General features: G+C 72.1%; 40 protein-coding genes and 3 tRNA genes. 27 read left to right on the top strand and 16 right to left on the bottom strand.

Features of this window, described 5'->3' with window-relative positions; genetic code table 11:
• A partial coding sequence (locus MBSD_RS13745) for a glycine zipper 2TM domain-containing protein (RefSeq protein WP_062537866.1) occupies nucleotides 1-448 on the top strand: 448 nt, incomplete at its 5' end.
• A gap of 18 nt (nucleotides 449-466) precedes the next feature.
• Nucleotides 467-928, top strand: coding sequence for a glycine zipper 2TM domain-containing protein (locus MBSD_RS13740; protein ID WP_187300690.1), 462 nt, complete (start codon nucleotides 467-469; stop codon nucleotides 926-928).
• Nucleotides 929-1,100: 172 nt separating this feature from the next.
• On the opposite strand, the gene MBSD_RS13735 is transcribed toward MBSD_RS13740, so the two are convergent.
• Entirely contained in the window at nucleotides 1,101-1,538 is a 438-nt protein-coding gene (locus tag MBSD_RS13735; RefSeq protein ID WP_062537864.1) for a cell wall hydrolase, read from the bottom strand.
• Nucleotides 1,539-2,082: 544 nt separating this feature from the next.
• Nucleotides 2,083-2,907 carry a CAF17-like 4Fe-4S cluster assembly/insertion protein YgfZ gene (gene ygfZ / locus MBSD_RS13730; protein ID WP_062537863.1) on the bottom strand — a complete coding sequence of 275 codons (825 nt, stop codon included), beginning with the start codon at nucleotides 2,905-2,907 and terminating at the stop codon, nucleotides 2,083-2,085.
• A gap of 203 nt (nucleotides 2,908-3,110) precedes the next feature.
• Between ygfZ and MBSD_RS13725 the strand changes: the two genes are divergently transcribed.
• From MBSD_RS13725 to mgtA, 15 genes are all read left to right on the top strand, one after another.
• A complete protein-coding gene (locus MBSD_RS13725; protein WP_082306683.1) occupies nucleotides 3,111-3,278 on the top strand; it encodes a DUF1674 domain-containing protein in 168 nt (55 codons plus the stop codon).
• Between the two features lie 84 nt (nucleotides 3,279-3,362).
• Nucleotides 3,363-3,758 (top strand): succinate dehydrogenase, cytochrome b556 subunit, encoded by a 396-nt coding sequence (gene sdhC, locus MBSD_RS13720; protein ID WP_062537862.1) that lies wholly within the window; start codon nucleotides 3,363-3,365, stop codon nucleotides 3,756-3,758.
• Nucleotides 3,755-4,156 (top strand): succinate dehydrogenase, hydrophobic membrane anchor protein, encoded by a 402-nt coding sequence (gene sdhD / locus MBSD_RS13715; protein ID WP_062537861.1) that lies wholly within the window; start codon nucleotides 3,755-3,757, stop codon nucleotides 4,154-4,156. The genes sdhC and sdhD overlap by 4 nt, the downstream gene beginning before the upstream one ends.
• 10 nt (nucleotides 4,157-4,166) lie before the next feature.
• The gene (sdhA, locus tag MBSD_RS13710) at nucleotides 4,167-5,954 is read left to right on the top strand and encodes a succinate dehydrogenase flavoprotein subunit (RefSeq protein ID WP_062537860.1); all 1,788 of its coding nucleotides are present in this window, start codon (nucleotides 4,167-4,169) and stop codon (nucleotides 5,952-5,954) included.
• An 89-nt stretch (nucleotides 5,955-6,043) separates the two neighbouring features.
• A complete protein-coding gene (locus MBSD_RS13705) occupies nucleotides 6,044-6,829 on the top strand; it encodes a succinate dehydrogenase iron-sulfur subunit (RefSeq protein ID WP_062537859.1) in 786 nt (261 codons plus the stop codon).
• Between the two features lie 15 nt (nucleotides 6,830-6,844).
• Nucleotides 6,845-7,102, top strand: a complete 258-nt coding sequence (locus MBSD_RS13700) for an FAD assembly factor SdhE (protein WP_062537858.1) — start codon at nucleotides 6,845-6,847, stop codon at nucleotides 7,100-7,102.
• On the top strand, nucleotides 7,074-7,496 hold the full coding sequence (locus MBSD_RS13695) for a protein YgfX (protein WP_062537857.1): 423 nt from the start codon (nucleotides 7,074-7,076) through the stop codon (nucleotides 7,494-7,496). The genes MBSD_RS13700 and MBSD_RS13695 overlap by 29 nt, the downstream gene beginning before the upstream one ends.
• A 129-nt stretch (nucleotides 7,497-7,625) precedes the next feature.
• Nucleotides 7,626-8,876, top strand: a complete 1,251-nt coding sequence (locus MBSD_RS13690) for a lipoprotein-releasing ABC transporter permease subunit (protein WP_062537856.1) — start codon at nucleotides 7,626-7,628, stop codon at nucleotides 8,874-8,876.
• Nucleotides 8,869-9,585 carry a lipoprotein-releasing ABC transporter ATP-binding protein LolD gene (lolD, locus tag MBSD_RS13685; protein ID WP_114693282.1) on the top strand — a complete coding sequence of 239 codons (717 nt, stop codon included), beginning with the start codon at nucleotides 8,869-8,871 and terminating at the stop codon, nucleotides 9,583-9,585. Before MBSD_RS13690 ends, lolD begins: the two co-directional genes overlap by 8 nt.
• Nucleotides 9,586-9,592: 7 nt before the next feature.
• Nucleotides 9,593-11,926, top strand: coding sequence for a DNA internalization-related competence protein ComEC/Rec2 (locus MBSD_RS13680; RefSeq protein WP_062537854.1), 2,334 nt, complete (start codon nucleotides 9,593-9,595; stop codon nucleotides 11,924-11,926).
• Between the two features lie 93 nt (nucleotides 11,927-12,019).
• Entirely contained in the window at nucleotides 12,020-12,670 is a 651-nt protein-coding gene (locus tag MBSD_RS13675; protein WP_237071819.1) for a MotA/TolQ/ExbB proton channel family protein, read from the top strand.
• 9 nt (nucleotides 12,671-12,679) lie between these two features.
• Nucleotides 12,680-13,111 (top strand): ExbD/TolR family protein, encoded by a 432-nt coding sequence (locus MBSD_RS13670; protein WP_062537853.1) that lies wholly within the window; start codon nucleotides 12,680-12,682, stop codon nucleotides 13,109-13,111.
• Nucleotides 13,108-14,871, top strand: a complete 1,764-nt coding sequence (gene msbA / locus MBSD_RS13665) for a lipid A export permease/ATP-binding protein MsbA (protein WP_062537852.1) — start codon at nucleotides 13,108-13,110, stop codon at nucleotides 14,869-14,871. Before MBSD_RS13670 ends, msbA begins: the two co-directional genes overlap by 4 nt.
• A 6-nt stretch (nucleotides 14,872-14,877) precedes the next feature.
• A complete protein-coding gene (gene lpxK, locus MBSD_RS13660; RefSeq protein ID WP_062537851.1) occupies nucleotides 14,878-15,873 on the top strand; it encodes a tetraacyldisaccharide 4'-kinase in 996 nt (331 codons plus the stop codon).
• A 237-nt stretch (nucleotides 15,874-16,110) separates the two neighbouring features.
• Nucleotides 16,111-18,771, top strand: coding sequence for a magnesium-translocating P-type ATPase (mgtA, locus tag MBSD_RS13655; RefSeq protein ID WP_062537850.1), 2,661 nt, complete (start codon nucleotides 16,111-16,113; stop codon nucleotides 18,769-18,771).
• A 215-nt stretch (nucleotides 18,772-18,986) separates the two neighbouring features.
• Here the strand turns inward: mgtA and pbpC are convergent, their stop codons facing one another.
• Together pbpC and MBSD_RS13645 are read right to left on the bottom strand one after the other, a co-directional pair.
• The gene (gene pbpC / locus MBSD_RS13650; protein ID WP_114693281.1) at nucleotides 18,987-21,338 is read right to left on the bottom strand and encodes a penicillin-binding protein 1C; all 2,352 of its coding nucleotides are present in this window, start codon (nucleotides 21,336-21,338) and stop codon (nucleotides 18,987-18,989) included.
• A 46-nt stretch (nucleotides 21,339-21,384) separates the two neighbouring features.
• Nucleotides 21,385-26,361 carry an alpha-2-macroglobulin family protein gene (locus tag MBSD_RS13645; protein ID WP_062537849.1) on the bottom strand — a complete coding sequence of 1,659 codons (4,977 nt, stop codon included), beginning with the start codon at nucleotides 26,359-26,361 and terminating at the stop codon, nucleotides 21,385-21,387.
• A gap of 113 nt (nucleotides 26,362-26,474) precedes the next feature.
• Between MBSD_RS13645 and MBSD_RS13640 the strand changes: the two genes are divergently transcribed.
• On the top strand, nucleotides 26,475-27,896 hold the full coding sequence (locus tag MBSD_RS13640) for a cryptochrome/photolyase family protein (RefSeq protein WP_062537848.1): 1,422 nt from the start codon (nucleotides 26,475-26,477) through the stop codon (nucleotides 27,894-27,896).
• Nucleotides 27,897-27,902: 6 nt separating this feature from the next.
• On the opposite strand, the gene MBSD_RS13635 is transcribed toward MBSD_RS13640, so the two are convergent.
• Nucleotides 27,903-29,081, bottom strand: coding sequence for a cation:proton antiporter (locus tag MBSD_RS13635; RefSeq protein WP_062537847.1), 1,179 nt, complete (start codon nucleotides 29,079-29,081; stop codon nucleotides 27,903-27,905).
• A 103-nt stretch (nucleotides 29,082-29,184) separates the two neighbouring features.
• Between MBSD_RS13635 and MBSD_RS13630 the strand changes: the two genes are divergently transcribed.
• Nucleotides 29,185-30,756 carry a WS/DGAT/MGAT family O-acyltransferase gene (locus tag MBSD_RS13630; RefSeq protein WP_082306681.1) on the top strand — a complete coding sequence of 524 codons (1,572 nt, stop codon included), beginning with the start codon at nucleotides 29,185-29,187 and terminating at the stop codon, nucleotides 30,754-30,756.
• On the opposite strand, the gene MBSD_RS13625 is transcribed toward MBSD_RS13630, so the two are convergent.
• The 3 genes from MBSD_RS13625 to MBSD_RS13615 all read right to left on the bottom strand — a co-directional run bounded on the left by MBSD_RS13625 (nucleotide 30,639) and on the right by MBSD_RS13615 (nucleotide 33,751).
• On the bottom strand, nucleotides 30,639-32,102 hold the full coding sequence (locus MBSD_RS13625; RefSeq protein ID WP_062537846.1) for a DHA2 family efflux MFS transporter permease subunit: 1,464 nt from the start codon (nucleotides 32,100-32,102) through the stop codon (nucleotides 30,639-30,641). The two genes, MBSD_RS13630 and MBSD_RS13625, sit on opposite strands and share 118 nt — an antisense overlap.
• Nucleotides 32,103-32,185: 83 nt before the next feature.
• Nucleotides 32,186-32,806: a phosphatase PAP2 family protein gene (locus tag MBSD_RS13620; RefSeq protein WP_062537845.1), complete on the bottom strand. Its 621-nt coding sequence runs from the start codon at nucleotides 32,804-32,806 to the stop codon at nucleotides 32,186-32,188.
• A 102-nt stretch (nucleotides 32,807-32,908) separates the two neighbouring features.
• Nucleotides 32,909-33,751 (bottom strand): tetratricopeptide repeat protein, encoded by an 843-nt coding sequence (locus tag MBSD_RS13615; protein ID WP_062537844.1) that lies wholly within the window; start codon nucleotides 33,749-33,751, stop codon nucleotides 32,909-32,911.
• Here MBSD_RS13615 and ligA point away from each other — a divergent pair.
• Nucleotides 33,750-35,933: an NAD-dependent DNA ligase LigA gene (ligA, locus tag MBSD_RS13610; RefSeq protein WP_425478118.1), complete on the top strand. Its 2,184-nt coding sequence runs from the start codon at nucleotides 33,750-33,752 to the stop codon at nucleotides 35,931-35,933. The two genes, MBSD_RS13615 and ligA, sit on opposite strands and share 2 nt — an antisense overlap.
• The gene (epmA, locus tag MBSD_RS13605) at nucleotides 35,926-36,888 is read left to right on the top strand and encodes an EF-P lysine aminoacylase EpmA (RefSeq protein WP_237071818.1); all 963 of its coding nucleotides are present in this window, start codon (nucleotides 35,926-35,928) and stop codon (nucleotides 36,886-36,888) included. The genes ligA and epmA overlap by 8 nt, the downstream gene beginning before the upstream one ends.
• A gap of 88 nt (nucleotides 36,889-36,976) precedes the next feature.
• On the opposite strand, the gene MBSD_RS13600 is transcribed toward epmA, so the two are convergent.
• The 3 genes from MBSD_RS13600 to sbcB all read right to left on the bottom strand — a co-directional run bounded on the left by MBSD_RS13600 (nucleotide 36,977) and on the right by sbcB (nucleotide 40,471).
• Nucleotides 36,977-38,167 (bottom strand): MFS transporter, encoded by a 1,191-nt coding sequence (locus MBSD_RS13600; RefSeq protein WP_062537841.1) that lies wholly within the window; start codon nucleotides 38,165-38,167, stop codon nucleotides 36,977-36,979.
• Between the two features lie 8 nt (nucleotides 38,168-38,175).
• Nucleotides 38,176-38,862: a DUF2461 domain-containing protein gene (locus tag MBSD_RS13595; RefSeq protein WP_062537840.1), complete on the bottom strand. Its 687-nt coding sequence runs from the start codon at nucleotides 38,860-38,862 to the stop codon at nucleotides 38,176-38,178.
• 178 nt (nucleotides 38,863-39,040) lie between these two features.
• A complete protein-coding gene (gene sbcB, locus MBSD_RS13590) occupies nucleotides 39,041-40,471 on the bottom strand; it encodes an exodeoxyribonuclease I (protein ID WP_062537839.1) in 1,431 nt (476 codons plus the stop codon).
• Between the two features lie 78 nt (nucleotides 40,472-40,549).
• On the opposite strand from sbcB, the gene orn reads away from it, so the two are divergent.
• Entirely contained in the window at nucleotides 40,550-41,128 is a 579-nt protein-coding gene (gene orn, locus MBSD_RS13585) for an oligoribonuclease (RefSeq protein ID WP_062537838.1), read from the top strand.
• Nucleotides 41,129-41,159: 31 nt separating this feature from the next.
• On the opposite strand, the gene ppsA is transcribed toward orn, so the two are convergent.
• A complete protein-coding gene (gene ppsA / locus MBSD_RS13580; protein WP_062537837.1) occupies nucleotides 41,160-43,532 on the bottom strand; it encodes a phosphoenolpyruvate synthase in 2,373 nt (790 codons plus the stop codon).
• A gap of 139 nt (nucleotides 43,533-43,671) precedes the next feature.
• Here ppsA and ppsR point away from each other — a divergent pair, with 139 nt between their 5' ends.
• Nucleotides 43,672-44,487 carry a posphoenolpyruvate synthetase regulatory kinase/phosphorylase PpsR gene (gene ppsR, locus MBSD_RS13575; protein ID WP_062537836.1) on the top strand — a complete coding sequence of 272 codons (816 nt, stop codon included), beginning with the start codon at nucleotides 43,672-43,674 and terminating at the stop codon, nucleotides 44,485-44,487.
• Nucleotides 44,488-44,536: 49 nt separating this feature from the next.
• Entirely contained in the window at nucleotides 44,537-45,004 is a 468-nt protein-coding gene (locus tag MBSD_RS13570; RefSeq protein WP_062537835.1) for a DUF1249 domain-containing protein, read from the top strand.
• A 59-nt stretch (nucleotides 45,005-45,063) separates the two neighbouring features.
• On the opposite strand, the gene MBSD_RS13565 is transcribed toward MBSD_RS13570, so the two are convergent.
• The 3 genes from MBSD_RS13565 to MBSD_RS13555 form a co-directional block, all read right to left on the bottom strand.
• Nucleotides 45,064-45,140, bottom strand: a tRNA-Asp gene (locus MBSD_RS13565).
• Between the two features lie 61 nt (nucleotides 45,141-45,201).
• Nucleotides 45,202-45,277: transfer RNA gene (locus MBSD_RS13560), tRNA-Glu, on the bottom strand.
• 9 nt (nucleotides 45,278-45,286) lie between these two features.
• Nucleotides 45,287-45,362: transfer RNA gene (locus MBSD_RS13555), tRNA-Ala, on the bottom strand.
• 95 nt (nucleotides 45,363-45,457) lie between these two features.
• On the opposite strand from MBSD_RS13555, the gene MBSD_RS13550 reads away from it, so the two are divergent.
• The gene (locus tag MBSD_RS13550; protein ID WP_062537834.1) at nucleotides 45,458-47,218 is read left to right on the top strand and encodes a cation:proton antiporter; all 1,761 of its coding nucleotides are present in this window, start codon (nucleotides 45,458-45,460) and stop codon (nucleotides 47,216-47,218) included.
• A 19-nt stretch (nucleotides 47,219-47,237) separates the two neighbouring features.
• On the opposite strand, the gene MBSD_RS13545 is transcribed toward MBSD_RS13550, so the two are convergent.
• Nucleotides 47,238-48,281 carry a helix-turn-helix domain-containing protein gene (locus MBSD_RS13545; protein ID WP_237071817.1) on the bottom strand — a complete coding sequence of 348 codons (1,044 nt, stop codon included), beginning with the start codon at nucleotides 48,279-48,281 and terminating at the stop codon, nucleotides 47,238-47,240.
• Nucleotides 48,282-48,381: 100 nt separating this feature from the next.
• On the opposite strand from MBSD_RS13545, the gene MBSD_RS13540 reads away from it, so the two are divergent.
• Nucleotides 48,382-48,822: a rhodanese-like domain-containing protein gene (locus MBSD_RS13540; protein ID WP_062537833.1), complete on the top strand. Its 441-nt coding sequence runs from the start codon at nucleotides 48,382-48,384 to the stop codon at nucleotides 48,820-48,822.
• 1 nt (nucleotide 48,823) lies between these two features.
• Entirely contained in the window at nucleotides 48,824-49,279 is a 456-nt protein-coding gene (locus tag MBSD_RS13535) for a GNAT family N-acetyltransferase (RefSeq protein WP_201797501.1), read from the top strand.
• The last annotated feature ends 37 nt before the right edge of the window (nucleotides 49,280-49,316 follow it).

Genomic DNA, 49,316 nt, shown 5'->3' with positions numbered 1-49,316 from the left:
CGGCGTCAAGCCGGTCAAGGAGACGGTTTCCAAGCCGCGTCAGGTCTGCCACGACGAGGTGGTGACGCACACCAAGCCGGTGAAGGACACCCATCAGATCGCCGGCACGGCGATCGGCGCGATCGCCGGCGGCCTGCTGGGCAACCAGGTGGGCGGCGGCAAGGGCAAGACCCTGGCCACGATCGCCGGCGCCGCGGCGGGCGGCTACGCCGGCCACGAGATCCAGAAGAGCCACCAGGAAAACAACACCTACACGACCACCGAGACGCGCTGCAACACCGTCACCGACAAGACGGAGAAGACGGTCGCCTACGACGTCGAGTACGACTACAACGGCGTCACCAAGCACGTGCGCATGGACCACGATCCGGGCGTCGGCAGCAAGCTGCCGGTGGACAAGGAAGAAGGCACGCTCGCCGATGCGGGCACGGGCAGCGACAACGGCTGACGCCGCGGGATCGCCGTGATGCGCGTCGTTCGATGCTGTCGCCTGATGCTGGCCGCGGCCGCCGCCGCGGCCAGCCTCGGCGGCGCCGGTTGCGCCAGCGACGGCTACGACCGCGGCTACGGCTACGAGCGGCATGTGTGCGGCAACTGCGGCGTGGTGCGTGACATCGAGCAGGTCTACGTGCGGCGCGACCACGCGACGCTCGGCACGGTGATCGGCGCCCTGGTCGGCGGCGCGCTCGGCAACCAGGTCGGCAAGGGCGACGGCCGCAAGGCCGCGACCGTCGCCGGCGCCGTCGCCGGCGGCGCGATCGGCCAAGCGGTCGGCGAACGCAACGGCACCGAGGAGAGCGCGTGGCGCATCGAGGTGCGGCTGGATGACGGCCGTCTCGCCTCGGTCACGCAGCGCGAGCCGCCCGCCGGCATACGCGAAGGCGATTACGTCGAGATCCGCAACGATCGCGTATATCGCTTGCGCTGAGGATCATCCGAACCATCCGGCATTCCCGCGATAGCGGCCATCCCGCGTGCGGTTTTCCATTGATGGCATTTTCGCGGGCGCGTGCCGCCGACAAAAAAGCTCCCCGGCGGGGAGCTTTTTTCGTGCGCCGCGTCGGTGCCGCGGCGTCGCGCTCGAGTTGCGTGTCTCGGGATCAATTGACGGCGAAGAAGCTGTGCTCGCCGATCCTCGCCAGCGGCGCGCCCTTCGCCCACTCGGGCTGGGCCTCGTCCAGCTTGACGAAGTGATCGGCCATCGGCACCACCACCACGCGCTTGCCGCGCGGCTGCTGCCACATCGTCAGCGCCTCGCCGGCGATGCGCCACGCCTTGTTCCATGCCGGCACGTTGGCGATCTCGAAGCTTTTCGGCGTCGTCGTGACGGCGAACTGGCGCGGCGCGGAAACCACGGCGCACACGTTGTCGCCCCAGCGGCCGCGATCGCGCCGGCGCAGCGCCACCTCGGCGACGGCGAGCTGGCCCAGCGCCGGCTCGCTGCGCGCTTCGAGGTACACGGTCGTCGCCAGACAAGTCTGGTCGGCGAGCGGCTGCGGCAGTACGGATGCCAGCCAAAGCAGCCAGGAAAGTTTCATGTCCTGCCTCCTCGCTGTACGCGCGCATGTCCATTGCCGGACACGCACACGCCTGGGCGGCGGACGGGCAGCCCGTTCCGCCAGTTACGTGCCGTCCGGCCCTCGCGGGCAGCGGACGCCGTTTCCTGAGCCGCATCGAGCGGCTTGTCCTGTCGTGCGCGGCTCTGGGTGGCCGCTGTGATCTGCGCCGGGAGCGGGTCTGCCGGGCATGAAGGGCCGGCTGCTCCCCGAAGCGATGCCCGCGCTTGCGCGGGCGGATCCGGCTGGCGTCTTGCCAGCGTGTGCAGCGATACGGACTTCCGTTTCGCCGCACCGGCGGCGCGCGCATGGAGCGCGCCGCCGAGGCATTTGCGCAAGGCTAGCCCACGCCGATGCGGTTTGGCAACCCGACGGAGGGCCGCATTCAGCCCGCAGTCGGCATCGGCATTGTTGCAGGCATGAAACAGTGACGGCGAAATTCGTTCAACATGCGCTCATCGAGCGAAGTCGCGGCGGCAACGCGCCGCGTCGCCGCAACGGCGCCGGAGGCGGGACGGCCGTCGGTTCAGGCCGTCAGGCATTGCAGCAGTGCGGCCGTCGATCCGCCGGCCTGCAGCGCCGAGCCGGCGGGCAGTTCCCGGTGCAGCACCGCGAGGGCCTCGGCGCCGCCGCCCGTCGTCGCCGCATTCAGCGCCAGTCCGCAGGGCTCGCCGTCGCACGTCAGCGCGGCGCCGGCGGCGATGGCGGCGGTGCTGCCGATGCGCCACAAATGGCGTTTGAGTCCGCCGCGATAGCGCAGGCGCGCGACGATCTCCTGGCCGGGGTAGCAGCCCTTGTCCCAGGCGATCGCGCCGAGCCGGTCGAGCCCCAGCGCCTGCGGCACGTAGACGTCGAGCGCGGCCGGCGGCAGCCACGGCCAGCCGGCGCGCACGTCGGCGAGACGGAACGCATCGGCATGCGCGGCGTTTTCCGCGTGGGCCGTCGGCGTCGCGCGCAGGCTGCGCGCGCCGAGCCCGAATTCGAAGTTCTCGCCGTCGACGCGCAGCGCGTGCATGTCGATCGCCGGACCGGCGGCGAGGTGCCGCGCGGACAACGGCGTCAGCGCGACCTTCGAGCGGAAGACGTAGCGGCGCAACGCTTCGACCAGCGTCGCCGCTTCTCCGCCGCGCAGCAGGGCGACGCAACGCGTCGCGTCGATGCGGCCGAGCTGCATCAGCGCGCGCACGCGTCCCTGCGCGTCGAGCCAGGCGCTCCATTGCCAGCGTCCCGCGTCGAGTGCGTGCAGATCGCTGCTGAATTGCGCGTGCGCGAACGCGAGCGCGTCGCTGCCTTCGATCAGGAGGAGTTCGGCGCGACCGAGTCCGGCCGCGGAAACGGTGTCGGTGGACATGCGCGGAAAGGTCAAGGATGTGCCGATGCATTCTACGTAGGCGTCGCCGGCGCTGTCTGCGCGCGGATCGCGGCGCGTCGGCGAAGGGAGACCGGCCGTCTGTCGAACCGGCGCGCCGGAAATGCATCGGAGCGTCCCGCGCACCGGCCGCGCGCAGTTGTGTTGGTCTGCGCCTGGTATTAACCTTCCGCCGCTTCACGCCTATGTCCGAACCGACTTCAAAGCCCGTCGACGGCACGCGGCCCGCGCAGGCGGAGCCGTCGCCCGCGTCCGCCCCCGCCAAGGCGCCGGATGCGGAGCAGTCGCGGCCGCGGCCCGATCCCACCCGCTACGGCGACTGGGAGAAGAACGGCCGCTGCATCGATTTCTGAGCGCATCCGGCGGTGCGCGCGGATCGCGCGCGTCGCGGCGATGGAGCGGAACGGCGTCACGCGCAACCCGGAAGGACTGTCGTCATGACCCAGATGGAACGACCGCTCTCGCCGCACCTGCAGGTCTACAGGTGGCAGGTGCAGATGGTCACTTCGATCCTGCACCGCGCGACCGGCGTCGCGCTCTCGGTCGGCACGCTGCTGGTGATCTGCGGCCTCTTCGCGCTGGCCGCGGGCGAGGCCGGCTTCGCGAATTTCCGCGCGTTCCTCGCGCATCCGGTCGGTCAGGTCCTGCTGCTCGGCTGGAGCTGGTCGCTGTTCTACCACCTCTGCAACGGCATCCGGCACCTGCTGCAGGACGCCGGCATGGGCTTCCGCATCGAGCAGTTCGTGCGCTCGAGCTGGCTCGCGGCGATCGGCAGCATCGTGCTGACGGCGCTGGTCTGGGCCTGCGTGCTGGTGCGGGGAGGTGCGGCATGAAATACGAACGCATGGGTTCGCCGATGCGCACGCCGCTGGCGCGGGCGCGCGGTCTCGGCTCGGCCAGGGACGGCGCGTCGCACTGGTGGACGCAGCGCCTGACCGCGGCGGCGCTGGTCGCGCTCGGCCTGTGGTTCGTCTGGCTGGTGCTTTCGTTGCTGCACGCCGACTACGCGACCGCGCGCGCGGCGTTGGCGCGGCCGTGGAACGCGGTGCTGATGATCGCCTTCACCTCGACGATGTTCTGGCACGCCCAGCTCGGCCTGCAGGTGGTGATCGAGGACTATGTACACGTGCGCTGGCGGGAAATCGTCCTGCTGGCGCTGGTGAAATTCCTTGCGGTGCTCGGCGCGCTGGCCTGCGCGCTGGCCGTGCTCCGCGTCGCGCTGGGGAGCTGAGGCCCGGATGATGGAAAGCTACAAGATCCAGCAGCACAAGTACGACGTGGTGGTGGTCGGCGCCGGCGGCGCCGGCCTGCGCGCCACGTTCGGCCTCGCCCAGAAGGGCCTGCAGACGGCCTGCGTCACCAAGGTGTTCCCGACGCGCTCGCACACCGTGGCGGCGCAGGGCGGCATTTCCGCCGCGCTCGGCAACATGGGCGAGGACGACTGGCGCTGGCACATGTACGACACCGTGAAGGGGTCGGACTGGCTGGGCGACCAGGACGCCATCGAATACATGTGCCGCGAGGCGATCCCGGCGGTGATCGAGCTCGAGCACTACGGCGTGCCGTTCTCGCGCACCGAGGAAGGCAAGATCTACCAGCGCCCGTTCGGCGGCATGACCACGCACTACGGCGAGGGCAAGGCGCAGCGCACCTGCGCCGCCGCCGACCGCACCGGCCACGCCATGCTGCACACGCTGTACCAGCAGTCGCTGGCGCACCAGGCGCAGTTCTTCATCGAGTACTTCGCCACCGACCTCGTGTTCGACGGCGAGGGCGTGTGCCGCGGCGTGCTGGCGCTGGACCTCAACGAAGGCACGCTGCACTTCTTCCGCGGCCACGCCGTGGTGCTGGCGACCGGCGGCTACGGCCGCGCCTACTTCTCCTGCACCTCGGCGCACACCTGTACCGGCGACGGCGGCGGCATGGCGCTGCGCGCGGGCCTGGCGCTGCAGGACATGGAATTCGTGCAGTTCCACCCCACCGGCATCTACGGCGCCGGCTGCCTGATCACCGAGGGCGCGCGCGGCGAGGGCGGCTACCTCACCAATTCGAAGGGCGAGCGCTTCATGGAACGCTACGCGCCGAACGCCAAGGATCTCGCCTCGCGCGACGTGGTCAGCCGCGCGATGACCATCGAGATCCGCGAAGGCCGCGGCGTCGGCGAGCACGCCGACCACATCCACCTGAACCTGCAGCATCTCGGCCCCGAGGTGCTGCACGAACGGCTGCCGGGCATTTCCGAGAGCGCGCGCATCTTCGCCGGCGTCGACGTCACCAAGGAGCCGATCCCGGTGCTGCCGACCGTGCATTACAACATGGGCGGCATCCCGACCAACTATCACGGCGAGGTGGTGCAGCTGAAGGACGGCAACCCCGATGCCGTCGTGCCGGGCCTGTTCGCGGTGGGCGAGGCGGCCTGCGTGTCGGTGCACGGCGCCAACCGTCTCGGCTCGAATTCGCTGCTCGACCTGGTGGTGTTCGGCCGTGCGGTGGCCAACCGCTGCGCCGAGGTGATCAAGCCGGGCGCGCCGCACAAGGACCTGCCGGCCAGCGTGCTGGACAAGGCGCTCGGCCGCTTCGACGCGATCCGCCACGCCAACGGTTCGACGCCGACCGCGGAGATCCGCCTGAACATGCAGCGCACCATGCAGCGCGACGCCGCGGTGTTCCGCACCGGCGAGTCGCTGAAGGAGGGGTGCAGGAAGATCGCCGAGGTGCGCGCCTCGTTCGCCGACGTGCGCATCAGCGACCGCTCGCTGGTGTGGAACTCCGATCTGGTCGAGACGCTGGAGCTGGACAACCTGCTCGGCCAGGCCGTCGCCACCATGTTCTCCGCCGAGCAGCGCACCGAGAGCCGCGGCGCCCACGCCCGCGAGGATTTCCCCGAGCGCGACGACGAGAACTGGATGAAGCACACGCTGTGCTGGGTGGACGACAAGAGCAACGTGCGCTTCGGCTACCGGCCGGTGCACGACTACACGCTCACCGACGAGGTCAAGCCGATTCCGCCGAAGAAGCGCGTCTACTGATGAGGGTCCCGCTGCCGCGACAAGGCGGCGCGGGCGGACGGCGATGCGCGCGGCGCGGCGGCCGCCAGGATATCGATTGAGGACTTCTCATGGCCGAGTTCACGCTACCCAAGAATTCCAGGATCCAGCCCGGCAAGCATTTCCCGGCCAAGCCCGGCGCGAAGCAGGTGCGCGTGTTCAAGGTGTACCGCTGGAACCCGGACGACGGGCAGAACCCGCGCATGGACACCTTCGAGGTCGATCTCGCCAGTTGCGGGCCGATGGTCCTGGACGCGCTGATCAAGATCAAGAACGAGATCGACTCGACGCTGACCTTCCGGCGCTCCTGTCGCGAGGGCGTGTGCGGCTCGTGCGCGATGAACATCGACGGCACCAACACGCTGGCCTGCACCAAGGCGATCGGCGACTGCAGGGGCGGCGAGGTGCACATCTACCCGCTGCCGGCGATGCCGGTGGTGAAGGACCTGGTGCCCGACCTGACGCACTTCTACGCGCAGTTCGCCTCGATCCGGCCGTGGCTGCGCACGCAGAGCGCGCCGCCGGCCGACCGCGAGCGCCTGCAGTCGCCCGAGGACCGCAGGAAGCTGGACGGCCTGTACGAGTGCATCCTGTGCGGCAGTTGCACCGCCGGCTGCCCGAGCCACTGGTGGAACGGCGACCGCTACCTCGGCCCCGCGGTGCTGCTGCAGGCCTACCGCTGGGTGGTGGATTCGCGCGACGAGGATACCGGCGCGCGCCTCGACGAACTCGAGGACTCCTTCCGCCTGTACCGCTGCCACACCATCCTCAACTGCACGCGCACCTGTCCGAAGGGCCTGAACCCGGCCAAGGCGATCGCCGAGATCAAGAAGCTGATCATCCAGCGTCGCACCTGACGCCGGGACGACAGCATGACCGCGGACGACGACGCCCGCCTGCGCCGCCTGCGCTGGCGCTGCCGGCGCGGCACCAAGGAGCTCGACGCGCTGCTCGGCTGGTGGCTGGCGCAGCGCTACGCGTCCGCCGACGCCGACGCGCGCGCGGCCTTCGAGACGCTGCTGGAGCGCCAGGATCCGGACGTCTGGGACTGGCTGATGGGCCACGCCCGCCCGGACGATCCGCGCTGGCAGGCGATCGTCGATGAAATCCGCGCCCACCATCGGCTTTGAGTACCGGCCGTCGCGCGCGCTGATCGCGGCGCTGTGGGCCGTGGCCGCGCTCGCCGTGCTGGCGATCGCGAGCAGCGGGCTGCCCGGCTGGCTGCGCTTCGCGCTGGCCGTCGCTGCCGTGGCCTATGCGATCCGCGACGTGGCGCGCCTGCGCCGCCCGCCGTTGCGCGCGCTGCGCCTGCGCGGCGACGGCGCCGTCGAACTCGCCCTGGCCGACGGCCGGGATGCCGCCGGCACGCTGCGCGGCGCGCGCGTGCTGGGGCCGCTGATCGTGCTGCGGCTGGCCTGGGGCGCGGGCTCGCGCGCCGCGCTGGTGCTGCTGCCCGACAATCTCGACGCCGACACCCGGCGGCGCCTGCGCGTGCGCCTGGGCGCGGGGCAGGGCATCGTCTGACGCGCCGGCGCGGCGGGCGCCGCTTGCCGCTCGATGGCGCTTTGCGGCACTCTGCGCGCGCACCGTGGTCCCAGAGCCGGCGCCGGTTCTGCCGAAGCGGCGCGCTCCGCCGCCGACCTCCCATCCGACATGTTCCGACCGCTCGAGCTCTTCATCGGCCTGCGCTACACGCGCGCCAAGCGCCGCAACCACTTCATCTCGTTCATCTCGCTGGTGTCGATGCTCGGCATCGCCGTCGGCGTGACCGCGCTGATCGCGGTGATCTCGGTGATGAACGGCTTCGACAAGGAGTTGCGCACGCGCATCCTCGGCATGGTCGCGCACGCCACCATCTCCGGCGTCGGCGAGGCGGTGCAGGACTGGCCGCACGCGATCGCCATCGCCAAGGCCAACCGGCACGTGCTCGGCGCCGCGCCCTACGTCGACGGCTTCGCGCTGCTGCAGGGCATGCGCCGCGACGGCGCCGGCGCGGCCGTCCGCGGCGTGCTGCCGGAGATGGAGCCCAACGTCTCCGACATCGACCGCAAGATGGTCGCGGGCCGCCTGTCCGACCTGAAGCCGGGCGGCTACGGCATCATCCTCGGGCGCGAGCTCGCGCTGCAGCTCGGCGTCGACGTCGGCGACAAGGTGATCGCGGTCGCCGCCAACCAGGTGCGCGCCACGCCGGTCGGCGCGGTGCCGCGGCTGCGCCGCTTCACCGTCGTCGGCATCTTCGAGGCCGGCATGGAGGAGTACGACTCGGGCCTCGCGGTGATGCACATGCAGGACGCCGAGCGGCTGTACGACATGAACGGCCCCACCGGCATCCGCCTGCGCCTCGACGACATGTTCCGCGCCTACGGCGTCGCCCGCGATCTCGCCGACCAGCTCGGCCAGCTCTACCGCGTGCAGGACTGGATGCAGGGCCACGCCAACTTCTTCCGCGCCGTGTCGATGGAGAAGAAGGTGATGTTCATCATCCTCTCGCTGATCGTCGCCGTGGCCGCGTTCAACCTGGTCTCGACGCTGGTGATGCTGGTCACCGACAAGCAGGCCGACATCGCCATCCTGCGCACGCTCGGCGCCACGCCGCGCAGCATCATGGGCGTGTTCATGGTGCAGGGCCTGCTGGTCGGGCTGATCGGCATCGCGCTGGGCGTGCTGTTCGGCGTGCTGCTGGCGCTGAACCTCGAGGCGATCGTGAAATGGATCGAGCACACCTTCGGCGTGGTGTTCCTCTCGCCGGACGTCTACTACATCAGCGAGCTGCCCAGCGACCTGCACTGGCGCGACGTCGGCTGGATCGCCTCGCTGTCGTTCCTGTTCTCGCTGCTGGCGACGATCTATCCGGCGCGCCGCGCCGCCCGCACCGAGCCGGCGCAGGCGCTGCGCTATGAGTGAGACGCGCATGGGCGAGAGCAACGACATCGTGCTGCGCGCCGAGCGCGTGGCCAAGACCTACCAGGAAGGCAAGCTGCGCACCGAGGTGCTGGGCGACGTCAGCTTCAGCCTGCGCCGCGGCGAGACGCTGGCGATCATCGGCGCCTCGGGCGCCGGCAAGAGCACGCTGCTGCACATCCTCGGCGGCCTCGACACGCTGAGCGCGGGCGAGGTGGAAGTCGAAGGGCGCACGCTGTCGAGGCTGTCCGACGCCGAGCGCGGCCGTGTGCGCAACCGCTCGCTGGGCTTCATCTACCAGTTCCACCACCTGCTGCCGGAATTCACCGCGCTGGAGAACGTGGCGATGCCGCTGCTGATCCGCGGCACGCCGATCGCCGAGGCGAAGCAGCGCGCGCAGGAACTGCTGGAGCGCGTCGGGCTCGGCGCGCGCCTCGAGCACAAGCCGGGCGAGCTGTCCGGCGGCGAACGCCAGCGCTGCGCGGTGGCGCGCGCGCTGGTGACGCGGCCGGCCTGCATCCTCGGCGACGAGCCGACCGGCAACCTCGACGAGAAGAACGCGGCGCAGGTCTACACGCTGATGCTGGAACTGAACCGCGAGATCGGCACCAGTTTCGTGCTGGTCACCCACGACCCGCGGTTGGCCGCGCGCATGGACCGCGTGCTGGAACTGTCCGGCGGCCGCCTGCACGAGCGGCCGAAGACCACCTAGCGCCGCCATGACCGCGCCGGGGCAGGGACGCCCGTCGTCGCACGCGCCGCCCGGCGGGCTGGCGGCCGGCGTCGCGCTGCTGGCCGGCGTGCTGGCGGTGCAGGCGCTGCCCGCGCTGCCGCCGCGCGCGGTCGATGTCATCGCGATCCTGCTCGCCCCGCTGCTGGCGTGGCGGCGGCCGCGCCTGTTGTGGCCGGCGATCGTCGTGGCCGGCTTCGGCTGGGCCGCGCTGCGCGCCGATCTGGCCCTGGACGCGCGCCTGCCGCGCGCGCTGGAGGGCCGCGACGTGGACGTGATCGGCGCGATCGACGACCTGCCGCGCGCCGGCGCGCACGAAACGCGTTTCGAACTGCGCGTGACATCCGCCGCGCTGGACGGGGCGCCGCTGCCGCTGCGCGGCCTGGTGCGCCTGGCCTGGTACGGCGGCGCGCCGGCGCTGGCGCCGTGCGAGCGCTGGGCGTTGCGCGTGCGCCTGAAGCGGCCGCGCGGACTGATCGACCCCGGCGGCTTCGACGGCGAGCGGCACGCGCTGGAGCGCGGCATCGTCGCCGTCGGCTACGTGCGCGACGACGGCGCGCACCGGCGGCTCGGCGAAAGTCCCTGCGTCGATCGTCTGCGCGCGCGGCTCGCCGCGGCGATCGCCGCTGCGCTGCCGGAGGATGCGCCGACCGCGCGCCTCCTGCAGGCGCTGGCGGTCGGCGACCAGCGCGGCCTCGACGACGCCGACTGGAGCGTGCTGCGCGCCACCGGCACCGGCCACCTGATCGCGATCTCCGGGCTGCACGTCGGCCTGGCCGGCGTGCTGGCGGCGTGGCTGGTGCGCGGCCTGTGGCGGCTGTGGCCGGCGCTGGGCGAACGCCTGCCGCGGCCGCGGGCGGAGGCGCCGGCGGCGCTGCTGGCGGCGTGCGCCTACGGCGCGCTGGCGGGGCTGGGCCTGCCGACCCTGCGCACGCTGCTGATGATCGGCGTGGTGGCGCTGGCGCGGCTGTCGCGGCGCGCGCCGGGAGCCGCGCACACGCTCGGTCTGGCGCTGGCGGCGATCCTGCTGGCCGACCCGCTGGCCGTGCTGTCGGCCGGTTTCTGGCTGTCGTTCGTCGGCGTGGCCTTCCTGGTGCTGGTGATCGGGCGCGCGCCGCGCGGCTGGCGCGGGCTGGTGCACGAGTTGGGCGCGGCGCAAGGCGTGATGGCGGTGGCGCTGCTGCCGCTCGGCGTGTGGTTCTTCGGGCAGAGTTCGCTGGTCGGACCGCTGGCCAACCTGGTCGCGATGCCGTTCGTCAGCTTCGTGATCGTGCCGCTGACGCTGCTGGCGACCGCGCTGCTGCTGCCGCTGCCCGCGCTGGGCGTGCCGCTGCTGCATCTGGCCGCCGCGCTGCTGCGCGCGCAGTGGTGGCTGCTGGAACGCATGGCGGCCTGGCCCTGCGCGCACGGGTATTTTCCCGAACCCGGCCTGGCCGCGTTCGCGCTGGCCTCGCTGGGGGCGCTGTGGCTGCTGCTGCCGCGCGGCATGCCGGCGCGCGCGCTGGGCGCATTGCTGTTCCTGCCGCTGCTGTGGCCGCGCGCGGCGCTGCCGCCGCCGGGCGGCTTCGAGGCCGTGGTGCTGGACGTGGGGCAGGGCCTGTCCGTGCTGGTGCGCACGCGCGGGCACGCGCTGCTGTTCGATGCCGGCGCGCGTTATGCGTCCGGCTTCGACCTCGGCGCCGCGGTGGCGGTGCCGGCGTTGCACGCGCTCGGCGTGCGCGGCCTCGACGCGCTGGTGGTCAGCCACGGCGACAACGATCACGCCGGCGGCGCGCCGGCCGTGGCCGCGGCCTTCCCGCAGGCGCGGCTGCTGGGCGGCGAGCCCGCGCGCGGCGTCCTGCCGCTGGCGCCGTGCCGCGCCGGCCAGGCCTGGACCTGGGACGGCGTGCGCTTCCGCATGCTGTATCCGCGGGAGCCGGGGACGAGGACGGGCAACGACGGCGCCTGCGTGCTGCTCGTCGAGGGCGGCGGCGGCCGCTTGCTGCTGCCGAGCGACGTCGACGCCAGCGTCGAGCCCGGCATCGCCGCCGCCGTCGGCGACGGTCCGCCGCTGGTGCTGGTGGTGCCGCATCACGGCAGCCGCAGCTCCTCGTCGGCGCCGTTCCTGGCCGCGCTGCGCCCGGCGTGGGCGATCGTCTCCGCCGGCTGGCGCAACCGTTTCGGCCATCCGCACCCGGAAGTGTCGGCGCGCTACGCCGCCGCCGGCGTGCCGCTGCTGGACACCGCATGGGCCGGCGCCGTGCGCGTGCGCTTTCCCGCCGACGCGCCGCCGCGGCCGCCCGAGTCCTGGCGCGCGCAGAGCCGTCGCTACTGGCGCGAATAGGCCGGCGCGCACTGCCAACCGCGACACAGGCCGGCGCCGGTTCGCTGGTATGATGCGGCCTCGCATCCGATGTGGCGGTTGGCGGAGGGTTGCGTGCTCGAAATCCTGATGGCGGGCGGCTGGGCGATGCTGCCCATCCTGCTGTGTTCGGCGATCGCGCTGGCGATCATCCTCGAGCGGTTCTGGACGCTGCGCCGGCGCGCGGTGATGCCGCCGGGCCTGGGCGACCAGGTGCGCACCTGGGCGCGTTCGCGCAAGCTCGATCCGGAGCACCTGCAGGCGCTGCGCGACAACTCGCCGCTGGGCGAGCTGCTGGCCGGCGCGCTGGCGGTGCGCAACCGCTCGCGCGACATCGTCAAGGAACGCATCGAGGACACCGGCCGCCACGTCGTGCACCGCCTGGAGCGCTTCCTCAACACGCTCGGCACGATCGCGCTGATCTCGCCGCTGCTCGGCCTGCTGGGCACGGTGATCGGCCTGATCCGCATGTTCCTCGCGGTGATGGTCAACGGCGTCGGCGACCCGCTGAAGATGGCCGGCGGCATCGGCGAGGCGCTGGTGTGCACCGCCACCGGCCTGGTGGTGGCGATCCCGGCGTATGCGCTGCACCGCTACTTCCGTTCGCGCGTGGCCGGCTACGTGGTGGAGATGGAGCAGCAGGCGACGCTGCTGCTGGACGAGCTGACCGCGCCCGTCGAACCGGCCGTGGCGTCCGCGCCGGCGCCCGCGCGGGTGGCGCGCTGAGGGCGGGCCATGCGCATCGGCCAGGCGCGGCGCGAGGACGATTTCGAGATCAACGTGATCTCGCTGATCGACGTGCTCCTCACGCTGCTGATGTTCTTCGTGATGACCACCACTTTCGTGCAGCACGCGCGCATGAAGGTGACATTGCCCGAGGCCAGCGCGCAGCCGGCCCAGGACCAGCGCGACGCCCTGATCCTGATGGTCGACCGCGAAGGCCACTACTCGGTCGGCTCCGACGAGGTGCTGGGCACCGATGTCGACAGCCTCAAGCAGGCGATCGCGAGAGTGGCCGGCGACGACCACGATCGCCCGGTGCTGCTGCGCGCCGACGCGATGACGCCGCACCAGTCGGTGGTCACGGCGATGGACGCGCTGGCCCAGCTCGGCTTCACCCGCCTCAGCATCGCCACCACGCCGTCCGCGGAGCCGCGCGGCAAGTGAGCGCGGCGTTCGACAGCGGCGGCTCCGGCCTCGCCGCGTACCGGCGCCTGCTGGGGTACCTGCGGCCGTACAAGGCGATCGGCGCGCTGGCGATCCTCGGCATGGTGATCGACGCCGCCGGCCTCGCCCTGTTCGCGCGCATCTCCAAGTCGATGGTCGACGACCTGTTCGTGCGCCACGATCCGGTGGTCATCTTCTGGATGCCGATCGTCATCGTCTCGATCTTCCTGGTGCGCGCCTGCGGCAACTTCGTCACCGACTACGGCATGGCCTACGTCGGCCGCGGCCTGGTGCAGCGCATGCGCGAGCAGGTGTTCGACAAGTACCTGCGCATGCCGGCGGCGTTCTTCGACGGCGAATCCACCGGCCACCAGATCGCCCGCATCACCTACACCTCGGAGCAGGTGGCCTCGGCCTCGACCGACGCGCTGAAGAGCGCGATCACCGACAGCCTGTCGGTGGTGTTCTACGTCGGCGTGATGTTGTGGGCCAGCGCGCCGCTGACGCTGGCGCTGTTCGTGATGGTGCCGGCGGTGGCCGGCATTGTCTCCGCGGTGGGCCGGCGCTACCGGCGCATCGCGCAGAACATCCAGGGGCAGATGGGCTCGGTCACCGGCGTGGTCGAGGAGGTGGTCGGCGCGCACCGCGAGGTGAAGATCTACGGCGGCCAGCGCTACGAATCGCAGCGCTTCGCCAAGGTCAGCGACCGCGCGCGCCGCCTGAACCTGAAGGTGGCGGTGACCAACGGCGTGTCCACCTCGTCGGTGCAGCTGTTCGCGGCGATCGCGCTGGCGTTGATCATCTTCTTCGCCACGCGGCCGTCGATGCTGCCGTCGATCACGCCCGGCACGTTCACCTCGGTGCTGTTCGCGATGGGCGGCATCCTGCCGTGCCTGAAGCGGCTGACCACGGTGCAATCGAACATCCAGCGCGGCGTGGCCGCGGCGCAGGAGCTGTTCGGCGTGCTGGACGCGCCGCCCGAGCGCGACACCGGCAGCGTGCGGCTGGAGCGATGCCGCGGCGAGTTCGAGTTCCGCGACGTGCACCTGACCTACGCCGGCGCCAGCACGCCGGCGCTGCGCGGCGTCTCCCTGCATTGCCCGGCCGGCTCGGTGACGGCGCTGGTCGGCCGCTCCGGCAGCGGCAAGTCGACGCTGGCCAGCCTGATCCCGCGTTTCCACGAGCCGAGCGCCGGCGAGGTCCGCCTCGACGGCCGGCCGCTCGGCGAGTACACGCTGGAGAGCCTGCGCGCGCAGATCGCCTGGGTCGGCCAGAGCGTGGTGCTGTTCGACGACACCGTCGCGCGCAACATCGCCTACGGCGCGCTGGAAGGCGCCGACGAAGCCGACATCGTCGCCGCCGCCGAGGCGGCCAACGCGATGGAATTCATCCGCCGCCTGCCGGAAGGCATCCACAGCCGCGTCGGCGAGAACGGCGCGATGCTGTCGGGCGGCCAGCGCCAGCGCATCGCCATCGCCCGCGCGATCCTGAAGAACGCGCCCATCCTGGTGCTGGACGAGGCCACCTCCGCGCTCGACACCGAATCCGAGCGGCTGATCCAGGAAGCGCTGGCGCGGCTGATGCGCAACCGCACCACGCTGGTGATCGCGCACCGCCTGTCGACGGTCGAGCACGCCGACAACATCGTCGTGCTGGACCAGGGCCGCATCGTCGAACAGGGCAGCCACGCCGAGCTGCTGGCGCGCGGCGGACACTACGCCGCGCTGTACCGCATGCAGTTCCGCGAACAGGCGGGCTGAGCGGCGATGGCCTGGCTGGACCGCCTGCAGCAGCGCTGGTACGCCGACCTGCCGCCGCCGCCGTGGACACGGCCGGTCGCCGCGCTGTACGGCGGCGCGACCGCGCTGCGCCGCGCGCTGTACCGGCGCGGCTGGCTGTCGGCGCAGCGCCTGCCGCTGCCGGTGGTGGTGGTCGGCAACCTCACCGCCGGCGGCACCGGCAAGACGCCGCTGACGATCGCGCTGGCGCAGGGGCTGCGCGCGCGCGGTTTCAGTCCGGGCGTGGTCAGCCGCGGCTACGGCGGCTCGCGCCGCGGCAACCGCCTGCTCGACGACGGCAGCGACCCGCGCGAGGAAGGCGACGAACCCTGCCTGATCCGCGCGCGCACCGGCGTGCCGGTCGCGGTCGGCAGGGACCGCCCGGCCGCGGCGCGACTGCTGCTGACCCAGGGCGTCGACGCGGTGATCGCCGACGACGGCCTGCAGCACTACCGGCTGGCGCGCGACGTGGAGATCTGCGTGATCGACGGCGACCGCCGCTTCGGCAACGGCCGCCTGCTGCCGGCCGGGCCGTTGCGCGAGCCGCCGGCGCGCCTGGCGACGGTCGATTTCCGCGTCTGCAACGGCGGCAGCGCGGCGCCGGGCGAGGTGGCGATGACGCTGGAGGCGCGTTACGTCGAACCGTTGGTCGGCGCGGAACGACCGCGGCCGCTGGCCGCGTTCGCCGGCCAGCGCGTGCACGCCGTCGCCGGCATCGGCAACCCCGGGCGCTTCTTCGCCGGCCTGCGCGCGGCCGGCATCGAGGTGATCGCGCATCCGTTCCCGGATCACCACGCCTTCGCGCCGGCCGATCTCGCCTTCGGCGATGCGCTGCCGGTGCTGATGACCGAGAAGGACGCGGTGAAGTGCCGGCCGTTCGCCGCGCCGCGCTGGTGGAGCCTGCCGGTCGACGCGAAGCTTGCGCCGGGCTTTCTCGACGCCGTCGCTGAACGCCTGCGCGAAGCATCGCGCCGACGGCGTTGACCGCCTGCGCCACCGCGTTTAACCTTGCGCATCCTTCCCGCAAGAGGTCCGTCTGCGTGGACAGTTGCAGTTGCCCTAGACCTGCATACCTGAAGTCCCCCTCGCGCGGCTGACCCGCTTACGCCGGTCCACCCCGAGGGGTGTCGAACCGGCGGAGCGCTCCATCGAAGTACACCGGCGGCTCCGTCTTTTCCGCGCGCGCGCGGCGTGCGCGGATGATCTCGTTTGGAGTCCGCGATGCTCAAACTGGTTTCGCTGATGGCCCTGATTCCCGAGCGCGCCCACGGGCGCGGCCGCGCCGCGCCGAGCGTCGCGCCGGAACAGCAGCGCCGCTTCCTCGAGATCGCGCGCCTCGGCGCGGACGAGGCGCTGGCCCGGCTGGACAGCCGCACCGCCGGCCTCGACGCCGCCGAGGCCGAGGCACGGCTCGAACGGTACGGCCCCAACGTCGTCGGCAACGACCGCAAGGATTCCATCCTGCGCGAACTGTTCGTGCGCGCGGCCACGCCGCTGAACGTGCTGCTGCTGACGCTGGCGGTGGTCACCTTCTTCGTCGACGACAAGGTGGCCGCCGGCATCATGGCCGGCATGGTGGCGATGTCGGTGGTGCTGTCCTACGTGCAGGAGCGCCGCTCCGACAAGGCCGTCGAGGCGCTGCGCGAGATGGTCAGCAACACCGCCACCGTGCGCCGGCAGGGCGAGGGCGATACCGCCGGCCGCGTCGAACTGCCGATCGAGGATCTGGTGCCGGGCGACGTGATCCTGCTCGCCGCCGGCGACATGCTGCCGGCGGACGTGCGCCTGCTCGCCGCCAAGGACCTGTTCGTCAACCAGTCCAGCCTGACCGGCGAGTCGATGCCGGTGGAGAAGTTCGCCGCGGCCGACGCCGACGCCGGCGCGCCGTTGGAGGCGCGCAACCTCTGCTTCATGGGCTCGAACGTGGTCAGCGGCAGCGCGCTGGCGGTGGTGGTCGCCACCGGTCGCGACACCTGCTTCGGCGCGCTCGCCGGCGCGCTGACCGCGCCGCGCCAGGCCACCAGCTTCGACATCGGCGTGCGCCGCTTCGCCATGCTGATGCTGCGCTTCATGGCGGTGATGGTGCCGCTGGTGTTCGTGCTCAACGGCTGGGCCAAGCACGACTGGCTGGAGGCGTTCCTGTTCGCGATCGCGGTGTCGGTCGGCCTGGCGCCGGAGATGCTGCCGATGATCGTGACCATCAACCTCGCCAAGGGCGCGATGGCGATGGCGCGCAAGGAGGTGATCGTCAAGCGCCTGCCGGCGATCCAGGACTTCGGCGCGATCGACGTGCTGTGCACCGACAAGACCGGCACGCTGACGCAGGACAAGGTGATCCTGGAGCGACACGTCGGCGCCGACGGCGAGGAAGACGAGCGCGTGCTGCAGCTCGCCTACCTCAACAGCCACTACCAGACCGGCCTGCGCAACCTGCTGGACGTCGCCGTGCTGGAGCGCGTCGAGGCGGAGGACGCGGCGCGCATGATCGCCGACTTCGCGCTGGTCGACGAGGTGCCGTTCGACTTCGAGCGCCGGCGCATGTCGGTGGTGGTGCGCGACCACGATGGCCGCCACCTGCTGGTCAGCAAGGGCGCGGTGGCGGAGATGCTCGGCATCTCGGTCAACGTCGACGTCGGCGGCAAGGTGCAGCCGCTGACGCGAGAGCGCCTGGACGAAGTGCGCCGCGTCGCCCGCGAGCTGAACGAGGACGGCTTCCGCGTGATCGCCGTCGGCATCCGCGAGCTCAGCCCGACGCGCGAGGCCTACGGCCGCGACGACGAGCGCGACCTGACCCTGGTCGGCTTCATGGCCTTCCTCGATCCGCCCAAGGACAGCGCCGCCGATGCGATCCAGGCGCTGCAGGCGCACGGCATCGCGGTGAAGATCCTCACCGGCGACAACGACATCGTCGCGCGCAACGTCTGCCGTCAGGTGGGCCTCGACGTCGCCCGCGTCGTCACCGGCCCGCAGATCGACCGCATGGACGATGGCGAGATGGCGGCGGCGGCGCGCGAGGCGCAGCTGTTCGCCCGCCTCAATCCGCAGCAGAAGGTGCGCGTGATCGACGCGCTGCGCGCGCAGGGCCACGTGGTCGGCTTCATGGGCGACGGCATCAACGACGGGCCGGCGCTGCGCGCGGCCGACGTCGGAATCTCCGTCGACACCGCGGTCGACATCGCCAAGGCCTCCGCCGACATCATCCTGCTGGAGAAGAGCCTGATCGTGCTGGAGGAGGGCGTGCAGGAGGGCCGCAAGGTCTTCGGCAACATCATCAAGTACATCAAGATGACCGCCAGCTCCAACTTCGGCAACATGCTGAGCGTGCTGGGCGCCAGCGCGCTGCTGCCGTTCCTGCCGATGGCGCCGGTGCAGATCCTGCTGAACAACCTGATGTACGACTTCTCGCAGACCGCGGTCGCCACCGACGAAGTCGACGAGGAGTACGTCGCCCGGCCGCGCAGCTGGGACATGCGGGCGATCGCGCGCTTCGTGCTGTGCATCGGCCCGATCAGCTCGCTCTTCGACTACGCCACGTTCGGCCTGATGTGGTACGTGTTCCGGGTCAACGACGCCGCGCACGCCGCGCTGTTCCAGACCGGCTGGTTCGTCGAGTCGCTGTTGTCGCAGACCCTGATCGTGCACGTGATCCGCACCGGGCGCATTCCGTTCGTGCAGAGCATGGCCAGCCTGCCGCTGCGCGTGGCGACGGCGACGATCTGCCTGGTCGGCATGATGCTGCCGTTCTCGGCGGCGGCGTCCTGGTTCGGCTTCGTGCCGCTGCCCGGCGGTTTCTGGCCGTACCTCGCCGCGATCGTGCTCGCCTACATGGCACTGACGCAGGTGGCGAAAGGCTGGCTGATCCGCCGCTTCGGCCTCGCCTGAACGGTCCGCGTCGCGCGGCACGCGCATGTGTGTCCGCGGCGCCTGCGCGCAGGCGCGCGCGCCTCCGTTTGGCCGCGGCAAGACCGCCGTCTTGCGGACGGCTCCTCTGGTACCGGCCGGCACGAACGGGCGTGGAAGGTTCGACGCACAAAAATCTCGATAAGCCCCTCGATCACTGTGCCCGGCGCATTGTTCCCTGCTCCCGCGTACCACCCTCACCGCAACACCTCGAACCGCACCTGCGCATAAGCGCCGCGCCGGGACAGCGCGGTTAGGGTCTGCTCGCCCGGCTCGGCCAGCGCGAGGGTGATCGGCGCGGCGCCTTCGCTGCGGCCGGCCAGCCGGCCGTTCAGCAGCCACAGCACTTCGCCCTGCGCGCCCAGCGCGCGCAAGGCGATCTGTGCGGGACGGTCGGCACCGGGCGCGCGCGCCAGCGTGGCGCCGGGTTGCACGCCGTCGATGTGCAGCGGCGCGGCCTCGTCCAGCGCGTCGGCGGGACAGCCGGGCGCCAGCGGCGGCAGCGCGCTGCGGCGCCGTTCGGCCACGCCCAGCCACGGCGTCGCCAGCGCCGGCCAGCGCGCGATGGCCGTTACGCGTTCGTGCGGCGCGCGGCAGCCGGCGCTGAGGCGCCGCCCGGCGACATCGACGCGCAGCGCCAGCGCGCCGGCGTTCCAGTTGCCGCCGTCGCGCTCGGCGAACGTCGGCGGCACCACGCCGTTCAGCGTCCAGGCGCGGCGATGCCGCCGGCAGAGTTGCGGCTGCGCGGGATCGAAGGCGAGGCCGAGCGGCCAGCACACGTCGACCATGCGCACCGTCGCCGGCGGCGGCTCCGGCAACAGCCGCCGCGGCGGCTGCGGCAGCATGTCGACCACCTGGAACAGCAGCGGCAGCGCGGTGACGGCGCCGTACTGGCCCGGCATCGGCGTGCCGTCGGGCCGGCCGATCCACACGCCCACCGTCCAGCGGTGCGTCGCGCCGATCGCCCATGCGTCGCGATAGCCGTAGCTGGTGCCGGTCTTCCAGGCGACGCGCGTGCGCGCGGACAGGTCGAATTCGCCCGGCGAGTAGCCGGGCCGCGGATTCGCTTCGAGGATCGCGCGGACGATCCACGCCGCGCCCGGCGACAGCAGGCGCCGGCGCCGGCGCGGCGCATCGGCGGTGTAGCGCGGCGTGCCGGCGACGCCGTCTTCCGCCAGCGCAGTGTAGGCGCCGACCAGTTCCTCCAGCGTCGCGCCGGCGCCGCCGAGGACGATCGACAGGTTCGGCCCGTCGCCGTCGGGAAGCCGCAGCCGCAGGCCGGCGTTGGCCAGGCGCGCGACGAAGCGCGACGGGCCGACGCGGTCGAGCAGGTCCACCGCCGGCACGTTCAGCGAGCGCTGCAGCGCCTCGGCCGCGCTGACCGGCCCGGCATAGGCCTCGTCGAAATTGCCGGGCCGGTAGCCGCCGAAGTCCTGCGGCGCGTCGACCAGCAGGCTCTCGGAGTGGATCAGGCCGTCGTCCAGCGCCAGCCCGTACAGGAACGGCTTCAGCGTCGAGCCGGGCGAGCGCGGCGCGTCGACCATGTCGACGTGGCCGAGGCGCGCCTCGTCGCCGAACGCGCCGGAGCCGACGTAGACGCGCGCCTCCAGCGTGGCGTTGTCGACCACCAGCAGCGCCGCCGAGGTGTGTTCGGGCAGGCGCGCCAGGTAGTCGCCGACGCGCGCCTCGACGGCGCGCTGCAGTTCCGCGTCCAGCGTGGTGACGATGCGCCGCGCCTGCGGCCGCGCCGCGTGCAGGCGCTGCGCCAGCAGCGCCGCCGACAGCGGCGGCCGCAGCGAGCGCGCCAGCACCGGTTCCTGGCGCGCCGAGGCGACCTGCTCCGGCGTCCACACGCCCAGCGTGCGCATGCGCGCCAGCACCTTGTCGCGCGCGGCGCGCGCGGCCTGCGGGTGGCGGTCGGGCCTGAGCTCGCTGGGCGCCTGCGGCAGCACCGCCAGCAGCGCCGCTTCCGCACGCGACAGCCGCCGCGCCGGCTTGCCGAGATAGGCCCAGGACGCCGCCTCGACGCCCTCGAGCGTGCCGCCGAACGGCGCATGGTCGAGATACAGCGTGAGGATCTGCCGTTTCGACAGGTGCGCTTCCAATTGCAGCGCGCGCAGCATCTGCCGCAGCTTGCCGAGCGGCGTGCGCGGCACCGGGTCGAGGATGCGCGCCACCTGCATGCTGAGCGTGGAGCCGCCGGAGACGATGCGGCCGTGGCGCAGCCACTGCCAGGCCGCGCGGGCCAGCGCCACCGGGTTGACGCCCGGATGCTTCCAGAACCAGCGGTCCTCGTAGCCGAGCAGCGCCTGCAGGTACAGCGGCGACACCTGCTCGGGAGCGCTCGGATAGCGCCACACGCCGTCGGCGTCGGCGAAGGCGCGCAGCGGCGTGCCGTCGCGCGCCAGCACCAGCGTGGCGCCGCGCTGCGGATCGGGCAGCGGCAGCGGAAACCGGCGGTCGAGGATCAGCGCGGCGAGGACGGGCAGGGCGAGCAGCGCCAACGTGCGCGCCAGCCCGCGCCGCAGGCGCTGCCGGCGCCCCGCCACGGCGGGAGCCGGCTGCGAATCGGCGCGTGGCCGCAGGGCCGTCACCTCAGGGCTCCACCACCTTCAGCGTGGCGCGCTCCGCCTTGCCGATGCCGCGCAGTTCCGGCCGGTACATGTCCTCGACCTGCGGCGGCGGCACGGCGTAGCTGCCCGGGGTCACCGCGCGCACCAGATAGAACAGGTGCGCCCGCTGTCCGCGCGACAGGCGCAGCGCGGCGGCGTAGCGGTCGTCGCGGAACTCCTCGTGCACGAGGTCGGCGGCGGAGCCGCGCTCGCCGAGGTTGATGCCGTCGACGACGACCTTCTGCCACTGCGAGGCGTCGGTGAGGTTGAGGTTCTCCAGTTCCAGGCCGCCCGGCAGCAGTTCGGTGACCAGCGCGTCCGGCATGTCCTCGCGCGCCTCGATGGCGAGGCCGACGATCAGCGTGTCGCCTTCCTTCAGCGCGTCGCCGTTCCAGGGTTTGCCGTCGGTGGTGTACCAGCGGCGACGCACGTCGATCCTGCCGCCGTCGGCCGGCGGCGCCTGCTGCGGCACGCCGGCGACGTCGAAGGTGGCGAACAGCGGCGCCGCCGCCGGTTCGAAGCGCACGCCGCGGGTGAGTTCGGCGCCGTCGAAGTCGCGGCTCCACATCGTCGCCGCGTCGACGCGCCCGGCCTTGCCGGCCACGACCAGCGAGCCTTGCACCGGCGCGTGCGCATCGCCGACCAGCGTGCGCACCAGCCGCACCAGCGCCACCTGCTCCTGCGTGCTGAGGTGCGACCAGCCGCCCCACCACGGATGGCGCGCGCTCATCACCGCATCCTGGTGCTTGCGCTCGGCGACGGCGCGCGCCAGCGCCAGCACGCGCGCGTCGTATTGCGGCTTGGCCAGGCCGTAGCGGCGCGCCAGCGCCACCATCAGCGCGGTGTCGCGCAGCTCCGAGCCGTAGTCGCCGAGGTACCACGGACGCTCGCCCTGCATGGCGAACGCTTCGGCGACGGCCTTCTCCGCGCGCGGCCCGTCGCCCATCAGCTTCAGCGCGATGCCGAGGTGCAGCAGCGGCAGCGGCGTCAGCGCCTTGCCGCGGTCGTTGTCGTACAGCGCGCGCAGCGTGCCCAGCGGCGCGCGGTTGACGCGCGCCAGCACGTAGCCGGAATACGCCTCGTCGGCGAAGCGCAGGTGGTCGGCGTGCTCGTAGCCGTAGTAGGGATGGCCGCCGGCCAACAGGTCGTCGCCGAGGCGCTGCAGGGCCTTCTGCAACGTACCCTGCGGCACGGCGAAGCCGGCGTCGCGCGCATCCAGCAGGAACTCGACGACGTACGGGGTCAGGAACGGATTGACATCGCTGCCTCCGCCCCACGTCGAGAAGTGTCCGCCGGCGGTCTGCATGCCGGAGATGCGCGCGAACGCGCCGGCCATGCGCGCCTGCCGTTCGGCGTCGCCCAGCGGCGGCACGCCCAGCATGCGCGCCAGGCCGTCGTCCAGCAGCAATGCGGCGTAGGCCTTGCTGGTGGTCTGCTCGATGCAGCCGTAGGGATAGCGCAGCACGCCGGCCAGCGCGCTGGCGTAGGGCAGCGACGGCAATGCGCTCAGCGTCAGGCGCGCGCGCACGGTGGCGGGCATCAAGCCTTTGGCGGCCCCGGCGTCGAAGGCGAGCGGCCGCGGTTCGTCCAGCGCGTAGGCGGCGGTGGCGACCGTCTCCGGCCAGGCCGGGCGCACGATCAGTTCGAAGTGGCGGTCGACCGCGTAGTCGCCCAGTTCGGCGTGGATGTCGACGGCGCCGACGCCGCTGCCGGCCTTGGCGCGCAGCGCGAAGGTCAGGGTCTGCCTGGCGCCGTCGGCGAGCGCGACGCTGCGCGCGGCGCCGTCGATCGCCAGCGGGCCTTCGCTGCGCACGCGCACCTTGGCGGTGCCGTCCTTGCCGGACAGGTTGCGCAGGTCGAGCGTCATCGCGGCGCGGTCGCCCGGCGCCATCACGCGCGGCGTGCTCGGCTCCGCCACCAGCGGCGCGCGCACCACGGTCTGCGCCTCGGCGGCGCCGTAGGCGCGCTCGCCGTACACCAGCGCGGCCAGGCGCAGCGTGCCGTTGAAGTCGGGCACGTCCACGCGCACGGCGGCGTTGCCCTGCGCGTCCAGCGCGACCGGGCCGGCGAACAGGTCGACGATCCGCACGCGCGCATCGGGGCGGGTCGCGTGCGGCAACGCCGGCGGCGCCATGTCGCCACCGTAGCGCAGGCGCGCGGCGACGCCGTCGAAGCTCTCGATGATGCGCCCGTACAGGTCGAACGCGTCGACGCCCAGCGCGCGCTTGCCGAAGAACCAGGCGGCCGCGTCGGGCACCGCGTAGCGGGTGATGTCGAGCACGCCGAGGTCGACCGCCGACAGCGTGACGTAGGCCTTCCGGCCGGCCAGCGCCGGCGCCTTCACCTGCACCGCCAGGCTGCGGTCGGGACGCATCAGCTCGACCGCTTCCAGCTTGACGGCGACGCGGCGGTCGCCGCGGTCGATGTCGACGTGCGCGATGCCGAGCGCGCGCGCCGGGGTGATGCGCTCGGCGGCGGAACCGCCGCGGAACACCAGCGCGGTGACGTAGACGTCGTGGCGCTCCCAGTCCTTGCTCACCGGGATCTCGAAGGTGGCGCCGGCGCGCGCGTCGATGTCGCGCGCGTACAGCAGGCGGTCGGACTCGACCAGCAGCACGCCCGGGCCGGGATGCGGCGGCGTCACCGTCACCTTCAGCGTGTCGCCGGCGCGGTAGCGCGGCTTGTCCAGCTTCAGCTTGACCTTGTCCGGGCGCGCCTCCTTGCCGAGGTTGTCGCTGTCGTCCCAGCGCCAGCCGGCGAAGAACGGATAGCGCATGGTCAGGCCGGTGGCGGGATCGTCGATCTCCAGGCGGTAGTTGCCCCACTCGACGGCGAAGTCGATGCGGGCGTTGCTGCCGGCGGCGACGTCGAGGCTGCGCTCCTCCACGTTCTCGAAGCGCGCGGCGTAGTCGACGTGCCAGCCGCCGTCGCGGTCGTACAGCCAGTGGTAGTCGCGGCGTTCGCGGATCAGCCGTACCTTGAGGCCCTTGCCGGCGAGCAGCGTGCCGGCGGCGTCCGCGCGCACGATCTCGAAGCCGGCGCGGCTTTCGCTGTCGGCGCCGTCCTTGGGATCGAACAGCGGGCGCACGCCGACCAGCACATCGGCCGGCCACAGCACGCGCTTCAAGGTGCGCGTCACCGCGCGGCCGCCGCTCTCGTAGACGCTGCCGGAGACGAGCGCGGCCAGCGGCGCCACCGGCTTCGCTTCCGTCGGCAGGGCGATGTCCTGGCGCAGCGCGCCGTGTTCGTCCAGCTTCGCGTCGATCACGTCCTGCGCGTCCTTCGGCAGCTCCAGCGTGGGATCGCCGAAGGCGTAATCCTTCAACGCGTCGATCGGATGCTGCTCGGCGCCGACCAGCAGCTTGGCGGTGAAGCGGTTGCCGGCGGCGGGCGCGCCGTAGAGGTAGGCGGCGGCGACGGCGAGGTGCAGCGGCTTGCCGGGCTGCAGCCGCGGCTGCGCGCTGCCGAGGTCGAGCTTCAGGCGCTCGGGCAGGAACTCCTCGAGATGGAACGCGAACGACTGCACCGCCTCCTTGCCGGCGGGATCGGTGCGGAATTCCACCTGCCAACTGCCGGTGGGGGCGTCGGCCGGCATCGCCCGCGTCCACTCGAAGTAGCCGAGCTCGCGCGGTTGCAGCGCGGCCTCGGCGAAGGTGCGGCCGTCCGGCTGCTTCAGGCGCAGGAACAGCGGCTGCGGTTTCAGCGGGCGGCCGTCGAAATCGCGCAGCAGCGCGGAGACGCGCAGCGTCTCGCCGGGCCGGTAAAGATCGCGGCCGGACCAGGCGAACACCTCGAACGGCGCCTGCCTGCGGCCGGCCACGTCGAAGTTGGACACGTCCAGCGCCGGGCGGTTGAACGGCAGCATGGAGACGTCGCGGCCACTGCGCGCCACCAGCACCTGATCCGGCTTGGGCGTCCACGCCAGCAGTGCGTTGCCGTCGCGGTCGGTGCGCGCTTCGAGGATGCCGCGGCCGGCGCCGTCGAGCACGGTCAGCGCGATGTCGTGCCGCGGCTCGCCGCTCTTCAGCGAGGCGGCGTGCACGAAGGCGCTCTGCCGGTAGACGCGCGTGTGCAGGCCGATGTCGCTGACGAAGAAGTAGCAGGTCTCGTAGCTGTCGCGGAACGTGCCGGCGCGCTTCATCGCGGCGAAGTACAGGCCCGGCTGCGCGAGCTCGCGCACGTTCTGGATCGGCAGGTAGCTGATCGTGCGCTCGTTCGGCTTGCCTTGCAGCGCGAAGCGGTTGCTGTACACGGATTCGGCGATGCGCGTCAGCGGCTCGCCCTTGTGGCCCCACCAGGGGCCTTGCGGATCGAGGTCCCAGCCGCTGCGACGCGCGTTGCGCTGGTAGGCGGCGAAGAAGGCCGGCAGCGCGTCGTCGCGCACGCGCAGGAACTCGACGTCGACCTCGCCGACGTTGACCGAGATCACCGGCAGGCCGCGCGTGTCGCGCGCCGGCAGCACGTTGCCCTGCGAGGCGAACCCCGCGGCGGGCTCGATCGGGCCGGTGTAGACGTTCCGCTGCACGTCGCGGCCCAGGGTGGCGCCGTCGGCGGCCATCAGCGCGCCCTTGATGCGCACGCTGTAGGTGGCGTCGGCCTGCACGTAGGGGAAGCCGAGGATGCGCCCGTCCTCGTCCAGCACCCAGCTGCCGCCGACCGTCTCGCCCTTGGGGCCGTCGACCGCGATCAGCGAATCGAACGCCTGCGCGCCGGCCAGGCGCCGCGAGAATTCCAGCTGCAGGGTCGGCTGCGCGGCCTGCGCGTCGGAACGCGCGGAGAGCAGGGCGAAGGGCTGCGGTTTCGCCTGGGCGGCGATGCCGGGCGCGGTGGGCTTCCCCTGCAGGGGCGGCGTGGCCGCCGGCTTGCCGCCGCAGGCGGCGAGCGCGAGGGCGAACGCGGCCGGCGCTGCGAGCCGGAGGAAGGAGAGCGAATAGAGCGTGCGCGGCGGGTGGGGCAGCATGGCATCCTCTCCATGGTGTCGGCCGCGAGTATGGCGGGGCATCGTGGCGAAGCCGAGGCGCGCGCCCGGCGGCGCGATGACGGCGCGCGGCCTCGATGGGTTAACCTCCCCGGATGGGCACGGCCATCGTCTGGTTCCGCCGCGACCTGCGGCTGGAAGACCACCCCGCGCTGGACGCGGCCGCGGCGGCGCACGAGCGCGTGCTGCCGCTGTACGTGCACGCGCCGGAGGAGGAGGCGCCGTGGGCGCCGGGCGCGGCCAGCCGCTGGTGGCTGCACCGCAGCCTCGCTGCGCTGGACGGCGCGTTGCGCGAGCGCGGCGGCGCCTTGCACCTGCGGCGTGGGCCGTCGGTCCAGGCGCTGCTGGCGGTCGCGTCCGCGGCGAACGCCGAGGCCGTGTACTGGCATCGCCTGTACGAGCCGGCGGCGCGCGTCCGCGACGCCGAGGTCGAGGCGTCGCTGCGCGCGGTCGGCATCGTCACGCACGCCCACAACGGCGCGCTGCTGTTCGAGCCATGGGAGGTCGCCACCGGCAAGGGCGAACCGTACCGCGTGTTCACGCCGTTCTGGCGCGGCGCGCGGGTGCGCCTGCGGCCTGCCGCGCCATCGCCGGCGGCGCCGCCGCGGCGCTGGGCGACGCTCGCCGGCGGCCTGCCGTTGCATGCGTTCGGACTGCTGCCGCGGATTGCGTGGGACGACGGCCTGCGCGCGGCGTGGCGGCCGGGCGAGGCGGGCGCGCGCGAGGCGCTGCGCACGTTCTGCGAAGGGGCCTTGTCCGCCTACGCCGGGCAGCGCGACCGCCCCGACCGCCGCGGTACCTCGCGGCTGTCGCCGCACCTGCACTTCGGCGAACTCTCGCCGCGGCAGGTCGTGCGGGCGCTGGAGGACGGCGCGCGCCGCCATGGCCGCGCGCGCCTCGGCGAAGCCGTCGAGGCGTATCTGCGCGAGATCGGCTGGCGCGAGTTCGCGCACCACCTGCTGTACCACTTTCCGCAGACGCCCGAGGCCAATCTCGATGCGAGCTTCGACGCGTTCGCGTGGGCCGAGCCCGACGCCGAAACGCTGGCGCGCTGGCAGCGCGGCCGCACCGGCGTGCCGATCGTCGACGCCGGCATGCGCGAACTGTGGACGACCGGCTGGATGCACAACCGCGTGCGCATGATCGTGGCGAGCTTCCTCACCAAGAACCTGCGCCTGCACTGGCGGCACGGCGCGCGCTGGTTCTGGGACACGCTGGTCGACGCCGACCTCGCCAACAACACGCAAGGCTGGCAGTGGAGCGCCGGCACCGGCGCCGACGCCGCGCCGTATTTCCGCATCTTCAACCCGGTGGCGCAGGCGCGGAAGTTCGATCCGGAAGGCGCCTACGTGCGCCGCTGGATTCCCGAACTGGCGGAGGCGCCGCCCGAACTGCTGCACGAGCCGTGGCGCGATGCGGCGCTGCTGGCGCGCAGCGGCTATCCGCCGCCGATGGTCGACCTGAAGACCTCGCGCGTCGCGGCGCTGGCCGCGTGGCAGCGCATGCGCGGGCGCTGAACCGCGTCAGGACGGCGGGACGACGCGCGGCTCGGGGCTGCGCCGCAGCAGCCAGGCCAGCGCGGGCGGCGTGATCATCGACGTCAGCAGCGACATCGCCACGATCACCGCATAGACCTGGTTGGTGAACACGCCGGCGGCGAGGCCGAGGCTGGCGATCACCACGCCGACCTCGCCGCGCGGCACCATGCCCATGCCGACGATGGTGGCCGCGCGCGGCCCCAGGCCCAGCGCGCCGAGAAAGCCGCCAAGCAGCTTGGAGACGATGGCGATGCCGGTGACCACCGCCAGCATCAGCAGCGCCTCGCGGCTGCCGAGCAGGGCGAGGTCGACCTTGGTGCCGGTGATCACGAAGAAGAACGGCGTCATCAGCGCCAGCAGCGGCTGCGTCTGGTGCTCCAGCGTCTCGCGCTGGCGGCTCTCGGAGGCGATCATGCCGGCGAGGAAGGCGCCGATGATCGCGGCCAGGCCGAACTCGGTGGAGAGGAAGGCGAGGCCGAGGCAGAGCGCCAGCACCACTGTCAGCGGCGACAGCGGATGGATCGGCCGGTCCAGCCAGGCCGAGCCGCGCCGCATCATGCGCGTGCCCACCCAGCCGATCACCGCGACGAAGCCGACCGCCTCGCCCAGCACCACCAGCAGGTTGCCGAGCTGGAGTTCGCCGCCGCCCTGCAGCGACACCACCACGCCCAGCAGCAGCATGGCGAGGATGTCGTCGATCACCGCCGCGCCGAGGATCACGCGGCTCTCGGTGCGGCGCAGCGCGCCGAGCTCCTGCAGCACGCGCGCGGTGATGCCGGCCGAGGTGGCGACGAAGGCGGCGGCGACGAACATCGACTTGTCCCAGGCGAAGCCGGAGCCGTGCGCCCACAGCGTGCCGAGCGCGAACGGCACGGCCACGCCCAGCACGCCGACCAGGAAGGCGCTGCGGCCGACGCGCTTCAGGTCATCGAGGCGCGTCTCCAGGCCGACGGCGAACAGCAACAGCACCACGCCGATCTCGGACAGCACCTCCAGCGGCTCGTTCGGCGTCACCCAGCCCAGTGCGGACGGGCCGATCGCGCAGCCGGCGGCGATCTCGCCGACCACGCCGGGCAGGCGCAGGCGCTGGGCGATCTCGGCGCCGATCTGCGCGGCGACGAAGATCACGAACAGGCTCAGCAGGATCTCGCTGGCGTGGTGCATGGGCATGATTTCCTTGCGTGGCCGTTGCGTTTTCGGCTTCGAGTCCGGATGCTACACGAGCACGCGGGCCGCAGTCGGCCCGTCCGCATCGGCGGGGACGGCGATGTTCGAGGAGCTGCAGGGCGCGCGCGAGGCGATGGCCAAGGTCGACACGGCCTGGCTGCGCATGGAGACGCCGACCAACCTGATGATGATCTGCGGCGTGATGGTGTTCGCCGGCAGGCTGGACGTCGAACGCTTCAAACGCATGCTGGCCGAGCGCTTCCTCGCCTACCGCCGCTTCGCCCAGCGCGCGGTCGTCACCGCCACCGGCGCGTACTGGGAGAACGATCCCGACTTCGACCTCGACTGGCACGTGCGCGTCGCCGCGTTGCCGGGCGCGGCCGGCAAGGTCGAGCTCGAGCGCTTCGTCGGCGAGCTGGCCTCGACGCCGCTCGACCATTCCAAGCCGGCGTGGCAGTTCCACGTCGTCGAGAACTACCGCGAAGGCAGCGCGCTGGTGGCGCGGCTGCACCATTGCTACGCCGACGGCCTGGCGCTGGTGCAGGTGCTGCTGTCGCTGACCGACACCGCGCCCGAGGCCGAGCGCCGCGCCGAGCTGGCGCGCACCTGGCTGAAGCGCGAGCCGGGCAACGTGCTGCAGCGCCTGCTGGAACCGGCGCAGGCCGGGCTGCGGCGCGCGGTCGAGTTCGGCGGCCAGGCCTGGGACAAGCTGACCGAGATGCTGCTCGATCCCGCGCAGGCCGCCGGGCTGATCATGGAAGGCTCCGACATCGCCCGCGAGCTGGCCGTCGCGCTGGCGCTGCCGGACGATCCGCCGACCGCGCTGAAGGGTCCGCTCGGCGTGGTCAAGCGCGTGGCCTGGGCCGAGCCGCTGCCGCTGGAGGAGGTGAAGACGCTGGGGCGCGCGCTCGGCTGCACCGTCAACGACGTGCTGATGGCCTGCGCCGCCGGCGCGCTGCGCGCCTACCTGCACGACGTCGGCGATGCGGTCGACGGCCTCACCATCCGCGCCACCGTGCCGGTCAACCTGCGGCCGCTGGAGCACGCCAGGCAGCTCGGCAACCATTTCGGCCTGGTGTTCCTCGAGCTGCCGGTCGGCGAGCCGAATCCGCTGCGCCGGCTGGAGCGCGTCGCCGCCAGCATGCGCGAGATCAAGAACTCGCGGCAGGCGATCATGGCCTTCGGCGTGCTCGCCGCGCTGGGCATGGCGCCGGCCGCGCTGCAGCGCCCGGCGCTGGAGCTGTTCAGCCGCAAGGCCTCGGCGGTGGCGACCAACGTGCCGGGTCCGCAGCAGCCGCTGTTCCTCGCCGGCTGCGAGCTGCGCGAGCTGATGTTCTGGGTGCCGCAGACCGGCACCATCGGGCTCGGCCTGTCGATCCTGAGCTACAACGGCCGCGTGCACTTCGGCCTGATCGCCGACGCCAAGCGCATCGCCGATCCGCAGGCGATCGTGCAGCGCTTCGGCGCCGAGTTCGAAAAGCTGGTGATGATCGCGCTGATGGAGGAGTGGGGCGGCGCGATCACGTCCGCCGACGCCGCGGCGACGCTGGCGCGCTACGGCGTCGACGCCGAGGTGCTGGGCACGTCGCGCCGCAGCAGAAGGAAGACCGCGGCCGCCGCCAGGGTCAGCAGCGCCAGGGCCAGCACCGCACGGCGGAAGGCGAAGACGTAGTCGGCCGGCGCGTGGCCGTGCAGGAACGCGGCCATCAGCAGCGTCGCCAGCGCGATGCCGAAGCTCATCGCCAGGTACTGCACGGTCGAGCCCATCGACGAGGCCATGGCCGCGTGCTCGTGCGGCAGGTCGACGAAGGTCAGCGTGTTCATCGCCGTGTACTGCAGCGACATCACCAGCCCGTAGACGAACACCTGGGCGGCGATCAGCACCGCCGGCGTCTCCGCCGACGACAGCGCGAACAGCGCCAGCAGCAGCGCCACCACCACGGTGTTGGCGCCGAGCAGGCGGCGGTAGCCGTGGCGGCCCAGCAGGCGGTGGATCAGCGGCTTGACCAGCATCGCGCCCAGCGCCTGCGGCACCATCATCAGGCCGGCGGCGATCGGCGACCAGCCGCAGCCCATCTGCAGGAACAGCACCAGCAGCAGGAACATGCCGGACACGCCGAGCCGCGTGCACAGGCCGCCGGCCAGCGACACCGCCACGCTGCGCACGCGCAGCAGGCCGAGATCGATCACCGGCCGCGCGACGCGGCGGCTGTGGCGCACGTACAGCGCGCCCAGCAGCAGCGCGCCGGCGGCGCAGGCGAGCATGGGCGCGAGGCCCGCTTCGCGTACCGCGGCCAGCTCGGCCGCCGCCAGCAGCAGCGAGGAGGTCAGCGCGAACAGCGCGAAGCCGAGCGGATCGAACGGGCCGGCGTCGTCGCGGCGGAACTCGGGCATCTCGCGCCGGTTCAGCCACAACCCGAACAGGCCGGCCGGCACGTTGACCAGGAAGATCCAGCGCCAGCTCGCCAGCTGCGACAGCGCGCCGCCGAGGAACGGCCCCAGCACCGAGCCGAGCAGGCCGAAGGTGGCGACCGTGCTCATCGCCGCGACGAAATCGCGATGGCCGTAGCTGCGCACCAGCACGAAGCGGCCGACCGGCAGCAGCAGCGCGCCGCCGAGGCCCTGCGCCACGCGCGCGGCGACCAGCTGCGGCAGGCTTTGCGCCACGCCGCACAGCAGCGAGCCCGCGGTGAACACGGCGATCGCCGCGGCGAAGATGCGGCGCGTGCCGAAGCGGTCGGTCAGCCAGGGGCTGGCGGGGATGCACACGGCCAGCGTCAGCACGTAGCTGGTCAGCGCGGTCTTGATCGACAGCGGCGGCACCGCCAGCGCCGCGGCGATGCTGGGCACCGCGGTGTTGACGATGGTGGAGTCCAGCGTCTGCATGAAGAACGCCGCGGAGATCAGCCACAGCAGGCCGCGCATGCGCGCGGGCGCATCGCCGCCGCCGACGGCGGCAACGGCGGAAGCGGCGGTGGTGTCCGGCGGGGCTTCGGGGGCGTCGGCGCGCGGAGCCATGCGCCGCGTATTGTAGCCGCCGCCGTCGCCGCCGAACCGTGCCGACGCGGCGCGCGGTTCGGCGGGGCGGTCGACGGCCCGCCTCAGAAACGATGCACGATGCCGACGGCGAAGCCGCCCGGCAGCCAGCTCAGGATCAGCGGATGGTCGGTGCGCGCGGCCCAGATGCCGAAGCCGGTGCCGAGCGCCCAGCCGGCCAGCACGTCGCTCTGCCAGTGGCCGCGCACCTTGACGCGGGCGATGCTGTCGTACAGCGGCAGCAGCTCGAGCGCGTACACGGCGGGATGCTCGGCGCCGTAGCGGGCGACGAACGGCGTCACCGCGCTCGCCACCAGGGTGACCTCGCCGCTGGGGAAGCTCTGGTGGCCGCTGCCCTTGAACCAGCGGTTCGGATCGTCGGTTTCCGAGGGACGCTCGCGGCCGAACGTCCACTTCATCACCTGCGCGGTGGCGGCGGAGAAGGCGGTGGCGTCGACGGCGCGCCAGAAGGTGTCGCCCGTGTCGCTCCGGTCGCCGAGCAGCAGCGCGCCGCCGAGCACGGTCAGCGCGGTCGCGTACTCGACGTCCTTCTGTGTGCTGCGCTTCCAGATGCCGCTGTTGTCGTAGGCGACGCGGTGGTCGATGCCGAACGGGCCGCCGGCCGCGGCGAGTGCAGGGGCGAGCAGGCCGATCAGCAGCGGAGCGAGCAGCAGGGTGCGACGCATGGGCGGCCTCCGACGGCCGGCGGCGGAACCACCCCGTCCGGCCGGATCAGCGTGGACCGCGCATCTTTCGACGGACTTTCGCCGCGCCCGGCGCGTACGGCCTCAGGCCAGCTGTTCGCGCGCGTAGGCGGCGTCGAGCGCTTCCATGGCGTCGTGCGGCTTGAGCTTGGCGGCCTTGGCGTAGGCCTCGGCGGCTTCGTCCTCGCGCTTGTCGCCGTGCAGCAGCAGCAGGCCGTTGCCGTATTCGATCCAGGCGATCGGCGCGTTCGGCGTGAGTTTCAGCGCTTCCTTGAGGTGCTTTTCGGCGGCGGCGGCGTTGGCGCCGTAGGTGAGCTTGGCCAGCATGCCGCCGACCTTGGCGACGATCTCGGCGTGGTACAGGCCCATCGCGGTGTGCGCCTCGGCGTGCTTCGGCGCCAGCTCCAGCGCCGCCTCCAGCGAGGCGCGCACCTTGCCGGCGATGCCCTGCGCCAGCGCCTTGGCGATCGACAGCGTCTGGCTGAGCCGGCCCAGCGCGAAGGCGTGGCGGTAGTGGCTGTTGGCCTCGCCGGGCAGCGCGTCGACCGCCTCGGCCGCCAGCGCGGCCAGCGCCTCGAAGCGCGCGATCTTCTCCTTGTCGGCGTCGACGAGGTAGGTGGCGTGGATGCCGCCGGCCTTGACCGCGACCGACGCGCCCAGCGCCTTCAGCGCCACGCCGCGCTCGTAGGCGTCCTGGAAGTCGCCGCGATGGAAGGCGCGCCAGGCTTCCTGCAGCGCCTCCGCGATGGCGGCCGCATCCTTGCCCAGCTTCGGGTTGGCCTTCAGCAGCGCGCCGACGTGCCTGGCGTCGGGGAAGGGTTCCTGGTCGCCCGCGTGCAGCGTCTTCCAGGCCTTGGCCAGGGCGTCGCCGCGGTAGTCGTAGGCGGCGTCGGGGTAGGGGAATGCGGTCCAGCTCTTCTTCGCCATGGCGCTTCCTCCGTGCGTGGCGGCAAGCATCCCGCAGCCGCGCGGGCCGGCGCAACAAGCGGCTAAACTGCGCGCGTCCGGCCACGAGCCACCCGCGATGAGCCACGCCAAGGTGCCCACCGAGCTCGCCAAGCGCGCCGCGCGCCTGCGCGCGCAGATCGACGACGCCAACTACCGTTACTACGTCCTCGACAACCCGACGATCTCCGACCCCGAATACGACCGCCTGCTGCGCGAGCTGCAGACGCTGGAGGCCGAGCATCCCGAGCTGGTCACGCCGGATTCGCCCACGCAGCGCGTCGGCGCGCGCCCGTCCGGCGAGTTCGCCGAGGTGCGCCACGCCATCCCGATGCTGTCGCTGAACAACGCTTTCAGCGACGAGGAGGCCGCCGACTTCGTGCGCCGCATCGAGGCCGCGCTGGGCGTCGAGGCGCCGGAGTTCTCGGTCGAGCCCAAGCTGGACGGCCTCGCCATCAGCCTGCGCTACGAGGGCGGCGTGTTCGTGCAGGGCGCGACGCGCGGCGACGGCAGCGTCGGCGAGGACGTCACCCCCAACCTGCGCACGGTCAAGGCGATCCCGCTGCACCTGCGCGGCGACGGCTGGCCGCGCGTGCTCGAGGTGCGCGGCGAGGTGTACATGCCGAAGGCCGCGTTCGAGGCCTACAACGCCGCGGCGCTGAAGCGCGGCGACAAGACCCTGGCCAATCCGCGCAACGGCGCCGCCGGTTCGTTGCGCCAGCTCGACCCGCGCATCACCGCCTCGCGGCCGCTGGCCTTCTTCGCCTACGGCGTGGGCGCGGTCGAGGGCGGGCGGCTGCCGCGCACGCATTCGGCCACGCTGGCGCTGCTGCGCGAGTGGGGCTTTCCGGTCAGCCCGCTGGCCGCCACGGCGAAGGGCCTGGACGGCCTGCTCGACTACTACCGCCGCGTCGGCGCGCGACGCGACGCGCTGCCCTACGACATCGACGGCGTGGTCTACAAACTGGACCGCTACGACTGGCAGGAGGAACTGGGCTTCGTCTCGCGCGCGCCGCGCTGGGCGCTGGCGCACAAGTATCCGGCGCAGGAGCAGATGACCACGGTCGAGGCGATCGACGTGCAGGTCGGGCGCACCGGCGCGATCACGCCGGTGGCGCGTCTGAAGGCGGTGCAGGTGGCGGGCGTCACCGTCACCAACGCCACCCTGCACAACGCCGACCAGGTGGCACGCCTCGACGTGCGCGTCGGCGACACGGTGATCGTGCGCCGCGCCGGCGACGTGATCCCGGAGGTGGTGCGCGTGGTGCCGGAGCGCCGTCCGCCCGGCACGCATCCCTGGCACATGCCGAAGCGCTGCCCGGTATGCGGCTCGGAGCTGGTGCGCGAGGAAGGCGAGGCGGCGTGGCGCTGCTCGGCCGGATTGTTCTGCCCGGCGCAGCGCAAGGAGGCGATCCGCCACTTCGCCTCGCGCCGCGCGATGGACATCGAGGGCCTGGGCGAGCGCTACATCGAGGATCTCTGCGACCTGGGCTACGTCGAGACCGTCGCCGACCTGTACCGGCTGACGCTGGAGGATTTCCTCGAGATGAAGCGCCGCGCCGACGAGCGTGACGGCACGGTGCCGGAAACGGCCAGGCAGGGCAAGGTCGCCACCAAGTGGGCGGAGAACCTGGTCGCGGCGATCGAGCGCAGCAAGCAGACCACGCTGGAGCGTTTCCTGTTCGCGCTCGGCATCCGCGACGTCGGCGAGGCCACCGCGAAGACGCTGGCGCGCCACTTCGGCGCGCTGGACGCGCTGGCGCAGGCGGACGGGGCGGCGCTGCTGGAGGTGCCGGACGTCGGTCCGGTGGTCGCCTCGCGCATCGCCGCGTTCTTCCGCGAGCGGCACAACCTCGAGGTCATCGCCAGGCTGCGCGCCGCCGGCGTGACCTGGAAGGAAGGCGCGCCGCAGCACAACGCCGGCGGCCCGCTGGCCGGGCAGACGGCGGTGCTCACCGGCACGCTGTCCGCGCTGACCCGCGACGAGGCCAAGGCCAAACTGGAGGCGCTCGGCGCCAAGGTCGCCGGCAGCGTGTCGAAGAAGACCCACTTCGTCGTCGCCGGCGAGGCCGCCGGCTCCAAGCTCGACAAGGCGCGGGAACTGGGCGTGGAGATCTGGGACGAAGCGCGCCTGCTGGCATTTCTGGAGCATCACGGTGGTTGAACGCGCCGATGTGGTCGGCGCGCTGCAACTGCGTGCGCGCCTGTACGCGCTGATCCGCGCGTTCTTCGCCGAGCGCGGCGTGCTCGAGGTGGAGACGCCGATGCTGTCGGCGGCGGGCAATACCGATCCGCACATCGAGAGCTTCGTCACCGCCTTCGACGGCCACGTCGACGGCGGCGCGCGCGAGCGCTGGCTGCGCACCTCGCCGGAGTATCCGCTGAAGCGCCTGCTGGCGCGCGGCGTCGGCGACTGCTACGAGCTGGGGCGCGTGTTCCGCAACGGCGAGGCGGGCGGACGCCACAACCCCGAGTTCACCATGCTGGAGTGGTACCGCGTCGGCTGGAACCATCGCCGGCTGGCCGAGGAAACCGTGGCGCTGGTGCAGGCTGCGCTGGCCCTCGTCGGGCGCACGGCGACGGTGGAGACGCTGAGCTACCGCGCGCTGTTCGAACGGGAACTGGGCCTCGATCCGCACACCGCCCCGGTGGAAGCGCTGCGCGCGCCGCTGGCGGACTTCGGCATCGAACCGGAGGACCTGACGCGCGACGACTGGCTGGACTTGCTGATCACGCACCGCCTGCAGCCGGCGTTTCCCTCCGACCGCATCACCGTCGTCCACGACTATCCGGCGACGCAGTGCGCGCTGGCGAGGATCCGCCCCGGCGATCCGCCGCTGGCCGAGCGCTTCGAGCTGTACCTCGGGCGGCACGAGTTGGCCAACGGCTACCACGAGCTGACCGACGCCGCCGAGCAGCGCGCGCGCTTCGAGCGCGATCTCGCCACGCGCCGCGCGCGCGGCCGCCGCACGCCGCCGGTCGACGAACGCCTGCTGGCGGCGCTGGACGGCGTGCCGGCCTGCGCCGGCGTCGCGCTGGGCGTCGAGCGCCTGCTGATGGGCATGGTCGGCAGCGACGCGATCGCCGACGTGCTGGCGTTTCCGTTCGCCGAGGCCTGAGTGCGCGGGGTGCGTCCGCGGCGCGGGGACGGCGCGAACCCGTGCTCGAAACCGCCGTAGATCACCGGCGCAAGTTGCTGATCTTCGGTCAATCGCCGCGGCTCGAAACCGCCGCTGTCGCGGCTTCGGCATCGGCCGCGTCCAGCCGCAGCCAGCGCCATGCCACCCACGCGCCCAGCGCGGCGGCGCCGGCGGCCAGTTCGAACACGCGGCTGTCGCCCAGCGTGCGCCACAGCAGGCCCGATCCCAGCGCGCCCAGCATGCCGCCCACGCCGCCGACGGCGTAGTAGACGCCCTGGCCGTGGCCGGTCATGCGGCCGGGGAAGAAGCGCGCGACGAGCTGGATGGACGCGGCGAACGCGGCGGCGAAGTTCAGCGCGTGGCTCGCCTGCGCCAGCAGCATCGCCGGCAGCAGCCGCGGGCACCACGCCACCAGCAGCCAGCGCAGCGCGGCGGAGGCCAGGGCGACCTTCAGCACCGCGGTCGCGGGCCAGCGCGCGAACAGCCGCGCGGCGAGCCAGAACATCGCGATCTCGACCAGCACGCCGACCGCCCACAGCGTGCCGGTGGCGGCGGCGCTGTAGCCGCGCGATGCGAGGTAGATCGAGTAGAACGTGTAGTAGGGCCCGAACGACAGCGCCAGCAGCAATGCGCTGGCCAGGAACGCCAGCACCTCGGGGCGGCGCAGGCGCGCGGCGAAGCCGGCCGCTTCGCCGTCCCCGCGGGCATGGTGCGCCGGGCCGTAGTCGTTGAGCGCGGCGGCGGCGAGCAGGGCGGCGTACAGCGGCAGCATCAGCCAGGGCAGCGACTCGGCGCCCAGGCGGTCGAGCAGGGCGCCGTACAGCAGCACCACGGCGACGAAGCCGATCGAACCCCAGACGCGGATGCGGCCGTAGCGCTCGGCGCGCGCGCCGAGGTGCGAGAGCGTGATCGCCTCGAACTGCGGCATCACCGCGTTGTAGAAGAAGCAGAACGCGGCCATCGCCGCCAGGCCGGCGGCGAAGCCGAGCGGCAGCAGGAACGGCAGGAAGCACAGCAGCGTCGCCGCGCAGCCGAGACGCAGCCAGACGATCGGACGTGCGCTGCGCGCGGCCAGCCAGCTCCAGGTCGAGGGCGAGGCCACGCGCGTGCCGTACCACAGGCTGGTCAGCACGCCGATCGCCGCGGCGTCGAAGCCGCGCGCCTTGAGGTACACGCCCCAGTAGGGCAGGAACGCGCCGAGCGCGGCGTAGTAGGCGAAGTAGAACCCCGCCAGGCGCGGTGCGGGCAGCGGCGCCATGCCCGCGCTCAGAATTCGAGGTCCAGCGCCGCGCACAGGTAGTCGATCATCGGCGCGAGACGCTTGAAAGTGTCGATCACGTGCGGCAGCAGTTCGGACGACGTCGCCAGCTTGTCGGGAAAGCCGGCGCCGCCGGCGAAGTTCTTCAGCTTGAGGTCCTCGACCAATTCGTGCGCGGGATCGTAGCCGCGCGGCGGCCGCGACAGGCGCTCGCCCCACAGTTCGAAGCGGTCGCGGAACGCCTTGGCGTGCACCGCGCGCTTCCATGCGGCGGGGTTGTCGGCGAGGAAGTCGCGGATGCGCTTCAGCGTCGGCGCCTGCGGATGCCAGATGCCGCCGCCGGCGAAGCAGTCGCCCGGCTGGATGTGCAGGTAGAACGACGGCGCCGGCGTCTCGTGGCGGCGCTCGTGGAAGAAGCGCGCGCCGGCCCAGGTCTTGTACGGCTGCTTGTCGCCGGAGAAGCGCGTGTCGCGCTGGATGCGGAACAGCGAGCCGCCGACCTTGCGCGGATCGGCGCGGTAGTGCGGGCTGATCTTCGCCAGCGGCGCCTGCAGGTCGGCGATCAGCCGCAGGTAGGGCTCGCGCACGTGCTCTTCGTAGCGCGCCTGCTGCGCCTTGAACCAGGCGCGGTCGTTGTGGGCGGCGAGGTCGCGCAGGAAGCGGAAGGTGGCGGCGGTGAAATAGGTGTCGGCCATGGCGTGCGATCGGGCGTGAAAGCGTTCCGGGGCGGCGCGGCATTATGCGGCTTGGCCGTCTCCCGGCGAAAACGGCGCGGCAGTGAGGAAGCGCGCACGATGCGGCCGACGACGCGAAAGACACCCCCTCGTCCCGGCTCTCCCCGACCGACGTCGGGGCGCGGGGGCTTGAGCGGCGTCAGAGGATGTCGCGCCCCCATTGCTCGAGCCGGTCGAGCAATGCGTGCTCGGCCGGCGCGCGCGCCGGCTCGGCGCGCAGGCGCGCGATCTCGGCGAAGTAGGCGTCCAGCGTCAGCGGGGTCAGCGGCGTCTCGCGGGTGAGGCGTTCGACGCGGAACGCCTCCCAGCGCGCCTGCTCGCCGGCGTCCAGCGTCTCCGGCCAGTTGCGCGCGCGGTAGCGGAACAGCAGCTCGGCGTAGCGCGCGTCGCGGAAGGCGAAGCGGCGCGTGCCGAGCTGCGCCGGCGGCGTCGCCCGCACCTCGGCGCACAGGCGGCGGTCGGCGTCGCCGGCGAAGCCGCGGTACAGCGCCAGCTCGGGGTCGACCGCGCCGCGTTCTTCCGGCTGCGCGAACACGCGGCGCACGCGCTCGGCGACGCCGTCGGCGGCGCGCAGCCGCTCGCCATGGGCGAGGCAGCGCGCGAGGTCGAGGCCGATGCGCGCGGTGTCGACGCCCTTCAGCGCCGACAGCGGCGCCAGCGCCGGCGAACGGTTGGCGTGCACCAGCTTGAGCGGCACGCGGGCGACGTCTTCCGGCAGGTCGGCGCGCGGGGTGAACACGCGGTCGGCGATCTCGTCGGCGTCGAGGTGCAGCCAGCCGTCCGGGTCGCTGTCGAGGTCGACCACGATCACGGCGTTCGGCTGGCTGGGGTGCATCGCCAGCGGCGCGACCACCGCGAGGCAGCCGCGGCTGGCCGGGTAGCGCGAGGACACGTGCAGCAGCGGCGTCATGCCGGCGACGTCGAGCAGTTCGAACACGCGCTGCTTGCGGCGCAGCGCGAAACACCACTCCCACAGCCGCGGCTGGCGCACGCGCAGCAGCCGCGCCAGCGCGACCAGCGCCTCCACGTCGCAGACGGCGTCGTGCGCGCGGCGCTGCTCGATGCGGTTGGCGTCGGCGAGATCCTGCAGGCGGAAGCTGGGCGTGCCGTCGTCGCGGCGCGGCCATTCGATGCCTTCCGGGCGCAGCGCATAGCACATGCGCGCGAGGTCGATCAGGTCCCAGCGCGAGTTGCCGTCCTTCCACTCGCGCTCGTAGGGATCGAAGAAGTTGCGGTAGAGCAGGTGGCGGGTGATCTCGTCGTCGAAGCGCAGCGAGTTGTAGCCGACGCCGCAGGTGCCGGGCTCGCCGAGCGCCTCCTGCACGCGCGCGGCGAATTCGGCCTCGATCATGCCGTCGCGTTCGAGCTGCTGCGGCGGGAATCCGGTGATCAGCGCCGTCTGCGGGTTGGGCAGCACGTCGCGCGGAGGCTTGCAGAAGAACGACACCGGCTCGCCGAGCGGTTCGAGGTCGAGGGTGGTGCGCAGGCCGGCGAACTGGGCCGGGCGGTCGCGGCGCGTGTCGGAGCCGGTGGTTTCGTAGTCGTGCCAGAAGAAAGTGGGCGTGGCCATCGGCGGCGAGCGTAGCGGCTTCGCCGGCCGTCTCCAAGCACGGCTGGGTTAGACTTTCCGGGTTCGAGGAGGGATGCCATGGCCGGTAACGCCGAAGAGAACCTGATCTGGATCGACCTGGAAATGACCGGACTCGATCCCGACCGCGATTCGATCCTCGAGATCGCCACCGTCGTCACCGACCGCGACCTGCACGTGCTGGCCGAGGGCCCGGTGTTCGCGGTGCGTCACGAGCTGGCGCGGCTGGAGGCGATGGACGACTGGAACCGCAATCAGCACGGCAAGTCGGGGCTGTGGCGGCGCGTGCTGGAGTCGTCCGTCGACCACGCCGAGGCGGAGGCGCGCACGCTGGAGTTCCTCGAACTGTGGGTCGCGCCGGGCAAGTCGCCGATGTGCGGCAACTCGATCTGCCAGGACCGGCGTTTCCTCTACCGGCAGATGCCGCGGCTGGAGCGGTTCTTCCATTACCGCAACCTCGACGTCTCCACGCTCAAGGAGCTGGCGCGCCGCTGGGCGCCCGACCTGCTGAAGGGCTTCGTCAAGGAGTCCACCCACACCGCGCTCGCCGACATCCACGACTCCATCGCGGAGCTGCGCTACTACCGCGGTTACATGGGCGCGCTGGCGGGCCTGGAGACGCCGGCGGCGGCGAAGTAGGGCCCGGCCGCCGGCGTTGGCGCGGCGGCTCTCAGCGGGCCTTCTTCTTGGCCAGCATCAGCCAGGTGTCGACCACGGTGTCGGGATTGAGCGACACCGACTCGATGCCCTGGTCCATCAGCCACTCGGCGAGGTCGGGGTGGTCGCTCGGGCCCTGGCCGCAGATGCCGACGTACTTGCCCTTGGCGCGCGCGGTGCTGATCGCCATCGCCAGCAGCTTCTTCACCGCCGCGTTGCGCTCGTCGAACAGGTGGGCGACGATGCTGGAGTCGCGGTCGAGGCCGAGCGTCAACTGGGTGAGGTCGTTCGAGCCGATCGAGAAGCCGTCGAAGATGTCGAGGAACTCGTCGGCCAGCAGCGCGTTCGACGGCACCTCGCACATCATGATGATCTTCAGGCCGTCCTTGCCCTGCTCGAGGCCGTGGCGCTTCAGCACCTCGACCACCTTGCGGCCTTCCTCCAGCGTGCGCACGAACGGGATCATCACCCAGGCGTTGGTCAGGCCCATCTCCTCGCGCACCTTGCGCATGGCGCGGCACTCGAGGGCGAAGCTGGGCTCGAAGCTGGGATCGACGTAGCGGCTGGCGCCGCGGAAGCCGATCATCGGATTCTCTTCGTGCGGCTCGTACTGGCGGCCGCCGATCAGGTTGGCGTACTCGTTCGACTTGAAGTCGGACAGGCGCACGATCACCGGATGCGGCGCGAACGCGGCGGTGATGGTGGCGATGCCTTCGGCGAGGCGGTCGACGTAGAAGCCGACCGGGTCGCTGTAGCCGGCGATGCGCTCGTCGATGCGGCGGCGGGTGTCGGCGTCCTGCTTGTCGTAGTCGAGCAGCGCCTGCGGGTGCACGCCGATGTGGCTGGCGATGATCATCTCCAGCCGCGCCAGGCCGACGCCGGCGTGGGGCAGCATGGCGAAGTCGAACGCGCGCTCCGGGTTGGCGACGTTCATCATGATCTTCAGCGGCGCCGGCGGCATCGCGCCCAGGTCGGCGCTGACCTTGTCGAACGGCAGCCTGCCCTTGTAGATGTAGCCGGTGTCGCCCTCGGCGCAGGACACCGTCACCTCGATGCCGTCCGGGATGGTGTCCAGCGCGTGGCCGGTGCCGACCACCGCCGGCACGCCCAGCTCGCGGGCGATGATCGCCGCGTGGCAGGTGCGGCCGCCGCGGTTGGTGACGATCGCCGCGGCACGCTTCATCACCGGCTCCCAGTCGGGGTCGGTCATGTCGGCGATCAGCACGTCGCCCGGCTGCACCTTGTGCATGTCGGCCAGCGAGCGCACCACGCGCGCCGTGCCGGCGCCGATCTTCTGGCCGATCGCGCGGCCGTGGGCCAGCGTCTCGCCGCGCTGCTTCAGCTGGTAGCGCTCGATCTGCGTGGCGCGGGCGCGCGACTTCACCGTCTCCGGACGCGCCTGCACGATGTAGACCTTGCCGGTGCGGCCGTCCTTCGCCCACTCGATGTCCATCGGCCGGCCGTAGTGCTGCTCGATGATCAGCGACTGGCGGGCGAGCTCGTGCACGTCGTCGTCGCTGATGCAGAAGCGGTGGCGGTCGGCGGCCGGCGTCTCCTCGACGGTCACGCGCTCGCCGGGCTTCCTCGAATACACCATCTGCAGTTGCTTGGCGCCGAGCTGGCGACGCAGGATGGCCGGCTTGCCGGCCTGCAGCGTCGGCTTGTAGACGTAGAACTCGTCGGGGTTGACCGCGCCCTGCACGACCATCTCGCCGAGGCCGTAGCTGGCGGTGACGAACACCACGTCGCGGAAGCCGGACTCGGTGTCGAGGGTGAACAGCACGCCGGAGGCGCCGATGTCGGAGCGCACCATCAGCTGCACGCCGGCGGACAGGAACACCTCCTCGTGCTTGAAGCCGTGGTGCACGCGGTAGGCGATCGCGCGGTCGTTGTACAGCGAGGCGAACACCTCCTTGACCTTGTGCACGACGTCGTCCTCGCCCTGCACGTTGAGGAAGGTTTCCTGCTGGCCGGCGAAGGAGGCGTCGGGCAGGTCCTCGGCGGTGGCCGAGGAGCGCACGGCGACGGCGACGTTGTCGGCGCCGGCGTCGTGGCAGAGCTTGCGGTAGGCGGCGCGCACCGCCTGGTCGAACGCGGGGATCAGCGGCGTCTCCACCACCCAGCCGCGGATCTCCTCGCCGGCGCGGGTCAGCGCCGCGACGTCCTCGACGTCGAGCCCGGCCAGGCGCCGCTGGATGCGTTCGGCCAGACCGCTCTGCGCGATGAACTGGCGATAGGCGTCCGCGGTGGTGGCGAAGCCGCCGGGCACGGACACGCCCAGCTTGGACAGGTTGCCGATCATCTCGCCCAGCGAGGCATTCTTGCCGCCCACCTTGCCCAGGTCGGACATGCGCAGGCCATCCAGCCAAAGCACCAGCTCGCTCAAGGGAGATCTCCTCAAAGTCCGGGGTGAGCGGGGGGAAAGGGCCCCGCAAAGAAGGCAAATTGTCCCTTTCCGGGCGCCGCGAAACAAGCGCGCGGGGCCGGCGCGAGGCTAAACTGGCCGCCCCCGCGAGGAGCTGTTCATGCGCAGGACGGTTTTCTACGTCTCCGATTCCACCGGCATCACCGCCGAGACCATCGGCCATTCGATCCTGGCCCAGTTCGAGGGGCTTGCCTTCGAGACCCACCGCATCCCGTTCGTGGACACGCCGGAAAAGGCGCAGGCGGCGGCGCTGCGCATCAAGACCGCGCTGGCGCAGAACGGCGAGCGGCCGATCGTGATCAACACGGTGATGGACAGCGCGCTCAACGAGATCCTCGCCGGCAGCGGCGCGCTGATGCTGGAGGTGTTCGCGCCGTTCATCGGACCGTTGGAGGAGGAGCTGGGACGCAAGCGCTCCGGCGCGGTCAACCGCGCGCACGGCCTGGTCGACTTCGCCAAGTACGAATCGCGCATCAACGCCACCAACTACGCGCTGGCGCACGACGACGGCGTCAACGTCAACTACGCCGACGCCGACGTGGTGCTGGTCGGCGTGTCGCGTTCCGGCAAGACGCCGACCTGCCTGTACATGGCGCTGCACTACGGCGTGAAGGCCGCCAACTACCCGCTGACCGAAGAAGACCTGCAGCGGCAGGAACTGCCGGCGCTGCTGCGGCCGTTCCGCGAGCGCCTGTTCGGCCTGACCATCGACGCCCAGCGCCTGATGCAGATCCGCAACGAGCGCCGCCCGAACACCCGCTACGCCACGCTGGAACAGTGCCGCTGGGAGCTGGAGCAGGCCGAGAAGCTGATGCGGCGGGAGAACATCCAGTCGCTGAACACCACGCACACCTCGATCGAGGAGATCGCCAGCAAGATCCTCGTCCAGCTCGGCATCGAGAAGCACATGTTCTGAACCGGCGGCCGTCGCGGGGCGATCGCGGCACGGATGCTAAGATCGCCCCATGAGCGCCGCGATCGCCCACGCCGCCTCGTCGCTGCTGCCGGGACGCTTCGGCTTCCTGATGGGGCTGTACGCCGAGAACTACCACCGGCTGGTACGCCTGTTCGCGCCGCAGCAGTTGGCGGCGGGCGACTACGTCTCGGACGTCGACGACGGCCTGCCGGTGCACCTGCGCGTGATCGAGCGGCATCCGTACACGCTGGAGCTCAGCCTGAGCTACGGCTTCATCGACGACGAGACCGGCCACCCGTCGCCTTCGGCGCAGCTGCGCATGTACCTGGACGCGCACGTCGCCGAGGCCATGCATTGCCACCCCGGACGCGAGCTGTGGCAGGTGCTGGGGCCGTTCCCGCCCGCGCACACCGTCCTGCAGCACCGCATGCGCATGAACAGTTTCCTCAACCGCTGGCTGGAATACCTGGCGGAGCAGGGGCATTCGGTCGGCACGCTGGAGCGCCGCGCGGCCTGAACGCCGGCGGCCGGTGCCAACGAAAACGCCCGCGCGGGGCGGGCGTCGACGGTGCAAGGTGGCGGAGCGGACGGGACTCGAACCCGCGACCTCCGGCGTGACAGGCCAGCATTCTAACCAGCTGAACTACCGCTCCGCGTTTGCATGGCAACCCAGCTTCCGCACCCGCCGGTGTCGCCGGGAAGGCTCGACCGGACTGGCGTCCCCACGGGGATTCGAACCCCGGTCGCCACCGTGAAAGGGTGGTGTCCTAGGCCTCTAGACGATGGGGACGGGGTGAAGTGGTGGAGCCAGCCGGGATCGAACCGGCGACCTCTACAATGCCATTGTAGCGCTCTCCCAGCTGAGCTATGGCCCCACTGCTGAGACGCGAAAGAATACGGGCGCGCGCCGGGGCCGTCAACACCCTGCGCCATGGGTTAGGCTTCCGGCACGCACGACGCAGGAGGCCCGATGCACGAACTGCAGTTCATCCAGGACCTCGCCGTCGTCCTGCTGGTCGCCGGCTGCACCACCGTGCTGTTCCAGCGCCTGCGCCAGCCGGTCGTGCTGGGCTACATCCTCGCCGGCGTGCTGATCGGCCCGCACACGCCGCCGTTCAAGCTGATCCAGGACGAGCAGACCATCCGCACGCTGTCCGAATTGGGTGTGATCCTGCTGCTGTTCTCGCTGGGCCTGGAATTCAGCCTGAAGAAACTGCGCCAGGTGGGCGGCAAGGCGCTGGTCGTGGTCTGCGTCGAGGTGCTGCTGCTGCCGTGGCTGGGCTTCGAGATCGGCCGGCTGTTCGGCTGGCGCACCATGGACGCGGTGTTCCTCGGCGCGATGATCACCATCTCGTCGACCACCATCATCATGAAGGCGTTGGACGAGCTGGGCCTGAAGCAGGAGCGCTTCGCGCAGCAGATGTTCGGCCTGCTGATCATGGAGGACATCGTTGCCGTGGTGATGATGGCGCTCTTGACCGGCATCGCCAGCACCGGCGGCGTCGCGGCGGGCGATGCCGCGGCGATCATCGGCCGCCTGGCGCTGTTCATGGCGGTGGCGCTGGTGGCGGGCCTGCTGCTGATCCCGCGCCTGCTCGACTATGTCGCGCACTTCGGCCGCCACGACGTGCTGCTGGTGACCGTGCTGGGTGTCTGCTTCGGCTTCTGCCTGCTGGTCGCCGGCATGGGCTACAGCGTGGCGCTTGGCGCCTTCATGATCGGCGCGATCGTCGCCGAGGCGCGCTGCGCGGGGCGCATCGAGCAGTTGGTCGAGCCGGTGCGCGACATGTTCAGCGCGATCTTTTTCGTCGCCATCGGCCTGATGATCGACCCGCAGGTGCTGGTGCAGTACGCGCTGCCGATCCTGGCGGTGACGCTGGCGGTGCTGCTGGGCAAGGTGGTCGCCTGCGGCTTCGGCGCCTTCGTCGCCGGCAACGACGGCCGCACCGCGCTGCGCATCGGCATGGGCATGGCGCAGATCGGCGAGTTCTCGTTCGTGATAGCGACGCTCGGCCTCGGCCTCGGCGTGATCAGCCGTTTCCTCTATCCGGTCGCCGTCGCCGTGTCGGTGCTGACCACCTTCCTGACGCCGTACCTGATCCGCGCCTCGGCGCCGGCGGCGGACGTGCTGGCGCGCGCGATGCCGGCGGGCGCGCGCGGCATGTTCGCCGCCTATACCGCCTGGCTGGACAGCCTGCGCCTGAACGAGGAGGGCGCGGCGGTGGCGAAGATGATCCGCCGCCTGCTCTGGCACGTCGCCATCAACGCCATGCTGGTGGTGGCCGTGTTCATCGCCGTCGCGTTTCTCTACCGGCGCGGCTATCTCCATCTCGACGCGCTGGACGCGCGCGCCGGGTTGCAGCGCGCGCTGGCGTGGTCGCTGGCGGCGCTGCTGGCGCTGCCGATGATCGTCGCCGCCTACCGCAAGGCCGACGCGCTCGGCCTGCTGCTGGCCGAACTCGGCATCCGCGAGCGCTTCGCCGGCGCGCGCACCTATCCGCTGCGGCGCGCGCTGGCCAAGCTGATCCCGCTGGCGACGCTGCTGGCGCTGGCGCTGCTGGTCGGCGTGCTCGGCTCGGCGATCCTGCCGCCGCGTCAGGTGCTGCTGGCTCTGCTGCTGGTGTTCGCGGTGGCGACCTGGTTTTTGTGGCGCGGCCTGGTCGCCGTGCACGCGCGCCTGCAGGCGGCGATCAAGGAAACGCTGGAGACGCCGCGCAGCGAGGAGTTCTGAGCGGACGGCGCCGCTGTCCTCAGCGCCGTGCCGGGGTCCGGGCGCGCGGCGCCGGCCGCGTCGCCGCGGCGTGCGCGATGCCGCGGCGGCGCGCCGCGGTGGCGACGCCCTGCATGCGGAAGCGGCGGCGGTACACCGCCGGCGACACGCCCACCTCGCGGCGGAATGCCGCGCGGAAGGTTTCCGGCGAGGCGAATCCGCAGGCGGCGCTGATCGCTTCGAGGTCGAGCGCGGTGGTCTCGTACAGTTCGCGCGCGCGGGCGATGCGCAGGCGCTGCAGCCAGGCCTTCGGCGTGCTGCCGGTGGCCTCGAGGAAGCGGCGCAGGAAGTTGCGCTCGCTCATCGCCGCGCGTGCGGCGAGATCGGCCAGCGTGATCGGTTGCGCGAGGTTCGCCTCCGCCCAGGCGAGCACCCGATCGAAGCGGTCGGAGCGACGCTGCGGATAGGCGCTGGGGATGAACTGGCGCTGGCCGCCGTCGCGGTGCGGCGCGACCAGCAGGCGCTGCGCCACGCGGTTGGCGACGGCCGCGCCGTAGTCCTTGGCGAACAGGTACAGGCCGGCGTCGATGCCGGCCGCGCTGCCGGCCGAGGTGAGGATGCGGCCGGCGTCGACGTACAGCACGTCCGGCTGCAGCCGCACGCGCGGAAACAGTTCCGCGAAGCGCGCGCAGTAGTTCCAGTGCGTGGTGGCCGGCAGGCCGTCCAGCAGGCCGGCGTGGCCGAGCAGGAACGCGCCCGAGCAGATCGTCATGAAGCGCGCGCCGCGCTCGTGCGCGCGGCGCAGGGCGCGCAGCAATGCCGGCGCGGGCGGCGCGGCGTCGGTCGACCAGCCGGGCACCACGATCAGGTCGGCGTGGCGCAGGGCGGCGAGGCCCGACGCGGCGGTCAGCGCCAGCGCGCCGACGCCGCGGCTGGGGGCGCGGCTCGCGGTGGCCACCTCGAACCGGTACCAGTCCACGCCCAGCTCCGGGCGCGGCAGGCCGAACAGCTCGGCGGCGATGCCCAGTTCGAACAGGCAGGCGCGCTCCGGCACGAGCGCGACGACGCGGCAGGGCTTGTCCACGCTTGGCGAGAATCCACCGAAGTTTGTCGTTACCGCCACTGTAGCGCGACGGCGCGCACGACCACAATGCCGCCATTCCCGCCCACCCGAGGAGATCGCCATGGCAAGCCTGGTCGCCCAGATTCCCGCCGCCGCGTCCGACGCCGCGCTGCGCCACTTCGAGAACCGCCTCGGCTTCGAGACCGACTGCTGGGACGTGCACGCCAGCCTGGAATCCGGCCCCATCGATTTCACCCTGGTCGACGTGCGCAGCCCCGACCTGTACGCGAAGGCGCACGTGCCCGGCGCGATCAACATCCCGCACGGCAAGATGATCGCCTCCACCATGAGCCGCTTCCCCAAGGACACGCTGTTCGTCGTCTATTGCGCCGGCCCGCACTGCAACGGCGCCAACAAGGCGGCGGTGCGCCTCGCGCGACTCGGCTACGCGGTCAAGGAGATGATCGGCGGCATCACCGGCTGGGCCGACGAAGGTTTCGCCTTCGCCCACGGCGAGGATGCGGGCCAGGCGCCGCTACGCGCGGCGGCAGGGCAGGGCTGACGTGCGGATCCGCCGCGTCCAGCCCGCCGACCTCGAGGCACTGCTGCAGTTGTGCCGCGAGCATGCGGCGTTCGAGGGCGCGACCTACGTCGAGCACGGCCAGCGGCAGGCGCTGCCGGCCGCACTGTTCGGCGCGGCGCCCGCGCTGCACGGCTGGGTGGTCGAAGGCGACAGCGAACTCGCCGGCTACATGACCGCCACGCTCGACTACGCTACCTGGGACGCGCGCCGCTTCGTGCACATGGACTGCCTGTATCTCCGCCCCGCGTACCGCCGCGCCGGCCTGGGCCGGCGGTTCATCGAGGAACTGCGCCGCTTCGCCGCCGCGCAGGGCTGCGCCGAGATCCAGTGGCAGACGCCGGCCGACAACGCCGATGCGATCGCCTTCTACCGGCGCATCGGCGCGCGCGGCAAGGCCAAGCAGCGGTTCCTCCTGGATGTCGGCACGCCGGCCTAGCTGTGATCTCTCAGTAGGTTGTTCACCCGGGGCGAAC

Source organism: Mizugakiibacter sediminis, from assembly GCF_000953855.2.
Taxonomy (GTDB): domain Bacteria; phylum Pseudomonadota; class Gammaproteobacteria; order Xanthomonadales; family Rhodanobacteraceae; genus Mizugakiibacter; species Mizugakiibacter sediminis.
Note: the sequence above shows the minus strand (reverse complement) of the source record. Positions and strands in the feature narration are given on the sequence as shown.

What these genes read in the sequence shown, in the direction of transcription:
- MBSD_RS13630 (WP_082306681.1), top strand. Translation starts at nt 29,185, where the DNA reads ATGTTCGAGGAGCTGCAGGGCGCGCGCGAGGCGATGGCCAAGGTCGAC.
- MBSD_RS13540 (WP_062537833.1), top strand. Translation starts at nt 48,382, where the DNA reads ATGGCAAGCCTGGTCGCCCAGATTCCCGCCGCCGCGTCCGACGCCGCG.
- sbcB (WP_062537839.1), bottom strand. Translation starts at nt 40,471, where the DNA reads ATGGCCACGCCCACTTTCTTCTGGCACGACTACGAAACCACCGGCTCC.
- MBSD_RS13625 (WP_062537846.1), bottom strand. Translation starts at nt 32,102, where the DNA reads ATGGCTCCGCGCGCCGACGCCCCCGAAGCCCCGCCGGACACCACCGCC.
- MBSD_RS13670 (WP_062537853.1), top strand. Translation starts at nt 12,680, where the DNA reads ATGCGCATCGGCCAGGCGCGGCGCGAGGACGATTTCGAGATCAACGTG.
- mgtA (WP_062537850.1), top strand. Translation starts at nt 16,111, where the DNA reads ATGCTCAAACTGGTTTCGCTGATGGCCCTGATTCCCGAGCGCGCCCAC.
- MBSD_RS13595 (WP_062537840.1), bottom strand. Translation starts at nt 38,862, where the DNA reads ATGGCCGACACCTATTTCACCGCCGCCACCTTCCGCTTCCTGCGCGAC.
- MBSD_RS13615 (WP_062537844.1), bottom strand. Translation starts at nt 33,751, where the DNA reads ATGGCGAAGAAGAGCTGGACCGCATTCCCCTACCCCGACGCCGCCTAC.
- MBSD_RS13705 (WP_062537859.1), top strand. Translation starts at nt 6,044, where the DNA reads ATGGCCGAGTTCACGCTACCCAAGAATTCCAGGATCCAGCCCGGCAAG.
- MBSD_RS13550 (WP_062537834.1), top strand. Translation starts at nt 45,458, where the DNA reads ATGCACGAACTGCAGTTCATCCAGGACCTCGCCGTCGTCCTGCTGGTC.
- MBSD_RS13645 (WP_062537849.1), bottom strand. Translation starts at nt 26,361, where the DNA reads ATGCTGCCCCACCCGCCGCGCACGCTCTATTCGCTCTCCTTCCTCCGG.
- ligA (WP_425478118.1), top strand. Translation starts at nt 33,750, where the DNA reads ATGGCGCTTCCTCCGTGCGTGGCGGCAAGCATCCCGCAGCCGCGCGGG.
- orn (WP_062537838.1), top strand. Translation starts at nt 40,550, where the DNA reads ATGGCCGGTAACGCCGAAGAGAACCTGATCTGGATCGACCTGGAAATG.
- MBSD_RS13600 (WP_062537841.1), bottom strand. Translation starts at nt 38,167, where the DNA reads ATGGCGCCGCTGCCCGCACCGCGCCTGGCGGGGTTCTACTTCGCCTAC.
- MBSD_RS13735 (WP_062537864.1), bottom strand. Translation starts at nt 1,538, where the DNA reads ATGAAACTTTCCTGGCTGCTTTGGCTGGCATCCGTACTGCCGCAGCCG.
- ppsR (WP_062537836.1), top strand. Translation starts at nt 43,672, where the DNA reads ATGCGCAGGACGGTTTTCTACGTCTCCGATTCCACCGGCATCACCGCC.
- MBSD_RS13695 (WP_062537857.1), top strand. Translation starts at nt 7,074, where the DNA reads ATGAAATCCGCGCCCACCATCGGCTTTGAGTACCGGCCGTCGCGCGCG.
- sdhD (WP_062537861.1), top strand. Translation starts at nt 3,755, where the DNA reads ATGAAATACGAACGCATGGGTTCGCCGATGCGCACGCCGCTGGCGCGG.
- MBSD_RS13640 (WP_062537848.1), top strand. Translation starts at nt 26,475, where the DNA reads ATGGGCACGGCCATCGTCTGGTTCCGCCGCGACCTGCGGCTGGAAGAC.
- MBSD_RS13680 (WP_062537854.1), top strand. Translation starts at nt 9,593, where the DNA reads ATGACCGCGCCGGGGCAGGGACGCCCGTCGTCGCACGCGCCGCCCGGC.
- ygfZ (WP_062537863.1), bottom strand. Translation starts at nt 2,907, where the DNA reads ATGTCCACCGACACCGTTTCCGCGGCCGGACTCGGTCGCGCCGAACTC.
- MBSD_RS13570 (WP_062537835.1), top strand. Translation starts at nt 44,537, where the DNA reads ATGAGCGCCGCGATCGCCCACGCCGCCTCGTCGCTGCTGCCGGGACGC.
- MBSD_RS13740 (WP_187300690.1), top strand. Translation starts at nt 467, where the DNA reads ATGCGCGTCGTTCGATGCTGTCGCCTGATGCTGGCCGCGGCCGCCGCC.
- MBSD_RS13635 (WP_062537847.1), bottom strand. Translation starts at nt 29,081, where the DNA reads ATGCACCACGCCAGCGAGATCCTGCTGAGCCTGTTCGTGATCTTCGTC.
- MBSD_RS13620 (WP_062537845.1), bottom strand. Translation starts at nt 32,806, where the DNA reads ATGCGTCGCACCCTGCTGCTCGCTCCGCTGCTGATCGGCCTGCTCGCC.
- lolD (WP_114693282.1), top strand. Translation starts at nt 8,869, where the DNA reads ATGAGTGAGACGCGCATGGGCGAGAGCAACGACATCGTGCTGCGCGCC.
- lpxK (WP_062537851.1), top strand. Translation starts at nt 14,878, where the DNA reads ATGGCCTGGCTGGACCGCCTGCAGCAGCGCTGGTACGCCGACCTGCCG.
- MBSD_RS13725 (WP_082306683.1), top strand. Translation starts at nt 3,111, where the DNA reads ATGTCCGAACCGACTTCAAAGCCCGTCGACGGCACGCGGCCCGCGCAG.
- sdhA (WP_062537860.1), top strand. Translation starts at nt 4,167, where the DNA reads ATGGAAAGCTACAAGATCCAGCAGCACAAGTACGACGTGGTGGTGGTC.
- MBSD_RS13700 (WP_062537858.1), top strand. Translation starts at nt 6,845, where the DNA reads ATGACCGCGGACGACGACGCCCGCCTGCGCCGCCTGCGCTGGCGCTGC.
- MBSD_RS13690 (WP_062537856.1), top strand. Translation starts at nt 7,626, where the DNA reads ATGTTCCGACCGCTCGAGCTCTTCATCGGCCTGCGCTACACGCGCGCC.
- sdhC (WP_062537862.1), top strand. Translation starts at nt 3,363, where the DNA reads ATGACCCAGATGGAACGACCGCTCTCGCCGCACCTGCAGGTCTACAGG.